The organism is Kocuria sp. UBA5001 (assembly GCF_002398425.1).
GTDB lineage: Bacteria > Actinomycetota > Actinomycetes > Actinomycetales > Micrococcaceae > Kocuria > Kocuria salsicia.
The window spans coordinates 114,621-172,291 of record NZ_DGYR01000012.1 but is presented as its reverse complement, the minus strand read 5'-3'; the positions used below and the strand labels follow the sequence as shown (position 1 = coordinate 172,291).

Genomic DNA, 57,671 nt, shown 5'->3' with positions numbered 1-57,671 from the left:
CAGCAGGTGGCGGTCGATGCCCTCGGCCTCGAGAGCCTCGTAGTTGTTGATCTTGACCCCGAACATCCGCTCCATGGTGAGCACACGGGAGCTCGTGGCCTCCCAGAAGATCTCTGGGATGTGGATCTGGGGGTGGCCCAAGAAGTTCTCGGCCATGCGCTGCGCGTTGCGGGCCTCCTGGATGAAGTCGAGCTCGTCCCGCAGCGAGGAGCTGAACTCCTCCACGATTCCCTGGACGTCGTAGTCCTGCGCGGCCCTCCAGTAGCGTGAGACCCACGAGGCCATGTCCGTGAGGATCTCCAGGTCTCGGTTGACCTCGTCGGTGACACCCGGGCGCCGGACCTTCACGATCACCTGCCGACCCTCGAACGTGGCGGCGTGAGCCTGGCCGATGGAACCGGTGGCCACGGGCGCGGGATCGATGTGGGTGAGGATCTCCTCCGCCGTGGAGTCCGGCTCCGCCTCGATCATCGCGCGGATCTGCTCCACGGGGATGGGCGGGGTGTGGTCCTGCAGCTTCAGCAGCTCCTCCGAGTACCCCGGGGGCATCAGGTCCGGGCGGGTGGAGGCGAGCTGGCCGAGCTTGATGAAGGTGGGGCCCAGCTCCTCCAGCGCCATGCGCAGGTGCTCGGGCTGGGTGTGCAGCGTTCCTGGGTCGATCAGCTTGACCCGGGCCAGGGGGGCGCGCCACTGGGGTTTCAAACCGCCCAGGGTGAAGCCGAAGCCGTGCTTGGTGAGCACTTCGACGATCTGCAGGAACCGTTCTCGGCGGGAAATCATACGGGTGGAAGGACCCTTTACAGCGTCTTGTGGAGGTAGACGGCCATGAACCCGGTGGCTACGGCCACGATCAGCACGAGCGTGGTGGCCAGGGGCTCCACGCCGAGCAGCACCACGCCGACCACCACCAGGATGACGGTCAGTATCAGCAGCCCCGTGACGAGCGGTTTCAGCCCGCCCGTCACTCCTGCCGCCCTGGTCGGGGAGGATCCTCCCGTGGCGGCCTGCGCCTGGTCGGGCCCGCTCACCGGCTTGTCCTTCGTGAACGCGGGGGCCTCGGCGTGCTCCGCACGGGAGGCGGCCGTGAAGCCCTTGCGCCACTTCTTCGCGTTGCGTCCGCGGTCGGACTCCACGGCCACGTAGGCCGGGGGGACGTCGAAGTGCTCGGCGTCCGGGAGCAGCTCAGGGACGTCGTTGGGCAGCTCCTCGAACCACTGGGCCGGCACCTCGGAGGCTCGGGCGGCCTGCAGGGTCATGGACACCTCGAACGAAGAGCCCCGAATTGTCCCCCACACTGCGGTGAGCAGGTCGTGCTCGAACGCGTAGTGGATGATCGGGATGAACTGCTGGGACATCTGCGTGGACAGCCGCCCCACCTGCTTGCGCTCGTAGAGCACGTCCACAGTGTCCACGGTGACGCCGTGGCTGTTGCGGACCTTGTTGACCTCGAGGGTGAGGATCACGCGGCCCTCGCCGGAGGCGGGGACGATCGAGTGCAGGTACTCGGCGAACTCCTGTTCGTCCAGCACCTTGATGGAGGAGCCCTGGGGGAGCACCGCCGCCTGGGCCGGGCCGGTGTTCAGGGGGAAGAGCATGTCCGGGGGAGCGATGTCGATCACCGCGCGGGCATCCACCTCCGCCACGCCGTCCTCCCGCTGCAACTCGGCCTCAAGGTGCAGGGGCACCACGGGGGTGTAGCCAGAGGCGATCACGCGCGAGAGCGGGTGCCAGTAGCGGTGGGCGTCCGGGGCACTGAGGTGGGCCACCTTGTTCTCACCCACGCGCACGGACACGGTGCGGGGGTCGAAGGGGTTGTCAGGCTCCGGGACCAGCGCCGCGAAACCGTTCCACGACTGCGCGCGGCCCACGGAGAGCCCGCCGAACACGCGCATGATCTCCGTGTCGTAGAAGTTCTCGGTGACGACGTCCAAGGACCCCCGGTCGTTGAGCGCGTAATCGGTCATGGTCTCCCTCGCTGTAGCGCCGTCGGGTGTCCACCCGCGGCGTGTCACCACATGCTATCCGTTGATCCCCGCGCATCGAGGTTCATCCACTGTGTGGACGCTCCGACTCCGGCTCAGCGCACCATGCACCGTGCCTGCAGGTCCACCGAGCGCCGGGCCTCGTCCAGCAGCTCCGTCATGATTCGTCGCAGCGCGGCCGGGGCGTCCCCGTGCGCCTCGAGCCACCGCTGGGTGGCGCGCACCACGCGGTGCCCGTCCACGACGTCCGCACCGGCGGCGCGCACGTCCAGGGCGCGCGGGTAGAGGCCGCGGACCATGCGGGTGGCGATCTCCATGGAGCGCTCGTCCCACCACTGCGCGACACCTGCGAAGTAGGCGTCCTCGTAGCGGCGCAGCACCGTGGGGGAGGCCAGCTGGAAGCCGGCGATCGTGACGCTGAGTTCGTCGTTGGACAGCTCGCCCGAGAGGATCCGCTCCCACGCCTGCTGCTTGGCCCGGTCCGAGCGCATGGCCGCGAGCGCCTGGAGGTGGCCCAGGTGGCCGTCGCGAGTGGGGTCCTGGGCGTGCTCGGTGCGCAGCTCGGACATGGTGCTGTGGCCCGTAGCGGTCACGGCGGTGAGCAGCGACCAGCGCAGCTGGGGGCTCAGGGGCAGTCCCTCGACCACGCGGGTGCCACCGAGCCACTCCTGGATGTGCCGGGCGTAGGTGCCGTCCCGGGCGGCTTCGCGTGCGAAGGCCCGGGCGAGGATCAGCTGCCCGTCCGAGCCGGGGGCCGCCGCGAGCAGCGCGTCCCGCAGGGCGTCGAGGAGCACACGGCGCAGGTTCACACGGTGGGGCGCGGGGACGTACTCGCCCAGTGCCTGGTGCGCGTGGTCCAGCACGGTGGTGAGGATCGCCGCGTGGCTCTCCCCGGTGCACCGCTCGGCCACCATGCGAACGTAGTCCCCGGGGTGGGAGCGGCCATCGCGGACCGCGGCCCACAGCTGGGAGTGGGCGACGGCGCGGGCCAGGGGGTCCTCGACCTCCGCCACGGCGTGGCCGAGCCGCTGCAGGGAGCGCGCATCCGGGTGGGCCAGGCAGTAGGTGAGGTCCGTGTCGTTCACGAGCACGAACGGGTCGCGCACGGCCTGTCCACCGGTGAGCGCCGCGGTCACGGCCTCCGGCAGGGGAGTCGGACCGTTCTCGGCGGGCACGCGCACCTCGGCGCGCCCGCTCACCGTGACGGGGCCTCCGTCCGAGGTGCGTCCGTAGACGCCCACGGTCAGGACGTGCGGGCGCAAGGGCGAGGCGGCCTGGGTGAGGCTCGGGCCCGCAGGTGCAGCGGCGTCGTGCCCCGTGGAGTCGGGCGCGTCCAGGGCGAGCACCGGGACGCCGGTGGTGTGCAGCCACAGCTGGGCCCAGGCGCGCACGTCGTGGTCGCAGGCCTCGTCGAGCACGTCCAGGAAGTCGGAGAGGTCAGTGTTGCGGAATGCGAAGCGGCGGAAGTAGGCGCGGCACGCGTCCATGAAGGACTCTTCCCCCACGAAGGCCACCAGCTGTTTGAGCACCGAGGCGCCCTTGGCGTAGGTGATGCCGTCGAAGTTCTGCCGCGCGGCCTCGAGGTCCACGATGTCCGCGACGATCGGGTGTGTGGTGCGCAGCTGGTCCTGGCGGTACGCCCACTCCTTGCGCGCCAGGGTGAAGGTGACCCACGCGTCCGTGTACTCGGTGGCGTGGACGCACGCGTAGGCGCCCATGAACTCGGCGAAGGACTCCTTCAGCCAGAGGTCGTCCCACCAGCGCATGGTCACCAGGTCACCGAACCACATGTGGGACATCTCGTGCATCAGCGTGTTGGCCCGGCCCGCCCGCTGCGCGCGGGTGGCCCCGGACGGGAAGAGGTAGTCCTCGGTGAACGTCACCATCCCGGGGTTCTCCATGGCACCCAGGTTGTACTCCGGCACGAACGCCTGCTCGTACTTGCCGAACGGGTAGGCGAACGCGAAGAGCTTCGGGAAGAAGTCCAGGCCCTGCTTGGTGAGCGCGAAGATCTCCTCGGCGTCCATGGCCTCGGCGAGCGCCCGGCGGCAGTAGAGCGCCAGCGGGATGCTCACGGACTCGCCCTGGGGGTCAGTGCCCGTCCACTCGTCCGTGACGCGGGCGTAGGGCCCGGCGAGGACGGTGGTGATGTAGCTGGAGATCCGCTGGGTGGGCGCGAACTCGTGGCTCAACGCACCGGGGACGTCCCCGTCATCACTCGGCTGGGCCCCCAGGTGCTCGCCGTTGGACGCCACCAGCCAGCCCTGCGGTGTGAGCACCGTGAAGTGGAACTCAGCCTTGAGGTCCGGCTGCTCGAACACCGCGAAGACCCGGCGGCAGTCTGCCGGCTCGTACTGCGTGTAGATGTAGACACTGCCGTCCTGCGGGTCCACATAGCGGTGCAGGCCCTCGCCGGAGCGGGAATACAGGGCACGCCCCACCACCCGCAACTCGTTCGCCTCACCCAGCTCGGGCAGGCGGATCCGGGAACCCTCCACGACGTCGTCCACATCCAGCAGCTCGCCGTTGAGCTCCACGCTGCTCACCGACTCGTGCACGAAGTCGATGAAGGACTCCGCACCCTCGTCCGCGGTGAAACGCACCGTGACCTCCGAGCCGAAAGTGGCGCGCTGCGGGTCCTCCGCCCCGGACAGGTCCACCGTGACCCGGTAGTCCACCACCCTGATCTGCTCGGCTCTGGTCGTCGCTTCGTCTCTGGTCAGGCTGGATACCATGGCCCCAGTGTAGGCACCACCACACACGCGTGACCCGCATCCCACGACGCCGCCGCGCGCCCCGCGTCGGCGCCGGCCTCCTCACCGCCCTCGCGGCCGAGTACCGGGCCCGCGGCAGGAGACCGGCTCAGGGCCTGTGACAGGCGGGGCGGGACGGCCACACCAGCACCGACCGGACACGCGAACGCCCCGCCACGGACGCGAATCCGTGACGGGGCGCAGGCGGCTCGGGAGCGGACGCTCAGCTCTCGAAGCGATAGTTCTTCGGAGCGATCGTCAGCCCCGAGTCCGTGACCGTGAGGCCGCGCGCGAGGTCATGCTCGCGGTCCAGGCCCACCGTGGTCCCCGGAGGAACCACCACGTTCTTGTCCAGGATGCAGCGGTGCACCGTGGCGCCGGCACCGATCTGCACGTTCTGCATCAGCACCGACTCCGTGACCCGGGCGTCGTGCCCCACCTTCACCTTGGGGGACAGCACCGAGGAGCCCACGTGGCCGCCAGTGATCAGCACACCGGGGGAGACGATGGAATCGAACGCCACACCCGCCTGGCCATTGGGCCCGCGCACCGTCCTGGCCGGCGGGGCCATGATCTGGTGCGTGTAGATGGGCCAGTCGTAGTTGTACAGGTTGAACACCGGCAGCGGCCGGATCAGGTCCATGTGCGAGTCGTAGTACGAGTCCAATGTGCCCACGTCCCGCCAGTACTGGCGGTCGCGCTCCGTGGAGCCCGGGACGTCGTTGTGCGTGAAGTCGTAGACCCGCGCCTCACCGCGCTCGGAGAAGTACGGCATGATGTCCCCGCCCATGTCGTGGTGGGTGTCCGCCTTGCGGTTGTCGGTGCGCAGCGCCTCCACGAGGGCATCCCGGTCGAAGACGTAGTTGCCCATGGATGCAAGGAACGAGTTCGGATCGTCCGCAAGCGGCGTCGTCGTGTCCGGCTTCTCCACGAACCGCGCGATCCGCGTGGGATCCTGCTCGTCCGTCTCAATCACACCGAAGGACTTCACCATCTCCATGGGCTGACGCACCGCGGCCACCGTGGCCTTCGCCCCGGACTCCACGTGCTTGCGCACCATGTCCGAGAAGTCCATCCGGTACACGTGGTCCGCACCCACCACCACCACGATGTCCGGATCCGCATCGTCGATCAGGTTCATGGACTGGTAGATCGCGTTCGCCGAACCCAGGAACCAATCCTTGCCGCGGCGCTGCTGCGCCGGCACGGACGTCACGTAGTTGCCCAGCTGCGTGGAAAGCCGCCACGTCTCGGACAGGTGACGGTCCAGCGAATGCGACTTGTACTGCGTCAGCACCACGATCTGCAGGTACCCGGAGTTCACCAGGTTGGACAGAGCGAAATCGATCAGACGGTAGCCACCCGCAAACGGCACCGCGGGCTTCGCCCGGTCCTCGGTCAGCGGCATCAGACGCTTGCCCTCACCGCCCGCCAAGACGATGGCAAGGACCTTCTTGTGTCGTGACATTAGTACCTCTCACTTCCCGAGCGGGTCAGGGCCCCAAGGACCACGACGCGGCGTCGACATTGACTGGTCGTTCCCGCCATTGTCTCCCACCCGGAGCACCGCGCCACCACGCCAACCCAAGTGTTGCCGACGTGTTGCGCTCGCCGCGCGGCTCCCGTCGCCCGTGGAGCCCGTGTGATGTGCAGTACGCTCACACTGTGCGAGTAGACATCCTGAGCAAAGAATTCCCGCCGGCCATCTACGGGGGAGCGGGGGTGCACGTGGCCGAGCTCTCCCGCGTGCTCGCACCGCTCGTGGACCTCAACGTCCGCTGCTTCGGCGAGCCCCGCGAACCCGACTTCCACGGCGCCCACGTCACGGCCTACCCCGTTCCCACCGAACTGGTCGCCGCCAACGCCGCCGTCCAGACCCTCGGCGTTGACCTCACCATGATCCAGGACGTCGAGGGCGCGGACCTCGTCCACTCCCACACCTGGTACGCCAACATGGGCGGACACCTCTCCTCCCTCATGTACGACATCCCCCACGTGCTCTCCGCCCACTCCCTGGAGCCCCTTCGCCCCTGGAAGGCCGAGCAGCTCGGCGGCGGGTACCGGATCTCCTCCTTCGCGGAGAAGACCTCCTACGAGGCCGCCGCCGCGATCATCGCCGTGTCCGAGGGAATGCGCCAGGACATCCTGCGCTCCTACCCCAACGTGGACCCCGAGCGCGTGCACACCGTCCACAACGGCATCGACGTCTCCCAGTGGCACCAGGACCAGGACACGGACGTCCTCGCGGAGTACGGGATCGACCCCGCCCGTCCCTCGGTGGTCTTCGTGGGTCGCGTGACCCGCCAGAAGGGTGTGCCCTACCTGCTGCGCGCCGCCCTCCAGCTGCCCCCCGAGGTCCAGCTCGTGCTGTGCGCCGGTGCTGCGGACACCCCCGAGCTCGCCGCCGAGGTCAACACCCTCATCGACCAGCTCAAGACCGAACGGGACGGCGTGGTCCTCGTTGAGAAGATGCTTCCCCGCCGCGAGGTCATCCAGATCCTCTCCCACGCCACCGCCTTCGCGTGCCCCTCCATCTACGAACCCCTCGGCATCGTCAACCTCGAGGCCATGGCCTGCGGCGCAGCCGTCGTCGCCTCTGCCACCGGCGGCATCCCCGAGGTCGTCGTCGACGGCGAGACAGGACGCCTCGTCCCCATCGACCAGGTCACCGACGGCACCGGCACGCCCCTGGACCCCCAGAAGTTCGTGGACGACTTCGCCGCGGCCCTGACCGAGGTCGTGACCGATCCTGAGCGCGCCCGCCGCATGGGCCAGGCCGGGCGACGCCGCGTGGAGGAGCACTTCGCGTGGGAGTCCATCGCGGAGCAGACCCTGGAGGTCTACCGCTCGGTGCTCTGAGCTGACGGCGCCGGTTCGCCCCGGGGCGACGACGCCGGGGACAGAACACCGCTGAGCAGTGCCTCCACGGCCGCCACGTAGTTCTCGTGGGTCCGGTCGGGATCGGGGGAGAGGCTCACCTGCACCATGTAGCCCTGGACGATGCCGATGAAGGCGGGGGCGAGGCGCTCGGCCAGCAGCGCGGCGTCGTCGTCCCCGAGGCCCCGTTCGGTGACCAGCCAGTCGGTGAGGTAGCTGCTCAGGTGCGAGCGTGCCTCCGCGAGGATCTTCAGTGCCACGCCCTGCATCTCGGGGCGGCGCACCGCCTCGCCCCACACCTGCACGGGAAGTCCCGGGAAGGCGCCTCGCTCCGGGATGTCCTGGACCACGAACGCCAGGGCGCGCGCCGGGTGGAGGAGGGGGCGCTGCTCCCGCAGGCGGCCGAGCATGCCCAGGCGGTCGCGCATCACGCCGCGGCTGGCATCCAGGAAGAGCTCGTCCTTGCCCCTGTAGTAGACGTACACGGCGCCGGCGGAGAGCCCTGACTCAGCGACGATGTCCGCCATGGACACGGCGGAGAACCCCTTGCGGCCGATGCACGTCAACGCCGCCTCCTGGATCCGCCGACGCATGTGTTCCCGGTGCTCTTCTGTGACCTTGGGCACGTGTTCCTCCAAAAACGAATGATCGTTCTTGACATGTTATCGGAGGGGGCCCACACTCTTCAAGAACAAACATTCTTTGTGGAAGGAGTGCGTCGTGTCGCACGTCAGGACCCCGGAGCCCCGCCAGAGGCCCGCATGGACCAAGAGCGTCCGTGCTGCACTGATCGCCACGGTCGCCGTGTCGATCGTCCTGCTCGCGTTCGCGTGGCCCACCGCCACGTCGAAGACCGAGAACCTGCCGGTCGCGATCATCGGCACGCAGGAGCAGATCGCCACCATTTCCGAGAAGATCCCGGACAACATGCTCGAGCTGCACCCGGTGGCGAACCGCCAGGACATCATCAACGGCATCAAGACCCGCGAGGTCTACGGCGGCATCGTCCTGGGCGGCGAGCCCGAGATCCTGACGGCCAGCGCCGCCAGCCCCGTCGCGTTCCAGATGCTCACGGGCATCGGCACCACCATGCAGCGGGGGATCGACCAGCAGGTCATCGAGAACACGACGCAGGCTCTGCAGAAGATCACCTCCGCCCTGAGCCAGGGCCCGAGCGGGCTCGCCGCCCTGCAGGGCCAGCAGGGCTCCGGGCAGCAGGCGGGCACACCGCCCACGGTCAAGACCACGGACGTGGTACCCCTGTCCGAGGACGATCCGCGGGGGAGCGGTCTCGCCATCGCCGGCCTGCCCCTCACCATGGGCGGCATGATCGGCGGCGTGCTGATCTCCACGCTCGTCACCGGCGTCCGCAAGCACCTGCTCGCAATCGCGCTCTACGGCGTGCTGGGCGGTCTCATGCTCACCGCCATCCTGCAGGGCCTGTTCGGGTTCCTGATCGTCAATTTCTTCGCCAACTGGGCCGCCGTGGGCCTGGGAATCGCCGCCACGGCATCCGTGATCGTGGGCCTGAGCTCGCTGCTCGGCCGTGCGGGCCTTGCCATCGGCGCGGTGCTGACCATGTTCATCGGCAACCCGATCTCTGCCCTGCAGTCACCCAAGGAATTCATCCTGGCGCCGTTCGGTGAGATCGGCCAGTGGCTCGTTCCGGGCCTGTCCGGCACACTGCTGCGCGACCTGTCCTACTTCCCTGAGGCGAACATCGCCGGGCAGATCTGGGCACTCATCGGATGGGTCATCCTGGGGGCCGTCCTCACCATCCTGGGCCACCACAAGAACGAGTCCGCCCTCACGGGCAAGGACGAGACGAAGGAGGAGCCCGTTCACCACCGCGAGCACCGCCCGCAGTACCAGGCGCAGCACAGTGCCACGGGCCAGCAGCCCGCGGTGTCCCAGCAGGGGGAGCAGGTGCACTACGGCGACGCCGCGCGGCAGGCTTCCGCGACGGAGGCCGGAGCCACGGCCTGACAGTCCGGCAACGACGACGCGGCACCCGCCCACCACGGGACGAGAGTTCCGAGGTGGGCGGGTTTTTTCGTGCCGGGCAGGGAGCGACGGGAGCGGGAGAACGATGACCGGGAGGGTGGCGTGCGGGTGCGGCGGTGCGTTGCAAGCAGACGCAACGTGGTGCGGGTGGGGCCGGAAGGCGCCGGGGCGCGAAGTTGAGGGATCGAGGTGAACGAGGCGGAGGGGAGAGCCCCTCTTGGCCTTCTCTTGGCCCAACTTTACATAATGTACATTATCGGACAGACGTGTCTGCAACGTGATGGTTGTTTTCTCATAGAACAGACAGCGGCTGTTCGGTCCGCAGCACAGGCAGTTCCCGCAGCCGCACGCCATCAGGAGCCTGGAGACGTCGGAGAACTCGCCATTCCTGCGCCGACCGCGGCATCCCGTCCACACGACGTCCGATTCTGTGAGCCGAGCTCATCGGCCTCAACTCCGATGTTCGAATGCGCCGCCACCACGTGCCGGTTTCGAACACGTGACAACCCCTCTCGCTCACAACGCATACGCCGCGGGCTCCGACTGGTACAAAACTCGCTCCCTGGTCGCAGCAACCGAGATCTGGCGAGATGGGGTGGCACACATCTCAGTCGGAACGATCCGCCCTCCGAAAGGATCTATTGTGGCGCAATTCATGATCTCCGTCTTCCACCAGGCGGACGCGCAGAGCTCGGGCGCGGTCTACGCCACGCAGGAGGAGATGAACGAGGCTGTGGCCGCGGTCACTCGCTTCAACGAGGACCTGCAGGCAGCGGGACAGCTCCTGTTCTCAGGATCCCTCACTCCCCCGAGTCTCGCCCACACCGTGGATGCAGTAGGCGCCGCCGCAACCACTCCTCGGGTTTCGCCCGGGCCATTTTCCATCTCGGCCACCGCCCTCGGAGGCTTCTGGATCATCGAGGCACCGAACGACACCGTAGCCCTGGACCGCGCCGCGCAGGGGTCCGCGGCCTGCGGGCAACGGGTCGAGCTGCGAGCACTCGAGGGCTGAAACCGATCACCTCAGCAGAGGGAACTTATCGCACGTTTTAACTTCCAGGTGAGCCTTAAGATACTGTTTTCAACATTCAGGTCTGACTTCAGAAATTTCCGCACGCTAAGATCGAGTGCATGAATTCTGCAGCTTCAGACACACCTGCCCCGACCACTCCACCGCACCCCGACTCCCCCGGATCGGCGTCCACGTCAGGAGCGGCGAGCAGCAACGGCGAGCCCCACGGCGCCGTCCACCCCCCGGTGCGCTGGCCTCTCTTCCTCGCCGCAGACGTGGTTCTTGTGGTGGTCTTCGCCGGGATCGGCCGGGTCAGCCACGGGGAGGACCTCACGGGGGTCTTCACCACGGCGTGGCCGTTCCTGGTGGGTGCTCTGATCGGCTGGGCCGTGTCCCGGGGCTCCCGCTCCCCCGCCGCCCTTTGGCCCACCGGTGTGCTCGTCTGGCTCTCCGCGGAGATCGTGGGAATGCTGCTGCGCGCAGTCACGGGCCAGGGAACGGCACTGTCCTTCGTGATCGTCAGTCTGGTGGTGCTCGGGATCTTCCTGCTCGGCTACCGGCTCGTGGCGCGTGCCGTCGACCATGCCCGGGAACGCTGAGCCACGCAAGAGCTGGCCGACCGGTCAATTCCATCCCCGCCACCAGGCGGGGACAACACCTCGGAGAGGAACGCCCATGTTCACCGCCATCGTCCTGATCAAGACAAGCTCGGACCGGATTCCGGAGGTCGCCCAGGAGGTCTCCGACATCCGCGGCGTCACCGAGGTCTATTCCGTGACCGGTGAGTGGGACCTGATCGCCATGGTGCGCGTCCAGCAGCACGAACGACTGGCCGACGTGATCGCGGACGAGCTCTCCAAGGTGGCGGGAGTCGTCTCCACGAGCACCAACATCGCATTCCGCACCTACAGCACCCACGACCTCGATGCGGCGTTCTCACTGGGCATCGACGACTGACACCCATTCACGAAACACGCCGCCGGCCCCGGGGACAGGAGCGGGCGGCGGCGTCGTCATAGCAGAACCCGACCCTTTGCAATTAGGGAGCCTCACCAGCAGGGGGTGTGCGAGGACAGGGCGCTGACCGGCGCGCGACAGCGTCACTGCGCCGAGAAAGCCACCCAGCGGGAGAGGACGTCACGGGCAGCGCCGGAGTCGACCGCGTCCGCGGCGCGCGTGAGCGCGGCGGCGAACCGGTCCTCGAACGGACCTTCGGCGCGCTCGTCCACCGCCACGAGACCCGCCGCCGCGTTGAGGAGGACCGCGTTGCGGACGTGCCCCGGGGCGCCGTCGAGCACGTCCCTCACCACCCCCGCGTTGTAAGCCGCGTCATGACCCCGCAGGTCCTCGACGGTCGCACGCGGCATGCCGAGCTCCAGCGGCTCCAGCGTGTGTTCCGTGATCTCGCCGTTCCTGACCTCCCACACGGCCGATGGCGCCGTGACCGTGAGCTCGTCGAGCCCGTCACCGCCACGGAAGACCAGCGCCCGGTCTCCCCTGTTGCGGAAGACCCCGGCCATGAGCGGAGCGAGTGCGCCGTCCGCAACCCCGATCGCGGAGGCCTCCACGCGTGCCGGATTGGTGATGGGGCCCAGGAAGTTGAACGCCGTGGGCACGCCGAGTGCCTTGCGAACCGCCGCCGCGTAGCGCATCGACGGGTGGAACGTCTGCGCGAAGAGAAAGGTGATGCCCACCTCCGACGCCGCGCGCTGCACCCGGTCCACGGGCATGCCCAGCTGGACGCCGAGGGCTTCGAGAACGTCCGCGGAGCCCGATTTCGACGACGAGGCACGGTTGCCGTGCTTGACCACCCGCACCCCCGCGCCCGCGCACACCAGGGCGGACATGGTGGAGATGTTCACGCTAGACAGGCGGTCTCCCCCTGTGCCCACGATGTCCAGGGCTGGCCCGGGCACGGAGATGCGACGCGCGTGGCCGACCATCGCGTCCGCGAGCCCGTTGAGCTCGCCGACACTCTCGCCCTTGCTCCGCAGCGCCATCAGGAACCCTGCGATCACGGCGTCCTGGACCTCACCGGACATGATCTCGTCCATGGCCCAGTACGACTGCTCCCGGGAAAGATCCTCGCCCTGGGTCAGGGAGGCCAGCAGATCTGGCCACTGGTAGGGGGTCCGCGCATCGTTGGAGGTAGTCACGGTGCCGACTCTACCGTCCGTCCTGGACCCCCGCGGATCCCGGGATGCCGTGCTCACGCGGGCACGACGGCGCCGCTGCTGCACCGGTCCGCGGGACACCCTGCCTGTGGTCCAGATCATGAGCCGGAGCCGCGACACGGTGCGAGCCCAACGCGGTGGTGGTTGGTTCGCCGAGAGTTTTGGCGACATAATGTCTCTGTGACAACTGCGACTCATACCCCAGCCAAACCGGTGACGGCGACCATCACTCGCCCCAACCTCACCTCCGTGGGCACCATCGTGTGGTTGTCCTCCGAGGTGATGTTCTTCGCCGGCCTCTTCGCCATGTACTTCACCCTGCGCGCCACCTCCCCGGAGGTGTGGCACGAGAACACCGAGGTGCTCAACGTGCCCATGGCCACGGTGAACACCATCGTTCTCGTGCTGAGCTCGGTGACCTGCCAGTTCGGGGTCTTTGCCGCCGAACGGCTGCAGCCCCGCCGCACCGGCGGACTGCTCCAGCTCAACAAGTGGGGACTGACCGAGTGGTTCGCCCTCACTTTCCTCATGGGCGCGGTCTTCGTTTCCGTGCAGGTCTACGAGTACGCCTCCCTGGTCTCGGAGGGCGTCTCGATCTCCGCCGACGCGTACGGTTCTGCGTTCTACATCACCACCGGGTTCCACGCCCTGCACGTGACCGGCGGTCTGATCGCATTCCTCTTCATCATCGGACGCGCCTTCGTTGCCAAGCGCTTCGGTCACTACGAGGCCACCTCGGCCATTGTGGTGTCGTACTACTGGCACTTCGTCGACGTGGTCTGGATCGTCCTGTTCCTGCTGGTCTACTTCATCAAGTAGCCAGCCGCAGGACCTCACCCATCCAAGTCTCAGAACCGAGTAAAAGGAACGTTTGACGTGAAGGCACTCTCACAAAAGCGCCGCCATCCCATGGCAGCCCTCGCGCTGTTGGTCATGGCTTTGCTTCTGACCGGTGGACTCTACGCAGTTGCCACAACCACCAACGAAGCGAAGGCCGAGACCACCACCTACTCGGCTCAGGACATCGAGGAGGGGCAGAAGCTGTTCATGGCCAACTGCTCCACCTGCCACGGCATGAAGGCCGAGGGCACCAGCTCCGGTCCCTCCCTGATCGGCGTGGGTGCTTCCGCTGTGGACTTCCAGGTCGGCACCGGCCGCATGCCCATGCAGATGCAGGGTCCCCAGGCGCAGGTCAAGCCCCAGCAGTTCAACGAGGAGCAGACCAGCCAGCTCGCCGCGTACGTCGCCTCCCTCGGCGCCGGCCCCAGTGTTCCCGCGGATGAGTACCTCGACATCTCCGAGGGCAACTCCGCCAACGGTGCCCAGGTCTTCCTCGCCAACTGCGCCATGTGCCACAACGCGGCCGGCCAGGGCGGCGCCCTGACCCGCGGCAAGTTCGCCCCGTCCCTCATGGGCGTGAGCGAGAAGCACATCTACGAGGCCATGCAGACAGGCCCGCAGAACATGCCGGTCTTCAACGACGCCAACATCACGCCGGAAGAGAAGCGGGACGTCATCACGTACCTGAAGACCCTCGACAACAACACCACCGTCGGTGGGTTCAGCCTGGGCTCACTCGGCCCGGTCTCCGAGGGCCTTTTCATCTGGACCGTCGGCCTGGTGATCGTCATTGGCTTCACCGTGTGGCTGACCTCCCGCTCCGCCTGAGAGCACTCGCCGGCGGTCACCCGTCGGCACTTTAGACACTATTCACAGCACCAAGAGAAGAATGAGGGACCACATGGGCGACCATCGTGACGGCACTCCCCACAAGAGCGGGGCGGTTGTCACCTCGGACGGAGCGGAGCAGGACCAGTTCCCCAATCCGGGGCTTCCACCGCACCGCCCCCGCGTGACCGACGTAGATCCCAAAGCTGCCAAGCGGGCAGAGCACCAGGTGGTCCTGCTGTTCCTGCTCTCCATGGTCGGGTCCGTCCTGTTCTTCGTGGCGTACTTCGGCATCCGCGTGGACGGCCCCCTGTACGACGCGGTGAACACCGAGCCCACGAGCCAGCTGCGTCTTCAGAACACGCTGCTCGGTCTTGGCATCGCACTCGGCATGTTCGGCATCGGCATCGGCGTGGTCCACTGGGCCCGCACGCTCATGCCGGATCACGAGATCGTCGAGATGCGCCACGACATCCGAAGTGAAGAGGATCGCGCCGAAGCACAGAGCATCCTCAACACCATCTACGACGAGTCCGGGGTCAAGCGTCGCCCGCTGCTGCGCAACACGCTCATCGGTGCGGCCGTGCTGATGCCCCTCCCCTTCGTCGGCTTGCTCAAGGATCTCGGCCCCACGGACCTCAAGGTCCTGCGCCACTCCATGTGGGATGAGGGAGTGCGACTGGTGCGCGACCCGTCCGGCACGCCCATCAAGGCCTCAGACGTCACCCTCGGCTCCGCCTTCCACGTGGTGCCGGAAAGCCTCAACAGCCTCAGCCACGAGGACGGCTACCTGAACGAGAAGGCCAAGTCCGTGGTTCTTCTCATGCGTTTGGACCCCGACACCGTGAACGTTTCGGAGGAGCGCAAGGACTGGAACGTGGACGGCATCTTCGCCTACTCCAAGGTCTGCACCCATGTGGGCTGCCCGATCGCTCTGTACGAGCAGCACACGCACCACCTGCTGTGCCCGTGCCACCAGTCCACCTTCGACCTCGTGAACGAGTGCGAGGTCATCTTCGGCCCGGCTTCCCGCCCGCTGCCGCAGCTGCCCATCTCCGTTGACTCCGACGGCTACCTCGTGGCGCGCAGCGACTTCCACGAGCCCGTGGGACCGACATACTCCCAGCGTGACTTCGCAGTCAAGGAAATGCAGGGTGAGGGGAACTAATGTCTACTTCGTCAGACTTCGAGTACCGGCCCAGCACCGGCACCGGTCGCATTGCCAACTTCGTGGACACCCGCGTGGGTGCCTCCGCCATGGTCAAGGAGTTCGGCCGCAAGGTCTTCCCGGACCACTGGACCTTCATGTTCGGTGAGGTGGCGCTCTACAGCTTCGTCATCCTCCTGCTCTCGGGCACGTTCCTGGCATTCTGGTTCGACCCGACCATGACCTCCATGGAGTACAAGGGCAACTACGTGCCCATGCAGGGCGTGGAGATGTCCGGGGCCTACGCCTCAGCGCTGAACATCTCGTTCGATATCCGAGGCGGCCTCTTCCTTCGCCAGTTGCACCACTGGTCCGCGCTGATGTTCGTCATGGCGCTGTCCGTGCACATGCTTCGTGTCTTCTTCACCGGTGCGTTCCGGCGCCCGCGCGAGCTCAACTGGGTCGTCGGCTGCGTGCTCTTCATCCTCGCGATCGTCGCCGGCTTCTCCGGCTACTCCCTCCCGGACGACGTCCTCTCCGGCAACGGCCTGCGCATCGCTGATGCGATCGCCAAGTCCATGCCGATCGTCGGCACCTACATCTCCATGTTCATGTTCGGTGGCGAGTTCCCGGGTCACGCGATCATCGGCCGCCTCTACATCGTGCACGTGCTGATCATCCCCGCGCTGATCCTGGTGATGATCGTGATTCACCTCTTCATGGTGGTCGTCCACAAGCACACCCAGTACCCCGGCCCCGGCCGCACTGAGGACAACGTGGTCGGTTTCCCCGTGGGCCCCATCTACGCGGCCAAGGCCGGGGGCTTCTTCTTCATCGTCTTCGGCATCCTCGCTGCCATTGCGGGCACCACGACGATCAACGCCATCTGGAACTACGGTCCCTACGATCCCTCCCCCGTGCAGGCCGGTTCGCAGCCTGACTGGTACATGGGCTTCTCCGACGGCGGACTGCGCCTGATGCCCGGCAACTGGCCGTTCTCCTGGGAGGTCAGCATCTTCGGCCTCGCGGTTCCGCTGGCGATCCTGTTGCCGCTGATCCCCATGGCTGGCATGTTCGTGGTCATGTTCGCCTGGCCCTGGATCGAGCGATGGGTCACTCGCGATGACCGTGTCCACAACATCCTGGACCGCCCCCGCAACGCGCCGTTCCGCACCGCGGTGGGTGCCGCAGGCATCACGTTCTACGCGGTGCAGATGATGGCCGCCAGCGGTGACCTCATTGCCACGCACTTCCACATGGCCGTGAACGACGTCATCTACTGGTTGCGCGCGCTGTACTTCCTCGGCCCGATCCTCGCGTTCATCATCGTTCGCCGGTTCTGCCTCTCCCTGCAGCGCAAGGACCGGGAGATTGTCCTCCACGGTCGCGAGTCTGGTCGTATCCAGGCCCTGCCCCACGGTGAGTTCGTAGAGGTTCACGAGCCGCTGAACGAGTACAAGCGGTACAAGCTGGTGGACTTCCAGGACCGCCCGGTCCTGCCAGCCCGTGCCAATGCCAAGGGCAAGGTCACCTCCTCCGAGAAGCTGCGTGGCCGCCTGAGCCGCCTGTTCTTCGAGGACCGTGTGGCTCCCGTGACACCGGCCGAGCTCGAGGCGGCACACGGCCACAGCCACGACGCGGAGCCCGTGGGTGTCGGAGCCGGTTCGCACCAGGGCGAGCTCGACAAGTAGCACCGCTCCCCCGTCGGACCCGGATGGGGCTCAGGAGGGCCCGTGGAGATCACTGATCTCCACGGGCCCTTTTCATGTCCACATCGCGACCACGCCGTGGACCGCGAGTGTAGCGGCAGGACCAGGCCCGGCCATGGGCCACAGGCCGGTGGGAGCGTTCCACGTTGGCGTGTGTGCAGTGCGGCGGGTACGACCGCATCCGATTCGGGGCGGGATCGCCCGCGCCTCGCAGTTGCCACACGGCGGGTGCAACCAGCAGGTACCACCATCACGCGTTGGGACTCGCTCGAAGGTGACACCATCCCGCGGGCCCGGACAGCCTCCGTGATGAAGTCGCCCCCCGGAGGCAGACACGCCCAAGGGCCGACCATCGGGCGCGACCGTCCCTTCGAGGACCGAATGACATGGTCAGTGTTCGTGCGGGTCAGTCCACCGGGGAGACGGGGATGAGATTGCCGTCCGGATTCGTAGCCGCGAATGTGTGGCCGAAGACGTCACCGTGCGGCTCCGTCGCGATGTGGACGCACTGTGAGACCCAACTCGTGAAGGTCTTGTCAACTGTGGAGGCCGGGCCGGTGCTCATCACAGCCCGAGCTTGCTCGTGCGGGGGGCGCTCGAGACGGCGTGTTCGGTGCGTCTGGTCCACGGGGCGAACAGGACGCCGGGGGCAACGTCGAAAGCCATGTAGCGCGACTGAAGACCACGACAGGACCTGTCATCTTTTTCTGAAAGGACTGCTCGGATTGCAGGCCTCGAAATTGCTGCGCCTCCTGCCGTTCCTGCAGACGCGCCAGCGCATGCCCACGACCGAGCACGCCGAGCGTCTGGAGGTGTCCCGGCGGACGGTGCTGCGGGATGTCGCGGCGTTGAAAGTTTCGAGTGCCTCAGACTGCCTGCGGTGCATGAGACGGCCGCGCGCAAAATCACCGTCCGTCAGACCGCGGCGTCCGGGGCCTCGAACGTGACGCGATTGGCTGACCTGGTAACGGTCGACAGCAGCGTGTGGCTGGTAGAGCCGAGTGCGGAAGTGGACATCACCGAACGTGCCTGGGCGCTTCGTCACCTATGCCGGATGCAAATCCAGTACACGCGCAGCGCTGACGGGCGGGCATCGCCCCGCATCGTCGACCCGTACGGGCTCGTAGCGACGTCGGGCCGCCGGTACCTCATCGCCGACGAGCAGGGCACCGGCCGGCTGTTCACTCTGGAACAGCTCTCGGACTGCACGCCGCTCGACGCACCGGCCGCCCTCCGGTCAGGTCATACGCGGCGCACCGTGTGGGCGGCGCTGAAAGAACGCGCCGAGTCGCCGGGTCGGGTGAGCGTGACCGTCCGCCTCCTAGAAAGCCGACTCGACCTCGTACGGTGCGTCAGCTCTTCCAGTTCGGCAACCACATCGAGATACTTCCCCCCGAAGGAGCACGCGAACGCATTCGTCAGATCGGGACGGACATGGCAGAGCGTCTCTCGCTCGAGTCCGACGACCGGTAAGCGAGATACCCGACCGTTGATCAACCTCCCTGCCCAGTGTTGCTATGAGCATCTTGGTGAAGAAGTAGCCGCAGCGCCGAGCGGTGACGTCCATGTCGAAAGCATTCGGGTTGACCTTGGTGCCCGCAAGGCCGTCAATCTCACGGCGCCCCACGCTTCTCGGCACCGACGCTGCTCTGGAGCACGGCGCGGCCAATGCCGTTGGACCTGACTGCGACCTGCGCTCCGCCCACACCGATCGGGACAGGCGCATCAGCTTACGCCCATTACGCCCCTGCCGTCACGAACTGCTCCATGGACCCTGGTATGTGGTCGCCTGCAGCACGTGGTGTCGGAGCTGCTCTGCAGTGCTCCTCTCTGTTGCGCGGAGACACGACGATGCCCGCCCCATTCGTGGATGGAGCGGGCATCGTCGCAAATCACGGTGCTCAGTGGTCGATCAGTGCGCGTGGTCTCCGCGGGAGTGCTCGAAGATCAGCCCCAGGAGGCCCAGCAGGGCCACAGGAGCGGCCAGGATGATGATCCACCAGCCAACGGCCAGCGCGGTCACGAACAACGCGCAGCCGATGCCGAGGAGCAGGGGCCACCAGCTCCACGGGGAGAAAGCACCGTAGTCGCCGGACATCTCCACGATCTCGCCGTCCTCGCGGTCCTCCGGCAGGCTGCCACCGGCGGAGCGCTGCACGAGCCAGAGGTAGATGACGAGCATGAAGCTCATGGCCGACAGAGCGAGGAGCGCCGGGAAGCCCGCGAGCTCCTGGAAGTCGGTCACGTATCCGTAGATGAACCCGACCACCAGGCAGAACACGGCCAGCATCAGGAACAGTTTGATGGTTGCTTTCATCGTCCGTTCCTCCCGGAACCGCCCACGAGGGGCATCTCGGCGTCGTACTGCTGGCTGGAAAACGCGGAGAGCTCCGGGTGGTGGAGGTCCAGCGCGGGCCGCTCAGAGCGGATGCGGGGCAGCGAAGTGAAGTTGTGGCGCGGGGGTGGGCAGGAGGTCGCCCACTCGAGAGAACCCCCGAAGCCCCAGGGATCATCCACCTCGACCTTTTTGGCGTTGCGGTGCGTGGTGTACACGTTCCAGAAGAACGGGATCATGGACACGCCCAGCAGCATGGAACCGACCGTCGAGAACTGATTCATCCAGGTGAATCCGTCCTCCGGCAGGTAGTCCGCGTAACGGCGGGGCATGCCGTCCACGCCCAGCCAGTGCTGGATGAGGAACGTCATGTGGAAGCCGACGAACAGCAGCCAGAAGTGGATCTTGCCGATGCGCTCGTTGAGCATCTTGCCGGTGAACTTGGGCCACCAGAAGTAGAAGCCCGCGAACATGCCGAACACGATGGTTCCGAAGATCACGTAGTGGAAGTGCGCCACCACGAAGTAGGTGTCCGAGACGTGGAAGTCCAGGGGCGGGGTCGCCAAGATGATGCCGGTCAGACCGCCGAACAGGAACGTGAAGAGGAAGCCCAGCACCCACAGAATGGGTGTCTCGAAGGTGAGCGAGCCCTGCCACATGGTGCCGATCCAGTTGAAGAACTTCACACCCGTGGGCACCGCGATCATCATCGTCATGAAGGAGAAGAAGCCCAGCGCCACAGCACCCGTGACGTACATGTGGTGTGCCCACACGGTGACGGACAGCGCCGCAATGGCGATGGTCGCGAAAACGAGGCCCTTGTAGCCGAAGATCGGCTTCCGGGAGAACACGGGGATGATCTCGGAGACGATGCCGAAGAACGGTAGCGCCAGCACATAGACCTCAGGGTGTCCGAAGAACCAGAAGAGGTGCTGCCAGAGGATGGCTCCACCGTTCTCAGCATCGAAGATGTGACCACCCAGTCGGCGGTCCATTCCCAGTGCGAACAGCGCGGAAGCCAGCGGCGGGAAGATCATGATGATGAGGATGGCGGTGATCAGCGTGGTCCAGGTGAACACGGGCATGCGCCACATGGTCATGCCGGGAGCGCGCATGCACACGATGGTGGTGATGAAGTTGACCCCACCGAGGATGGTGCCGAAGCCCTGCAGGCCCAAGCCGAAGACCCAGAGGTCACCGCCAACCCCTGGACTGAACGTGGTGCTGTTCAGAGGTGCGTAGGCGAACCAGCCGAAGGACGCGGCGCCCTGCGGGGACATGAAGCCGGAGACGGCCACGAGCGAGCCGAAGAGGAAGAACCAGAAGGCCAGCGCGTTCAGTCGCGGGAAGGCGACGTCCGGTGCGCCCAGCTGCAACGGGACGATCACGTTTGCGAAGCCGATGAACAGCGGGGTGCCGAACATCAGCAGCATGATCGTGCCGTGCATGGTGAACAGCTGGTTGTACTGGTCCTTCGTCTCGAGGATCTGCATGCCGGGCTCGAAGAGCTCCGCACGGATGAGCAGCGCCATAACGCCGCCCACGCAGAAGAAGATGAAGGACGAGATCAGGTACATGTACCCGATGGTCTTGTGGTCGGTCGAGGTGAGCCAGTTGACGATCACCTTGCCCTTGGAGCGTGGGACAACGCGGGGTGCGGCCGTGGCCGCGTCGTCCCGCGAGTATTCGAGCGTAGACATTGCCTATCCCCTAGTTGTTGGACGTTGCGTTGAGGTTCGGGTTGCGGTTGTACTCGTCGCCGACGATCCCCGTGTTGCCCTCGTCGCGCAGCTTCTGGATCTGGGCGTTGTACTCGTCCTTGCTCACGACGGACACGTTGAAGAGCATCTCGGAGTGGTACTCGCCGCACAGCTCGGCACACTTGCCGGCGAAGGTTCCCTCGCGACCGGTGGTGAAGCTCATGTAGTTCGTACGGCCCGGGACCATGTCGATCTTTTCGAGGAAGGCCGGGACCCAGAACGAGTGGATGACGTCGCGGGAGGAGATCTCCAGCTCGACCTTGCTGTCCGCCGGGAGGTACAGAGTCGGCAGGGTCTCCTCGACACCGGGCTCACCCGTGAGGTGCGCCTGCACGCCCTGGTAGTGGACGTCCTCGTCGAGGTAGTTGAAGTCCCACGCCCACTGCTTGCCGTACACCTGGATCTTCGCGTCGGGATTGTCGAAGCGGTCGGTGATGGCGGTCTGCGTACGGAAGGAGAAGAAGAACAGGCTCACGATCAGCGCGATGGGGACGATCGTGTAGAAGATCTCCAGCGGGGCGTTGTATGCGAGCTGACGAGGGTAACCGGTCTCATTCTTGCGCCGGCGGTAGGCGACCATGCACCAGAGCATGAGACCCCACACCACGAGGCCAACGCTCAGTGCCGCGATCCAGGAACCGATCCACAGGTCCATGACCTGGTCAGCGTTGTCGGTGGTACCCCGTTCAGTGGGCAGGAAGCCCACCTTCGACTGCTCCGAGCACGCGGTGAGCGAGATCGTCGCCAGGACTGCCACTGCCGAGACCTTCAGCGCTCGGCCGCGGCGGGTGCCGGTTCGAGTTTGCGAACTCACAGACGGCCCTTCCTCTTCTGTACGTGGGTTCGGCATCGGCCCTGCGCGAGGGCAGAGAGGACACGTCGCCCGTTAATGGTTCTCCCTAGGAAGCTTACCCCTCAGCCCCTCCATGTGCTGACACTGTGTCAGCACGCCGTGTCGCCCGGGAATCCGGGCCCGGAGCTCGTTAAAACCGCTTCCACGCGGGCCCGCGACATCGTGATCTGCGCCGGGCAAGGCAGCTGCGGAACCACCCCGGACACGGAGAGCGGGGGTGTACCCGGCCCGTGGGCCGTGCACACCCCCGCTGCTGCGCGGTGTCCCCGCGGGGACTCAGTGGAAGGAGTCGCCGCACGCGCAGGAGCCCTGCGCGTTGGGGTTGTCGATCGAGAAGCCCTGCTTGGAGATGGTGTCCTCGAAGTCCACCGTGGAACCGCTGAGGTAGGGGACGCTCATCTTGTCCACGATGACCTCCACTCCCCCGAAGTCGCGCACGTGGTCGCCGTCCAGGACACGCTCGTCGAAGTAGAGCTGGTAGATCAGCCCAGAGCAGCCACCGGGCTGAACAGCCACGCGCAGCCGGAGGTCGGTGCGGCCCTCCTGCTCGAGGAGGTCGCGGACCTTCTGCGCGGCGTTGTCGGTGAGCAGCACCTCGTGGGTGGGCAGGTCCTGCATGGTCTCGTTGTCGGTCGTGACGCTCATGGTGCTCACTTTCTGTTCGACCCTGGGCTCACCCCGGGGTGCTGTCTGACCCTTCTGCCAATTCGAACGTCCAGGTGGGAGGAATCATTCCGTTCCCGGCGCGCCCTGTTCCGCGAGTGCCGCGAGGACCAGTGCCTCCGCGGTGACGGCGTGCAGGAAGTCCTCAATGTGCAGGGACTCGTTGGCGCTGTGGGCGCGGGTGTCTGGGTCCTCGATTCCGGTGATCAGGATCTGCGCCTCAGGATACGCCCGCGTGAGGGTGGCGGTGAAGGGGATGGAGCCTCCCATGCCGGCGGTCACGGCGGGGCGGCCCCATGCCTGCTCGAAGGCCCACAGGGCGATCTGCGAGCTCGTGGCCTCGGTGTCCGCGCTGAAGGCCGGGCCGGTCTCCTCGAGCTCGAAGCTCACGTGGGCGCCGAACGGCGCGTTGTCCTCGACGTGCTTGCGCAGCGCCTGTGCCGCCTCCTTCGGATCCTGACCCGGAGCGATCCGCAGGCTTAGTTTGGCGCGCGCCGTCGCGGCGATGGTGTTTGACGCCTTGTCCACCTCGGTGACGTCGATGCCGGTGACCGACAGCGCCGGCTGGGTCCACAGCCGGGACGAGATGGAGCCGCGCCCGGTCAGCTGCACTCCGTCAAGCACTCCGGCGTCCGCGCGGAAGCGGGTCTCGTCGTAGTCGACGTCCGTGTGGTCCTCGCTCAGCAGCCCCTCGATGGCCACTGCGCCGTCGTCGTCGTGAAGGGTGGCGATCAGTCGGGAGAGCACCGTGGGGGCATCCAGGACCGGGCCGCCGAACATGCCGGAGTGGACGGCGTGGTCCAGCACCTGGACCTCCACCACGCCGCCGACGACGCCGCGCAGGCTCGTGGTCAGCGCGGGCACCCCGACCTCCCAGTTGGCGGAGTCCGCGATCACGATGACGTCCGCCGCGAGCTTGTCCCGGTGGGCATCGAGGAAGGCCTCGAAGCCGGGCGAACCAGCTTCCTCCTCCCCCTCGACGAAGACGGAGATCCCGAGCCCGGGCTCGCTTCCCGCCTGCTCGAAGAACGCGCGCAGGGCACCCACGTGGGCCATCACACCGGCCTTGTCGTCCGCGGCGCCGCGTCCCCACAGCCGCCCGCTCTTCTCGACGGCCTCGAAAGGCTCGGTCTCCCACAGCTCGCGTCTGCCCGGGGGCTGCACGTCGTGGTGCGCATAGAGCAGGATCGTGGGGAATCCGGTGGCCGCGGCCTTGCGGGCGACGACCGCGGGGTGGCCCGGCTTCTCGTCCGGGGCGGTGGGGACCCGCAGCACCTCGACGTCGTCGAAGGGCAGTTCGCGCAGCAGCCCGGCGACGGCGTCCGCGCTGCGGTCGAGGTCCGCGGAGTCGAATGAGTCCCAGGCGATGCCCGGGATCGCCACGAGGGCGCTGAGGTCCGCGAGCAGCTCCGCTCGCGAATCGACGACGCGGCGACGCAGTGCGCCCACCGTCTGTGAACTGGGGCGGGTGAAGTCTGTGCTCATGGTCCCAGCGTAGACGGGACACCTGGGCACCGGCAGGTCACGCGGGCGGAAAGGCCGCTGCCCTCCGTTAGGCTGGTCGGGTGTTTGGACGCAAGAAGGCAGATCAATCCTCGGGTTCCACCGCAGTGCGCGCCACGGCCGTGAAGGACTCCACCGACTCCTCCGTGCGGGGTGCGCAGAGCGCCGCCACGGGCGGAAAGAAGGGTCGGCCCACGCCCACCCGAAGGGAGCAGGAGGCCGCGCGCCGTCGCCCCCTGATCCCGGAGGACCGCAAGGCTGCAAAGGAGGAGTCGAAGCAGCTCGAACGGGAGCGCCGAGCGCAGGCCCAGGCGGGCATGGCCGCGGGCGACGAGCGTTACCTGGGTCCGCGCGACGCCGGGCCCCAGCGTCGTTTTGCGCGCGACTGGGTGGACTCACGGTTCAACATCGGCGAGTACGTGCTGATCGTGCTGCTGCTCATCTTGGTGGTGATGTTCCTGCCGCTGCAGTCCGCCGCTCTGACCCTGATCTACATGGTCTACGGGTACATCGTGCTGTGCGTGGTCGACGCCGCCATCACCACCACGCGCATGCACTCGGCCCTGCGCCGCAAGTTCGGCACGGTGCAGCGCGGCACCCGCTGGTACGCCGCCATGCGCACCTTCACCATCCGCCGTCTGCGCCTGCCCAAGCCACAGGTGCGCCGCGGTGAGCGCCCCGCCTGATCCACCACGGGCCGTTGTGCCCGTCATCTGCCATGACGATGGGCCGGACCACCGAGCGGTGGACCGGCCCTTCGTCACGACAACAGCTGGGGATCTCAGCGGCCCCGGCGCGCTGCCTTCACCAGGCCCCGGTTGATCCGCGCCGCCCAGAACGGCCCCTCGTAGAGGAACGCCGTGTAGCCCTGGACGAGCGAGGCGCCGGCATCCAGCCGCTCCTGGACGTCCTGGGCCGTGGTCACTCCGCCCACGGAAACGAGGACCAGGCGGTCACCCACGTGCTCGCGCAGCAGGTGCAGCACCTCCAGGGAACGACGCCGCAGCGGGGCCCCCGAGAGTCCGCCCGCGCCGTCCGCGGCCACCTCTTCGGCGGGGGTCCGCAGCCCCAGCCCCTCGCGGGCGATCGTCGTGTTGGTGGCGACGATGCCATCCAGGCCCAGGTCCAGGGCAAGGTCCGCCACCGCGAGGACGTCCTCATCCGCGAGGTCCGGCGCGATCTTCACCAGCAGCGGCACCCGGCGTGACGTGACGCGGTCCGCCTCTTCCCGCACAGCCCCCAGCAGCGGCCGCAGGGCGTCGAGCTCCTGGAGCTGTCGTAGTCCGGGCGTGTTGGGCGAGGACACGTTGACCACGAGGTAGTCCGCGTAGGGCGCGAGGACGCGCGTGCTGTGGACGTAGTCCTCCGTGGCGTCCTCGAGCCCCACGGCCTTCGTCTTGCCGATGTTCACGCCGACCACCGGGCGGGGCCTGCTCGTGCGAATTGCCCGTCCCGCGAGGCTCTGCAGCGCCGAGACGACCCGGGGGGCCACGGCCTGTGCACCGTCGTTGTTGAAGCCCATCCGGTTGATGACGGCCCGGTCCGCCACAAGCCGGAACAGCCGCGGGCGGGGATTGCCGGGCTGTCCCTGGCCGGTAACGGTGCCGATCTCCACGTGGCCGAAGCCGAGGTCCGTGAGCGCGTGGGTTCCCGTGGCTCCCTTGTCGAAGCCCGCGGCCAGCCCGAAGGGTGAGGGGAACGTGAGGCCCATGACCTGCACCTCGCTGCCGGGTGCCGGTGCCGTCACCCGGCTCAGTACACGGCCCAGACCGCAACGGTGGGCGAGCTTGATCCCGGCGAAGCCCAGCGTGTGGGCGAGCTCGGGGTCCATCCAGGAGAAAGCGACTCTGAAGAAGGTGGGATACACACGCATGGGAGCATTTTTCCACACGGGCGCCTGTGCGCCGCTCTCCCTTTGAGTGGGGAGCCATCCTCCATGCGGGGAGGACGGAAGGCAAGTAATCATAGTTTCAGGTGAAGGTTGACATATATATTTTGAGTTTCAGCAAAACCTTCATCCTCCGTGTGGGATGTGGTGGGCTACTCCCCCGGTTCAGCGTCCGGTGCGCGGTCCACCGCTCCGCCATAGCGGCGGTCGCGGTCCACGTAGTCCTCGACCGCGCGCCACAGCACCCGCCGGTCCACGTCGGGCCACAGGACGTCTAGGAACACCATCTCCGCGTATGCCGACTGCCACAGCATGAAGTTGGACAGCCGCTGCTCCCCCGAGGAGCGCAGGAATATGTCCACGTCCGGCAACTGGGGCTCGTCCAGGTAGCGCTGGACGGTGGCCTCGGTGATGGACCCCGGTTTGAGCCGTCCCTCCGCGGCATCACGGGCCATCGCGGCCGCGGCGTCCGCGATCTCGGCCCGTCCGCCGTAGTTCACACACATGGTCAGGGTGATGACGTCATTGTCCTGCGTCTCCTGCTCCGCGGTCTCCAACCGCTTGATGACCGAGCCCCACAGCCGGGGTCGGCGCCCGGCCCACCGGACCTTGATCCCCCACTCCTGGAACGTGGACAGCTGACGTGCCATGACGTCCCCCGTGAAGTTCATGAGAAAGGCCACCTCCGCCGGGGAACGCTTCCAGTTCTCCGTGGAGAACGCATAGGCGGAGACATAGGGGATTCCCAGCTCGATCGCACCGGCCACCACCTCCATGAGCGCGCGCTCCCCCGCGCGGTGCCCCTCGGTGCGCGGCAGCCCGCGCTCATTGGCCCATCTCCCGTTGCCGTCCATCACGAGCGCCACGTGCTGCGGCAGGGCGGCGCGCTCCAGGGCGGGCGCGGTGGCGCCGCTCGGGTGCAGGGGTGGCGGGGAGAAGCGGTTCACGCGGGAGTCCTCTCAACGGGGGTGCGATGTCGTCTCCACCCTAGGACGTTCACGGCCAGCTCCGCGCGGCCATGCCGGGCGGGGCTTCACGCCTTGGCGCAGCCGTTGCAGGCCGTCAAGGGCTCACGCCTCCCTGCCACCGCCGCCGGGCTCCGACGTTCGCGTGACCGTTGCGTGCCGAGCTCAGGCCTCCCCGCGGTCCACGAGAGCCAGGGCCTTCACCGTGCGTTCCATGTGCCACTGCACGTACGCGGCCACCAGGCCGGCGGCGGCGCGTGCGGTGCGAGGGTCCGCGGCGTCGACCACGGGCCAGTCTCCCCGCAACAGACCGTCCAGCAGCACGAACGTCGAGGGGCTCGGCGCCGCTGCCCCCGGTGGCCGGCACTGCGGGCACACGGCCCCGCCGAGAGCGGCTGAGAACGAACGGTGCGGTCCCGGCGCCCCGCACCGGGCGCAGTCCACGAAGCTCGGCGACCAGCCGGCGAGGGACACGGCGCGCAGGAGGTAGGAGTCCAAGATGCGCCCCGGCGGGTGCAGCCCGCGGGCCACCGCGGAGAAGGCCCCCGTGAGCAGGCGGAAGTGCTGGGCTGCGGTGTCGTAGTCGTCCGCGGTGAGCTTCTCGGCGGTCTCCGCCATGGCGGCCGCGGCCGTGTAGCGCTCGTAGTCGGCCACGATGCGCTCGCCGTAGGACCGCATGCCCACGGCCTGGGAGACGATGTCCAGCGTGCGGCCGTGCACCAGCTGCACCCGCGCCACGTTGAACGGTTCAAGCCTGGCGCCGAAGCGCGAGGTGGTACGTCGCACCCCCTTGGCCACGGCCCGCACCTGTCCGTGCTCCGACGTCAGCAGGATCACGATCCGGTCAGCCTCGCCCAGCTTGTACGTGCGCAGCACCACGGCGTCGTCGCTGTAGGAACGCGAAGCGAAGGTTGAGCGGGCCACAGCGTCATTGTGCCACCCGGTTCGGACACGACGACGCCCCGTCCCCGGCAGAGCCCACACCGTACCTGTCGCGGGCCGTAACGGTGGCGTGCTTCACCGGCCCCGCGCAGCAACTGTTGGTGTCGCAGTGGTTGGGGCGACCGGCCGACGGTGCCCGGGCGGTGCCTCGAAGACGGTACCGTGCGGCGGCGTCGTCCACGACGGATGGAGAAGGGGACCCCGGCCCACCGGGGCCGGGGTCCCCTGCGCTCACGGAAAGGTGATCAGGCCTGCCCCGCCAGCTGGGCGTCCCGGACGGCGCGGTTCACCCCGGAGATCACGGCCTTGAGCGAGGCTCGGGTGGTGTTGTTGTCCATCCCGGCACCCCACAGCACGCGGTCACCCACGGCCAGCTCCACGTAGCTAGCGGCCTGCGCGTTGGCCGCGGCGGAGAGCGTGTGCTCGGTGTAGTCCAGCAGCCGCACGTCCACGCCCTCCTCGTTGAACAGGTTGATCAGCGCGTCGATCGGGCCTGTGCCGTGGGCGCTGCGCTCGCGGTGCTCGCCACCGACGTCCAGGCCGATCTCCAGCACAGTGTTTCCCTCATCCTCCGCGTGGGTGGAGATGGACGTGATCCGGTAGTGACCCCATGTCCCCTCGCCGTCCACCTTGGCGGGCAGGTACTCGTCCGAGAAGATCTTCCACAGCTGCTGGGCCGTGACCTCCGAGCCGGAAGTCTCCGTGAACTTCTGCACCACACCGGAGAACTCGATCTGTGCGCGGCGCGGCAGGTCGATCCCGTACTCGCTCTTGAGCAGGTAGGCCACGCCGCCCTTGCCAGACTGCGAGTTCACACGGATCACGGCCTCGTAGCTGCGGCCCACGTCCTTGGGGTCGATCGGCAGGTACGGAACGGCCCACTCGAGGTCGTCCACGGCCACGCCCTGGGCCTGGGCATCCTGCTGCATGGACTCGAAGCCCTTCTTGATCGCGTCCTGGTGCGAGCCGGAGAACGCGGTGAAGACGAGGTCCCCGCCGTAGGGGCTGCGCTCCGGAACGGGCAGCTGGTTGCAGCGCTCCACGGTGCGGCGGATCTCCTCGATGTCCGAGAAGTCGATCTGCGGGTCCACACCCTGCGTCAGCAGGTTCAGGCCCAGGGTCACCAGGTCCACGTTGCCCGTCCGCTCACCATTGCCGAACAGGCACCCCTCAATGCGGTCCGCGCCGGCCAGGTAGCCCAGCTCGGCGGCGGCAACCCCGGTGCCGCGGTCGTTGTGGGGGTGCAGGGAGAGGATGATGTCCTCCCGCTGGTAAAGGTGCCGGCCCATCCACTCGATCGAGTCCGCATAGACGTTGGGGGTGGCCATCTCCACCGTAGCCGGCAGGTTGACGATCATCTTGCGGCCGTTGCCGATCTCGAAGGTCTCCGCCACCTCGTTGCAGATCCGGGCGGCGAACTCCAGCTCGGTGCCCGTGTAGGACTCCGGCGAGTACTCGTAGGTGACGGCGGTGTGCTTGAGCTGCTCCTCGTACTTGCGGCACAGCCGGGCTCCAGTGAGGGCGATGTCCACGATGCCGTCCATGTCCTGCTTGAACACCACGCGCCGCTGCAGCGTGGAAGTGGAGTTGTACAGGTGCACAATCGCGTGCGGGGCGCCGTCGATGGCCTCGTACGTGCGTTCGATCAGGTGCTCGCGGGACTGCGTCAGCACCTGGATGGAGACGTCCTCGGGAATGTGGTCACCCTCGACCAGGGTGCGCACGAAGTCGAAGTCCGTCTGCGAGGCCGAGGGGAAACCAACCTCGATCTCCTTGTAGCCCATGCGCACAAGCAGCTGGAACATCTGCAGCTTGCGCTCGGAGTTCATGGGATCGATCAGCGCCTGGTTGCCGTCACGAAGGTCCACGGCGCACCAGCGCGGCGCCGTTGTCGCCACCTTGTCCGGCCACGTGCGGTCGGACATGTCGAACGGGAACTTCTGGTGGTACGGGGAGTACTTGTGAACCGGCATGCCGGAGGGGCGTTGCACATTCTTCACGGGAGGGGGCCTTTCGATCTGTGACTGTGGGCCGGCACCACGGAACTCCGCAGCGGGTGGTCGGCCGTCAATAGGATCGTTCAGGCCCCGCTGCGGCACATAAGCACGAGTCGCTTCATGTCCTGCCGCATGTGATCCAACGTACCACTAGGCACGTTGGCCCCCGGCCCCGTTACTCGTCCGCAGTCGCCTGGCACGTGAACTGCTCGGCCGTCTGGCCCTGCAGGTCGTCCGGGAGGGACAGGTTCTTGTCCATCCTTTCCCCACTCACGAAGTCCTGGCCCACGGCCACCTCCACACCCGTGACCTCGTAGGAGGCGGTGAGCTGGCTCGCGGAGACGTTGAGGAGTTCGGCGACGTCATCCGCCGCGGCCGCCCAGTTCGGGTTGTAGAAGATCTGCGTGGCGGAGAGCTGCGCACCGGACTTCTCGGTGGCGGCGTGGTCGTATCCGGCCTTCTTCAGCACCGAGACGAGCTGGCTGTCCCGGCCCCCGGCGTCCGAGCGGTTGGAGACGGCCAGCGGCACCGTGGCGGGGTCCAGCGCGGGCCCTGTGGCGCTCGGTGTGGCGGACGGGGAAGACGTCGCCCCGGCCGTCGAGTGACCGGCCCCGCTGCCGGAGGTCGCGGCGTCCGAGGACTCACCGCTCGGGGACGCGGAAGTGCCGTCCTGCGCCCGCGTGACCGAGACGTCGTCGCGCAACGTGGCGAAGAGCTTCTCGGCGCCCTTCTCGTCCAGCTGCAGCCGGTTCGGGTCCTCGGGGTAGACCTCGGTCGGGGCCGTGACGAACGCGATCTTCCCGGGGTCGATGCCGTTGAACGTGCGCGCGATGCCCACGAGCGTGGGGATCGAGGTGAGACCCGAGTCCACGTGCAGGTTCTGGGTCATGACCTCCGCGATGTGGTAGAGCTCCGGGAGGTTCGTGAGGGTCCCGTCGGACTGGATCTTGCGCGTCAGGGACGCCAGGAACGACTGCTGGGAGCGGATCCTGGCCTCGTCCCCACCGTTGCCGAACGCCGCGCGGGAGCGCAGGAACGCCAGCGCCTGTTCGCCCTCCACGGAGGAGATGCCCGCGGGCAGCTTCAGCCCGGACTTCGGATCGTCCACGGCGTTGTTCACGCACACCTCGACGCCGCCCACCGCGGAGGAGAGCTCCTTCACGGCGTTGAAGTCCGCGAGCATGAAGTGGTCGATGTTGACGCCCGTGAGCTCGTTGATGGCCGCCACGGTGCAGCCGGGTCCGCCGCGCTCCACCGCGCTGTTGAGCATGTCCGTCTCCGCGGCGTAAACCTTGCCGGAGTCCGGGTCCGTGCACTGCGGGATCTCCACCATCAGGTCCCGGGGAAAGGACACCACGGTCACGGCATCCCTGCTCTGCGTGACGTGCAGGAGCATCATCACGTCCGTGCGGCCTTCGGAGTCGTCCTTGCTGCCGTACTCGGAGTTGCCCGTGCCGCTGCGGGTGTCCGAGCCCATCACGAGGATGTCGAGCGGGCCGTCGTCCACTGCCTCCGCGCCGTCGGAGAGGTTCAGGGGGCTGGACTGCAGGTTTCCCGTCAGCCGCAGCGCGGCAATACCACCGATCCCGATTGCCGCGATCAGGGCGAGGACCGCCAGGATCACGGCGATCCTGCGGGCGGAGGCACGGTGCTCACGGGCCCTGTGGTGGCGCCCGGTCTGCCGCAGGTCGAAGGGCTCCCCCTCCCGGTTCGTGCGACGTGCCGGGTGCGTGACCCAAGGCGCCGTGGTCTCCTGCGCGCGGCGACCGCGACGGGGTGCTGAGCTGGGATCCACCGGTGACGTCTCCTGCAGTCTTTCGCTGTCTGGGGCGGGGCCGGGGGCGGCGCCCCGACCGCTCGGCCACGATACGCCCCGTCCCTCCGTGTGCGGTGTGGGCGGGGTCAGAATCCCAGCTTGGACAGCTGCTTGGGATCCCGCTGCCACTCCTTGGCGACCTTGACGTGCAGGTCCAGGTAGATGCGCGTGCCCAGCAGTGCCTCGATCTGCTCGCGCGCCTTGGTCCCGATCTCCCGCAGCCGCGCACCGCGCTTGCCGATCACGATGGCCTTCTGCGAGGACCGCTCCACGTACACGCTCGCGTGCACGTCCAGCATGGGGTTCTCGGGCGAGCGGCCTTCCCGTTCGGAGACCTCGTCCACGACCACGGCGAGCGAGTGTGGCAGCTCGTCGTGCACGCCCTCCAGTGCGGCCTCGCGGATCAGCTCGGCCATCATGGTGACCTCTGGCTCGTCCGTGAGGTCACCCTCGGGGTACAGCGGCGGAGAGACCGGCATCAGAGACACGAGCAGCTCTGCCAGCTCGTCCATCTGGTAGCCGTCCGTTGCGCTCACGGGGATCACGTGGGCCCAGCCGGCGTCCTGGTCCTCCGTGGCGGGTGCCTTCTCCGACCGGGAGCCTGTGCCGCCCGACGACGCCGCGGCGCGCCGTCGTCGCCGTGCCTCGCGCTGGGCGCGCTCCTCGGACACGACCTCGCGGCCCAGCTCGCTCACGGCGATCAGCTGCTCGGCGAGCCGGTCCTGGGGCACGAGGTCCGCCTTGGTGACGATCGCGACCACGGGGGTGCTGCTCACGGCGGCCACGACCTGCTGGGCGATGAAGCGGTCCCCGGGGCCCACCTTTTGATCCGCGGGAACGCAGAACCCGATGACATCCACCTGGCTCAGGGTCTCCGCGACCACGTCGTTCAGCCGCTGCCCCAGCAGAGTCCGGGGCCGGTGCAGGCCCGGCGTGTCGACGAGGATCAGCTGCCCGTCCGGGCGGTGCACGATGCCTCGGATGGTGTGGCGCGTGGTCTGTGGACGGTTGGACGTGATGGCCACCTTGCGGCCCACCAGAGCGTTGGTCAGGGTGGACTTGCCCACGTTGGGCCTGCCCACGAACACGGCGAAGCCGGCCCGGAAGTCCGCGCCGTGCTCGGCGGTGGTGTCGTGCATCATGGTGTGTCCTCGCTCCTGCGTTCGATCGGGGTGCGCCTGTGGGGACAGCGCGCGGGGTCCTGCGGCTGCCCGGGGTGTGGCACCGGCGTCACGTCATGGTCTCCACGGGGGCATCGCGGCCCAGGAACTCCTCGAGCAGCGCGCGCTGGGCGGCGAACATCCGGGCGCGCTCCTCCTCCTGCGCGTGGTCGTGGCCTAGCAGGTGCAGCAGCGAGTGCGCCGTGAGCAGGCACAGCTCGTCCTGCGTGCTGTGCCCCGCGGCCTGCGCCTGGCGCTGCGCCACGGGCGGGCACAGCACCACGTCCCCGAGGACGCCCAGGCTGGGCTCCTCCGGGGTGCCCTCGCGCAACTCGTCCATGGGGAAGGACATCACGTCCGTGGCACCGGGCAGGTCCAGCCACTGCTCGTGCAGCTCGGCCATGCGCTGTTCGTCCACCACCGCGATCGAGACCTCGGTCTCAGGGTGGAGGTGCCACCGGGTGAAGGCGAGGTCCACGAGGGCCGCCAGCTGGTCCGTGTCCACCGCGCGGTAGCACTCCTCGAACCCTTCGAGCTCCTGCGGTCCGTCCCACGGCAGGTCGAACGAGACGCTCACAGCGCGCCACCCGCCGGCCCCGTGGCCTGGTCCGCTCCTGCTCCGTCGGCCCCAGCTCGCTCACCAGCAGCGCCCGCCCGGTGCACGGCCGCCGCACGGCGGTCCTCCTTGCGGTGCGCGCGCTCCATGCGGTGCCGGTTGGTGGTGTCGAACTGGTCGTAAGCGGCCACGATCTCCCCCACCAGCTCGTGGCGCACCACGTCCTCGGCGGTCAGCTCGCAGAACGCGATGTCGTCGATCTTTCCCAGCACGTGCTGCACCTGACGCAACCCGGACTTCGTGGAGCCCGGCAGGTCCACCTGGGTGACGTCCCCGGTGACCACGATGCGCGAGCCGAAGCCCAGCCGCGTGAGGAACATCTTCATCTGCTCGGGAGTGGTGTTCTGAGCCTCGTCCAGGATCACGAAGGCGTCGTTGAGGGTGCGCCCGCGCATGTAGGCCAGCGGAGCCACCTCGATGGCCCCCGCCTCCATGAGCCGCGGGATGGACTCGGGATCCATCATGTCGTGCAGCGCGTCGTAGAGCGGGCGCAGGTAGGGGTCGATCTTGTCGTTGAGCGAGCCCGGGAGGAAGCCCAGGCGCTCGCCGGCCTCCACCGCGGGGCGCGTGAGGATGATCCGGTTCACCTCCTTGGCCTGCAGCGCGCGCACGGCCTTGGCCATGGCCAGGTAGGTCTTGCCCGTGCCTGCCGGTCCGATTCCGAAGACCACGGTGTGCTCGTCGATCGCGTCCACGTACGTCTTCTGGTTCACCGTCTTGGGGCGGATGGTGCGGCCCCGGGTGGAGAGGATGCTCGTGGACAGTGCGCTCGCCGGGCGCACCTGCTGGGACTCGCGCATCATGCGGGCCACACGCAGCACGGTGCGCTCCGTGATCTCCGTGCCGCGCAGCGCCATCGCCAGCAGCTCCTCGAGCAGGGATGCCGCCAGCCGGGTGTCGAGCACGGGGCCCTCGAGGGCGACATCGAGGTCCCGCACGGTCATGCGCACGGCCGGGAACTCGCCCTCGAGGAGCCTCAGCGTCGAATCCGCCTGGCCCAGGCACCGCACGGCGGTGTCCCGGTCCGGCATGTGCACGGTCACACGGGTACTTTCACTGGGTGCAGCGGTCAGTGGTTTCATCCCCTCGGGTTGTTCTCTCATCGGGCACCAGCCTACCGGTCCCCTCCGACGCGCCGTCCGCCACGGTCCCGGGTTGCAATCGGGTAACGGTCCGCGCCACGGGCTCCCGGAGTTCGCGCGCACCCCCGCCGGTCGGTATCTTGTGAAGCCGTGAAATCATGCCGCCGGTGCCACACCGCGCGGTCCCACCCTCCAGGTTCTGTGTCGGAGAGGTGGGAACACGACGTCGCCGTGGCGCGGTCCCTGACCCCGCACCCGTCACCGAGGGCCCGGAGGAGGGCGAGCACCGCGTGAGACCGCGCCGCCGCGTACCACCGCGCACACCCCGCCGCTGGAGCCTCGCCGCGCTCGCTGTGGTCGCGTCCGTGGCGCTGGCCGGGTGCGGCACGGCCGCGGACCGCCCGGACGACAACTCCGCGGCCGCACCGGGAATCGGCGCGGCACCGGGCACCACGGACGAGGCGCTCGGCGGCGTGGCCACCGAGCAGGCCCCCATCTACTGGGTCGGCACGGGTGACCAGTCCGGCTACCTGTTCCGTGAGTTCCGCAACCCCGAGGACACGAGCACAGCGGACCCGGTGGCACGCGCCGCTGCCATGGTGACCCGTGCCACCCCCATGGACCCCGACTACCGCACGCTGTGGTCCCCCGTGAGCACGGTGGGAACCTCGGTGTCCCCGGACGGCATCATCACCGTGGACCTGCCCGCGGCGGCGTTCGGCACGCAGCTGTCCGAGAAGGACGCCCAGATGGCGCTGCAGCAGATGGTGTACACGGTCTCCGCGGCCGCCGTGACCGCGGGACTTTTGGACGCCTCCACCGCCAAGGAGGTCCGCATCCTGGTGGACGGGCGCACCGGGTTCTCGGCGTTCGGCTCCGTGGACCTCTCCGATCCGCTGACCCGCGACACGTCCCTGGCCGCGCCCGTGTGGCTCATCGACCCCCAGACGGACGCGGACCCCGGCAGTCCCCTGACCGTGTTCCTGCGCGTTCTGCCCGCGGTGCACGACGTCCGCTGGGAGGTCACGCAGGACGAGCGCACAGTGCGCAGCGGCACGGTCGCCGCGGCCTCCCCCGGCTCGGACCCCACTGTCGGCACCGAGCTGCGGACCACCATCGACCTGGACCCGGGCGAGTACACGGTGCGGGTCGCGGGAACAAACGACCAGGGCACCGTGCTCGTGGACGACCACGTGATCACCGTCGCTGCCACGCGCTGAGGCGCATCCGCCGTACGCGGGCGCGCGACGTCGTCGTCATGCCGTCCCGACGAGGCGCGGGTGGCGTCCCCGGCATGCTGCTCCCCCGAGATCCCGGGGTTCGTCCCACCCAGCCCCTCCCGCGGAGGGGGCGCTCAGCCCCAGAGGCCCAGGACAGAGTGCAGCGCGGCCAGGGCGGCCGGCCCGGCGGTGGCCGAGCGCATGACCGTGTCCCCGAGGCGCAGCGTGTGGGCCCCGGCCTCGGTGAGCAGCTGCGTCTCCGCATCGCTGATGCCGCCCTCCGGCCCGACCACCACGGCGATCCGGGTCCGCTCCCGCCAGGCGGTGACGTCGTGCCCGGACCACGCGGTGGAGGCGGTCTCGTGCAGCACGAGCCACAGGGTCTCCGTGTCCTCCGCCACGAGCCGCGCGAGGGCGGCGGTGTCCACCCACTGCTCCCGCCGCGGCCAGTGCGCGCGCCGGGACTGCTTGGCGGCCGCGCACAGGGTGGCGTCCCACTTGGCCATGGTCTTGGCGGCACGGTCCCCGCGCAGCCGCACGATGCTGCGCTCTGCCTGCCACGGGATCACGCAGTCCACACCGAGCTCGGTGGCGGTCTCCGCGGCCTGCAGGTCCCGGTCCCCTTTGGCCAGCGCCTGGACGAGCGTGAGGCGCGGCGCCGGCGGCTCCTCGTGCGCCACGGAGTCCACGGTGACGCTCATGCGGTCCTTCTCCCCCGCGACGAACGTGCACACCGCGCGGGTGCCGCGGCCGTCCACGAGGTCCAGGGACGCGCCCGCGCGCAGCCGGCGAACGGTCACGGCGTGACGGGCCTCGGGGCCGACGACGTCGAGGACCTCGCCGGGGTGCGCCCCGGTGAGGTCCTCGCGGTGGAAGACGGGATTCGTCACAGGTCGTTGAACCGGTCCCGCAGCCGGGAGAAGAACCCGCCGGAGTGGGAGGTGCTCACGGTGGTGCCGTCGTGGGCCTGCTCCTCGCGCAGCTCCGCCAGCCGTTCCACGAGTTCACGCTGCTCGCCGGTGAGGTCCCGAGGCGTCTCGACCTCGAAGTGCACCTGCAGGTCCCCGCGACCCTTGCCGCGCAGGTGGGTGACGCCGAGGTCGTCCAGCGTGATGGTGGCACCGGACTGGGTTCCGGGGACCACGTCCACGCTGCGCGTGCCGTCGAAAGTTTCCAGCGTCACGGTGGTGCCGAGTGCCGCGGCGGTCATGGGGATCCGCAGCCGCGCGTGCAGGTCGTCGCCCTCGCGCACGAACGTGGGGTCCGGGTCCACCTTCAGCTCCACGAAGAGGTCGCCGTTGGGTCCGCCGGCCGTGCCGGCCTCGCCCTGACCGCCCAGGCGGATCCGGTTGCCGGACTGGATGCCGGCGGGGATCTTCACCGTGAGGGGGCGGCGGTCGCGCACGCGGCCCTCGCCGTAACACTCGTGGCACGGGTGCTCGATCACGGTGCCGAAGCCGTTGCACTGCGAGCAGGGCGCCTGCGTGGTGACCATGCCCAGGATGGACTGCCGCTGGTACTGCATGTGGCCGGAGCCGTGGCACATGGTGCACGTGGTGGGGCTCGTGCCGGGCTGGCAGCACGTCCCCTCGCACGTGGGGCACGTGACCGCGGTGTCGACGGTGATGTCCTTCTCCACTCCGAAAACGGCGTCCTTCAGGGAGATGCGCACGTTGATCAGGGCGTCCTGGCCCTGTCGCGTGCGGGACTGGGGGCCCCGCTGGCCGCCGGAGCCCGCGCCCTGGAAGAACGTCTCAAAGATGTCCGAGAAGCCGAACCCGCTGCCGGGGAAGCCTCCGCCGAAGCCGGTGTCCGTGCCGTTCTCGTTGCCCGTGGCGTCGTACACGCGGCGCTTGTCCGGGTCCGACAGGACGTCGTTGGCGTGCGAGACGCGCTTGAACTCCTCGGCTGCCTCCGGCGAGGGGTTCACGTCCGGGTGCAGCTTGCGGGCCTTCTTGCGATAGGCGCGCTTGATCTCTTCGGCGCTGGCGTCACGGCTCACGCCGAGGGTTTCGTAGTGATCGCTCACGATGTCGTCGCTTCTGCTTTCGTCTCTGGGTCGGTGGTCTGTGCCGGGGCGGCGCCGGGTGGCGCGTCAGTCCCCGAGGTTCTTGGAGAGGTAGCGGGCCACGGCACGCACGGAGGCCATGGTGGTGGGGTAGTCCATGCGCGTGGGGCCCACGACGCCCACCTTGGAGGCGTCCTGCGGGCCGTAGCCGGTGGCCACCACGGCCGCCTCGGCCAGCGGGTCGTCGTACTGCTCGGAGCCGATCCGTACCGCGACGCCGCGCTCGTCCTGCTGCATCTCGGACAACAATCGCAGCAGTGTCACTTGTTCCTCAAGCGCCTCGAGCACCGGGGAGATGCTCTGGGGGAAGTCCCCGCTGAAGCGGGCGAGGTTGGCGGTGCCCGCCCTCACGAGGCGCTGGTCGTCCGAGGCGGCGGCCAGCACTGCCACGGTGTCGGCGACGGCGAGCGCGGCCTCGCGGACCGGGTCTTCCACGGTCTCGGGGAGCTCGGCGACCGCGGCCGGCACGGTCTCCAGTGCCTGACCCAGCACGCGCGCCAGGACGGCGGCGCGCAGCTCGAGCAGGGCGTCCTCGGCAACGGGCGCGGTGAGGGCAACCGTGCGCTGCACCACGCGGCCGCTCGTGGGGATGAGCACCACGAGCAGCGTGTTTCCGCCGACGTCCACGAGCTCCACGTGGCGCACCGTGATCCCGGTGCGCACCGGGTACTGGATGACGGCCACCTGGTGGGTCAGCTGGGCCAGCAGGCGCACGGTGCGCTCCATGGCATCGTCGATGTCGTGGGCGCCGCCCAGGAAGACCTGCACGGCACGGCGCTGCGCAGGCGTGAGGGGCTGCAGCGCGGCGATCTGGTCCACGAACACCCGGTAGCCGCGGTCCGTGGGGATCCGACCTGAACTGGTGTGGGGTGCCACAATGAGACCGTCCTCCTCGAGGGCGGCCATGTCGTTGCGCACGGTGGCGGAGGAGACGGGCAGCCGGTGGCGCTCCACGAGCGCCTTGGAGCCCACGGGCTCGCGGGAGTGGACGTAGTCCTCCACGATGGCCTGCAGGATCTTCGCCCTGCGCGGATGCTCCATGTCTCCCACCTCCCGCTCGCGGATGTCCTCGGGCGCCCGTGCGGCACCCGGTGAACCGGGCCGCGACCAATTTTGGCACTCGAATCGGCACAGTGCTAATTCCGTGAGTCTAGTGGCCCTGCCGCGGACCGGTCCTTTGGTACGCTCGCGGCTGATTCGTCACCCGCGAGCGAGGAGCACCCCCGTGAACACACCCGGCTGGGGCTGGGGCCCGCAGGACCTCGGCAGCCCCGAGGTCTCGCGCCGCTCCCCCGCGGCCCGCGGGCTGCCCGTGGAGTCCGGCATGGTGCTCGAGGACGTCGAGAGCGGGTGGGTGGGCGCCGTGGTGAGCGTGGAGGTCGTGGGCGGCATGCGCGTCGTGGGCCTGGAGGACCGCCACGGCCGAGTCAAGGCCTTCCCCCTCGGTCCCGGTTTCCTGCTTGACGGCGAGCCCGTCCGCCTCACCCCGCCCGCACCTCGCAGTGTCCCGGGCGGGCCCAGAATTACGCGCTCCGGCTCGGTGGCCGTGGAGAACCTGCGCGCCTCGGTGGCCAAGGAGTCCCGCGTGTGGGTCGAGGGCTACCACGACGCCGAGCTCGTGGCGAAGGTCTGGGGCCACGACCTCGCAGTCGAGGGGATCGTCGTGGAGCCGCTGCACGGCATCGACGACCTCCCCGCGGCCATCGCGGAGTTCCACCCCGGCCCGGGCCGTCGTCTCGGGATCCTCGTGGACCACCTGGTCAGCGGGTCCAAGGAGTCGCGGATCGCGGATCGGGCGCTGTCTGTGCCGGGTGCGCGGGGCAACGTGCAGATCCTGGGCCACCCCTACGTGGACATTTGGCAGGCGGTGAAGCCTGCAGCCCTGGGCATCCCCGCGTGGCCCGTGATCCCTCGCGGTGTGGACTGGAAGACCGGGATGGCCAAGGCCCTCGGTATGCCCCACCGCACTCCCCAGGATGTGGGGCGGGCGTGGCAGGCGATCCTCGCCCGCGTGGACAGCTACTCGGACCTGGAGCCCGCACTGCTGGGCCGGGTCGAGGAGCTCATCGACTTCCTCACCGCACCGGACGGCTACTGAGGGGTTTTGGCACGTGGGGCGCCGGATGTGCCGTGTGGGACCCGTTGTCCCGGCCGACGCGGTTGGCGCGGTGGCCCCGGGCTGCCGGTGGCGCGGCGGCGTCGTCCGACATATCCAGGCTCACACGTGATTCCAGACGCACCCCGGTCCGTTTCCAGGAGCGCACCGTAGAATAGTGGGCACCGGGACTCCGATCCACCCCGGTTCGGCTACCGCCCCTGAAAGGGACACCCACCCGTGACTGACGCTGCTCCCACCCCCGCTGCCCCCGCCGCCCGCGCCGCGGGTGAGACCCCGTTCGAGGCCGTGCCCGCCGAGGCCCAGCCCCTGGACGTGAACCAGGACCGCCAGTGGGCCACCGTCGCGCACCTGGGCGGCGTGGTCGGCGCGCTGCCCAGCTACGTGATCCACCGGGTGTTCGGGGACCGCGGCCCGTTCACCGCGCAGGAGTCCCGGGAGGCGCTGAACTTCACGCTGCTGCCGAGTGTCGTGGTGCTGGCAGGCATCGCGCTCTCTCTCGTACCCGTGATCGGCTGGATCTTCTCCGTGGTCGCCGCCGTGACCTGGCTGTGGCTGGCCATCGCCTCCGTGGTCGCGGGCGTGAAGGTCAACCGCGGCGAGCCGCACCAGTATCGCGGCAACACACACCTCTACGACCGGCTCACCACGTCCCGCGGCTGACGCCCGCGCCCACGACTCGCCTCGGGCCGCTCACCAGTCGAGCAGCCGGCGCGTCACGGCGTCGGCCATGAGCCGTCCCGCGTCCGTGAGCACGGCCGTGCCCCGCACTGCGGCAGCACCGTCCAGCCAGCCGTCGGCGATCAGCCCGGCCACCGCTTTCCGGCCCTCCGGCTGCAGCTGCGCGGTCTCCAGACCGTCGCGGATCCGGATGCCGAGCATCACGTCCTCCACGTAGCGCGTCTGCGCGTCCAGCGTCTCCCGGCCCGCCGCGGGTGAGACGCCCTGGCGGACCTTGTTCGTGTAGGGCAGGGGGTGCTTGAGGTTCCACCACCGCACGCCGTCGCTGTGGGAGTGCGCTCCGGGGCCGATGCCCCACCAGTCCTGGTTGCGCCAGTAGGCGAGGTTGTGCGCGCTGCGGTTCTCCAGCGCGCTGCGCCCGTGGGCGTCCCGGGACCAGTTGGAGACCTCGTACCACTCGAAACCCGCTTCGCGGAGCATCGCGTCCGCCAGCGTGTACTTCTCCGCCTGGTCGTCCGGGTCCACCCGGGGGACCTCGCCCCGGCGCATCTGCGCGGCGAGCTTGGTGCCGTCCTCGATGATCAGCGAGTACGCGGACACGTGGTCCGAGTCCATCTCCAGGGCTGCCTCCAGCGAGGTCCGCCAGTCGGCCACGCTCTCCCCCGGGGTGCCGCAGATCAGGTCCACGCTCGTGCCCAGCCCGCGCTCCTTCGCCCAGCCGACGGCGCGCGGCACGTTTGCCGGCGTGTGCGTGCGTTCGAGCACCCTCAGCACGTGCGGCACGGCGGACTGCATCCCGAAGGAAACCCGCGTCACGCCCGCCTCGGCCAGCACGTCGAAGGTCTCCGCCGTGACGGAGTCCGGGTTGGCCTCCACGGTCACCTCGGCGTCCGGTGCGAGCCCGAAGCTCTGACGGGCCTGGCCGAGCATGTTCGCGAGCTCCCGGGCTGGGAGCAGCGTGGGGGTGCCCCCACCGAAGAACACGCTGTGCAGGGCCCGCGGGGGCGCCCCGGCGGCGTCGAGCACTGAACGGGCGAAACGGACCTCTGCCGCGGCGTCGCGGTGGTAGTCGTCCCGGGAGACCCCGTCCCCCAGCTGCTCCATGGTGTAGGTGTTGAAGTCGCAGTAGCCGCAGCGCACCGCGCAGAACGGAACGTGGACGTAGAGGCTCAGGGTGCGGTCCGCGGCGCGGGCCACCGCGCTCGCGGGGAGGGCGCCGTCCGACGGTGCGGGGTCCCCCTCCGGCTGGGCGGGCATTACTTCTTCTTGTCCTTCCCGTTGTCCTCGTCCGAGGACAGCGCGGCCACGAAGGCCTCCTGCGGGACCTCCACGCGGCCGACCATCTTCATGCGCTTCTTGCCCTCCTTCTGCTTCTCGAGCAGCTTGCGCTTGCGGGAGATGTCGCCGCCGTAGCACTTGGAGAGCACGTCCTTGCGGATCGCGCGGATGTTCTCGCGCGCGATGATGCGCGAGCCGATGGCCGCCTGGATGGGGACCTCGTACTGCTGGCGCGGGATCAGCTTCTGCAGCTTGCCCGTCATCAGCACACCGTAGGAGTAGGCCTTGTCCTTGTGGGTGATGGCGCTGAACGCGTCCACCTGTTCACCCTGCAGCAGGATGTCCACCTTCACGAGGTCCGCGGCCTGCTCCCCGTCCGCCTTCCAGTCCAGGGACGCGTAGCCGCGGGTCTTGGACTTGAGCTGGTCGAAGAAGTCGAAGACGATCTCCGCGAGCGGCAACCGGTAGCGCAGCTCCACGCGGTCCTCGGACAGGTAGTCCATGCCCTTCATCTCACCGCGCTTGGACTGGGAGAGCTCCATGACCGCGCCGATGAACTCCGAGGGCACAAGGATCGTCGCGGAGACCATGGGCTCGCGGATCTCCAGGATCCGACCCTCCGGGAACTCGGACGGGTTGGTGACCTCCACCTCGGAGTGGTCCTCGAGCGTCACGTTGTAGGACACGGACGGTGCGGTGGAGATCAGGTCCAGGTTGAACTCGCGCTCCAGACGGTCGCGGGTGATCTCCAGGTGCAGCAGTCCCAGGAAGCCGCAGCGGAAGCCGAAGCCCAGCGCCGTGGACGTCTCGGGCTCGTAGACCAGGGCGGCGTCGTTGAGCTGCAGCTTCTCCAGCGCGTCCCGCAGCACCGGGTAGTCGGAGCCCTCCACCGGGAACAGCCCGGAGAACACCATGGGCTTGGGGTCCTCGTAGCCGCCCAGGGAGTCCTCCGCCGGCTTCTGCTGGTTGGTGACCGTGTCGCCCACGCGCGACTGGCGGACGTCCTTCACGCCCGTGATGAGGTAGCCCACCTCCCCCACGCTCAGGCCCTTCGACGGGATCGGCTCGGGCGAGATCACCCCGATCTCCAGCAGCTCGTGCGTGGCGCCGGTGGACATCATCTGGATCCGCTCGCGCGGCACCAGGGTTCCGTCCACCACGCGCACGTAGGTCACCACGCCGCGGTAGGTGTCGTACACGGAGTCGAAGATCATGGCGCGCGACGGCGCGTCCTTCTTTCCCTGCGGCGCGGGCACGTCCCGCACGATGCGGTCCAGCAGCTCCTCCACGCCCTCACCGGTCTTGCCCGAGACCTTCAGGACGTCCTCGGGCTCCACGCCGATCAGGTTGGCAAGCTCCGCGGCGTACTTCTCCGGCTGCGCGGCCGGGAGGTCGATCTTGTTGAGCACGGGGATGATCGTGAGGTCGTTCTCCAGCGCAAGGTACAGGTTCGCCAGCGTCTGCGCCTCGATGCCCTGGGCGGCGTCCACCAGCAGGATGGTGGCCTCGCACGCCGCCAGCGAGCGGGAGACCTCGTACGTGAAGTCCACGTGGCCCGGGGTGTCGATCATGTTCAGCGCGTAGTCCGTGCCGTCCACGTTCCACGGCATGCGCACGGCCTGGGACTTGATGGTGATCCCGCGCTCGCGCTCGATGTCCATGCGGTCCAGGTACTGGGCCTTCATCTGCCGGGGTGTCACCACGCCCGTGGCCTGGAGCATGCGGTCCGCGAGGGTGGACTTGCCGTGGTCGATGTGGGCGATGATGCAGAAGTTCCTGATCACCGAGGGATCGGTCGAGGCAGGTGCCGGTGGATTGACGGCCAACGGTGACACGGGCGGTCCTTTCGTTCTCAGGATGACTCCCCAGTTTCCCATGCCCACGACGATCGGGCGAACCGGTCCCCCTACGATGTCCCCATGGCCGACATCACTCGACTCATCAACCAGGGACTGCGGCTCTTCCGCATGTACCAGCGCTACTCCCGCGACCCCGGCTCCCGGGGCACTGGATCACGCGGTCCCCGCTCCGCGGGCACGGCGACACCGCCCACCGTCGCCCACGACCACGGCACCTCGGGCACCAGGCGGGGCACGGCGACGTCGTCCCCCGCAGGCACCGCCGACTACCCCGGGGACTGGACGGGGCCCGTGCACCCGCGGTGGGACGCCCACCTGGACGGCAAGCCCGATCCCGGGGAGATCGTGTGGAGCTGGGTACCGTACGAGGAGGACCACTCCCGCGGCAAGGACCGGCCCGTGCTGATCGTGGACCGTGCCCAGGAGTGGCTGCTGTGCGTGATGCTCACCTCCAAGGACCACGACACCGCCACGCACGACGATCCCCGATACGTGGACGTGGGCACCGGTGGCTGGGACCGCTCGGGGCGGCCTTCCGAGGCGAGGATTGACCGTGTGATCCCGGTGCGCCCGGACGCCGTGCGGCGCGAGGGCGCCGTGCTGGACCGGGCCGTGTTCGAGGCCGTGGCGGCGGAGCTCACTTCCCGGCGCTGAGCCGCTCTCCCCCGGCCAGGCCTGGGCTCACTGAGCCTCACGCGGGGCCGGGAACGCGCTGAAGTCCCGCCTGTCCCGGCACGGACACGCCTCGTCTGCTAAAGTAGTCCGCTGTGTGTCCGCGCTGGTCGTCGGGCACAGCGGATGGTTGCCACCGAGCATCCCCACTCTCACAACTCAGTCGATGACCATCCGTGAGCCCTCACTGACCTACTTCCGCAATCGTTCTAGGAGTTACACGTGGCCAACATCAAGTCGCAGAAGAAGCGCATCCTCACCAACGAGAAGGCTCGCCTGCGCAACAAATCGTACAAGTCCGAGCTCAAGACGCTCATCCGCAAGGTGGATGCCGCTGTCGAGTCCGGCAACAAGGACGCCGCCGCCGAGACCCTGCGCACCGCGTCCCGCAAGCTCGACAAGGCCGTGTCCAAGGGCGTTCTGCACAAGAACACCGCGGCCAACAAGAAGTCCGGTCTGGCCAAGAAGGTCGCCAAGATCTGAATCGGCTGACACCGTCGCACTGACGGAGCACACGGGCCCGGCACTCCTCGCGAGTACCGGGCCCGTTCTCGTGTGAGGACAGTGTCGTGTCCCGCCAGCGGTCCGTCGGTGCGGAGTCGCTACTCAGCGCCGCCCAGGACTGACCGTTCAGGTCACGGTGGCCCCGTACCCTTGCGCGCGGTGCCGCGGCGTGCGGTTGCACGGTGCCCGCGTTCGCGATCCTCGGTGGCCCCGCCGTTGTCGGTGTTGTGGTGCCCGCTCAGCGGTGCCCGGAGGTGGCGATCACCGTGATGGCCCGCTCCACCGCGAAGTACGGGGACCGGGAGGCCCCCTTGACCTGGGCGTCGGCCTCGGCGATGGCCTGCAGCGCCCGGGTGACGTCCTGGGCCGTGAACCGGCGCGCCTCGTTCTGGGCGCGCTCCACCTGCCACGGCGCAGCCCCGACGTCACGGGCGATCTGCCCCGCTCCCCCGCGGGAACCGGCCGTGACGGCGATCAGGCGCATCTTCGAGCCCAGCGTGGCCACCATGGGCACCGGGTCCACCCCGACGTCCACGGCCTGACGCCACAGTTTCAGGGCCTGCTCCGCGTTGCCGGCCACCGCGGCGTCCGCCACCCGGAACGCGGTGACCTCCACGCGGCCGCCGTAGTACTTCTCCACGAGCTCGAGGTCCACGGTCACGGGGCCGTCCGCGATCAGCTGGGCGCACGCGGCAGCCAGCTCGGCGGTGGAGGTGCCGACCGCCGCGGCCAGGGCGCGGGCGGCGTCGGGCTCGATGCGCTTGTTCTGCGCACGGAACTCCGCGAGGACGAACGAGGACTTGTCCCGGTCCGACTTGGGCGGGGCGCAGTCCAGGACGAGGGCCTTCTCCTTGAGGGCGTCCAGCAGCTTCTTGCCGCGGTTCCCGCCGGAGTGCTGCCACAGCACCGTGACGTCCGGATCCGGGTTGGCCACGTAGGCCAGGGCGTCCGCCAGCAGGTGCTCGTTCATGCCCGCGAGCTCCTGGACGCACACGAGCTTGGGGTCGTCGAAGAGGGACGGGCTGGTGACCACGGCGAGCTGGCCCGGCTCGTAGTCCCCGGCCGCGATGTCCGTGACCTCGCAGGAACCCCGTTCCGCACGGATGGTGTCCCGGAGGGTCTCCCTGATGCGCTGCAGGATGTACTCGTCCGAGCCGGAGGCCAGCACGAGCGGCTGAGGAACGGCCTCACGCCAGGAGGTCTGCGGGGCCGTGGGCGCCTGTCGGCGGGAAGACGTGCGTGCCGGGGTCATGGTGCTCCTCGATCGTGGCCGACTGCTCGGGCGACGACGCCGCCCGGGACCGGGTGCGAGCGAGCCCCCTCACCGGAAGGTGCGGGGTCGGGACGCCGACGCTGCGTCCCCATGCTAGCCGTGGGTGCAGACACCCCCGGAGGGTCTGTGCAGGGCGGGAGCCGGCGCAGCCGCGTGCGGCACCGCGGACGCGTGCCGGGGCCGCGTCGTCGTCCCGGGTCCACCCCGACCCTTGCTCGTCGTTCCACTCCGCATCGCAGATCAAGCGGTGTCCCGCGAGCGCCCGGGCTCACGTGCTCGGTGTTCACCGCCGGATCACGCTCGCCTCGTCGTCCGGCGAGCGCCGGGGCTCACCGGGTGCGGGGTGGGCGGCGGTAGGCGCGTTCGTACTGGCCGGGGACGGGGGCGTCGGGGACGCCGAGGGTGTGGGCGGCGGTGAGGGCCGCGTGGGGGTCGCGGAGGGCTTCGCGGCCCATGAGCACCACGTCGGCGAGGCCGGTGGCGATGATCTGCTCGGCCTGCCAGGCGGTGTCGATCATGCCGACGGCGGCCACGGGGACTCCGGCGGTGGTCTTGATCTCGGTGGCGAGGGGCACCTGGTAGCCGGGGCCCACGGGAATCTCGGCGGGCACGTTGGCGGCGGAGGAGACGTCGATGAGGTCCGCGCCGTGCTCGGCGAGCCACCCGGAGACGCGGGAGGTGTCGGCGACCGTGAGCCCGCCCTCGGTCCAGTCGGTGGCGGAGAGGCGCACGAGCAGGGGCATGTCCTCGGGGATCACGTCGCGGACGGCGTCGGTGACGCGCAGCAGCAGCCGGGCGCGGTTCTCCAGGGTGCCGCCGTACTCGTCCGTGCGCTCGTTGCTCAGCGGGGAGAGGAACTCATGGAGGAGGTACCCGTGGGCGCCGTGGAGCTCCACGAAGTCCATGCCGGCCTCCACGGCACGGCGGGCCGAGGCGGCGAACGCGGCCACGACGTCGTCGAGGCCCTGCCCGTCCAGCGCGACTGGCTCGGCGAGCCCCGGGAAGGCGACGGCGGAGGGGCCCACGGTCTGCCAGCCCCCGTTCTGCGGCGCGATGGACCGGCCGGGGTTCTCGGAGCCCCAGGCGGCCTCCGTGCTGGCCTTGCGCCCCGCGTGGGCCAGCTGCACGCCAATGGCCGCGCCCTGCTGGTGGGCGAAGTCCACGATCCGCACGAGGGCGTCCCGCTGCTCGTCGTTCCACAGTCCCAGGTCCCGGGGACTGATCCGGCCCTCGGGCACGACGGCGCTCGCCTCCACGATCACGGCCCCCGCCCCACCGGCGGCGAGCGATCCGTAGTGCACGAGGTGCCAGTCCGTGGGCACGCCGTCCTCCCCGAACGCGGAGTACTGGCACATGGGCGGGATCCACAGCCGGTTGCGGACCGTGAGGCCGCGGAGGGTGAGTGGTTCGAACAGGGTGGAGCGCATGGGAGTCCTTCCATTGAGTGGCACGAGCACGGGGGCGCCGGGGGGCGGGCTCCTGACGACGCACGACCCCGGGGTGACCGGCGCGGATGCCCGGTGTTTCGTGGTGCACAACAGATCTTTCCCTCGCGATATTTCTGCTGGTGCTCCCCGGCTCAGCGCCGTGACACGACCACGCGATCTCCTTCGCGGTGCACCCACAGCGCGCCGTTCTGGTCGGTGCGGGCCACTGCAGCGCCCACCTCCTGCAACGCGGCGACCGTCCCGGGGTGCGGGTGGCCGTAGCTGTTGTCCTCCCCCACGGAGATCACGGCGAGCGCCGGGTGGGTGTCACGAATGATGTCGATGCCGCCGTTGCGGGCGCCGTGGTGGGAGACCTTGAGGACGTCGACCGGGGGTGGGTGTCCGCCGGGGAGGGTGTGCAGCGTACGGCGGTAGCCGTCCGCTTCAAGGTCGCCTGCACTGAGCCAGGTGGTGGTGCCGTCGGGGCCGTCGAGGGTCAGCAGCAGGACGAGGGAGGCGTTGTTCTCGTCCTCGGAGGTGACCTTCCGGTGCGGGGGGCGTGGTGTCGTGCTGCCGCCGGAGCCGCCTGCCCCGGTGCCCGGCGGCGCCGTGCCTGCCGTCGGGGAGCCATCAGGGACAGTGGGCGGAGGTGCGGGGGCGAGAACCTCCACGGTGAGCGGCCCCAGGCGCAGCTGCTCGCCGGGAGCAGGGCGCGTGGCGATGTCCGCCCACTGGCTGAGCTCGTCCGGTGGGATGTCCCCGGCGGCGGAGTACCAGACGCGGTCCACGGCCACGGCCTCGGCGAGCCCCTCCAATCCGGCAACGTGGTCGGCGTGGTCGTGGGTGGCGATCACCGCGTCCAGGTGGGTGACCTCGGCCTGCCGCAAGCACTGGGTCAGTGCCCGGGGGTCGGGGCCGCCGTCCACGAGCACGGCACTGTGCTCCCCCGTGCGGTGCAGCACGGCGTCGCCCTGCCCCACGTCGCACACCACGGACTCCCACGCTGGTGCGGGGCGCAGCCACCACACCACGGCCGTGACGAGCAGCGCCAGCAGTGTGAGGGCCGCGGTGATGGCGAGGGCGCGGCGTCGGAACCGGTGCTCCCGGGCGCGGACGCGCCACACGGCGTCGGGCAGGGGCGGCTCGGCCGGGGTCGAGGTGACCGTGCCTCGGGTGGGTCCGGGGCGACGCATGCGGTGGTCGAGGGCGTGCAGAGCGGCGAGCGCGAGCAGGGTTGCCGCGGTGAGCAGGACGATCCCGGCGATCCCCGGGGGCCAGGGCAGGTGCGCGCCGGGGAGTCCGGCAAAGGTGTCGGCAATGCGGCCGAGCAGGCGCGCGGGGTAGGAGGCGAGGCCCACGGGCAGTCCGGCGGTCCGCTCCCAGGCGGTGAACACGGCGGGGTCGGGTGTGCCGGGCACCAGCAGCTGCAGCACCGGGGTGAGGAGGTGGCCCGCGAGCAGGACGCACACCGCGAGCAGCCCGGCGACAGTCACGACCGGGACGAGCGGGGAGGCCGCCATGTTCGCGGGCAGGCTGTAGAGCGGCAGTGTGGGATTGAGCAGAAGCAGCACGGGCCCGCACCACAGCTGGGCAACCATTGGGACGGCCACGCACACCGCGAGCACCGTGGGCACGCGCATGGCGAGCAGCCGGGTGACAGGGCGGGCGCTGACGACGATGCCCGCCGTCGCCAGCACGGAGAGCACGAACCCGTAGTCGATGGCCAGCTGCGGTTCCACGAGCACGAGCCCCGTCACGGCGGCACACAGCGCGTTGAGGCTCACCCCGGGGCGGCCGGTGAGCATGGACAGCCCTCCCAGGGCGCCCATCACGCCGGCCCGCAGCACGGAGGGGTCCGGTCCCACCAGCACCACGAAACCGGCGAGCGCCGCCAGCCCCGCGAGGACGCACCCGCGGCGCCCCGCTCCGAGCGCGAGAGCGGTGTACCCGGTCAGGGTCATCACGAGCGCACAGTTGGAGCCGGAGACGGCGGTGAGGTGGGTGAGCCCTGTGTCCTTCATGCTCTGGGCCAGCGCGTCGGGCAGCCGGGAGGTGTCCCCCACGGTCATGCCGGGCACGAGTCCCGCACTCACCGCGCCGTGCTTCCCGGCGATGCGCGCGAGATCCTGGCGGACGGTTCTCCGCAGGCCGGGCCCGTGCGCCTGTTCCCCTCCGTCGTCCGCAGGGACGGGCGGTGAGGAGCCCCTCAGGGTGAGGCGTGCCGGTTCCGCAGTAGCGGTCACACTCAGCACGGCCTCCACGCGCTCGCCGGCCTCGAGGATGCCCCACGCCGGGTCCGTGGCGAAGACTGTAGCGGCGACGTCCTGCGGCGCGCCGTCCGCGACGGCGATGCGCAGGTCTACGGCCACACCGTGGGACGCCTCCTGCTCCCCCGGCGCAGGACCCGCAGTGTAGGGCGACGGCGCTCCCTGGACGTCTGCCTGAACCCGCACCACCGAACCGGCGGGGTGAGCGGCCAGGAACTCCCGGGCGGGCGCGGTCGCGGCGAGCGCCGTGATGATCCCCGCGGTGCCCGCGATCCCGATGACCACGGGCAGCACGAGCGCGGGCCCGAGCCGACGCCGCGCGCCCGCACCCGCGCCCGCTGACTGTGACGACGTCTGCCCCGGTGCTGGTTGCCCGAGCACCGCACCCGGGAACCGTGGTGACGTGCCCTCGACCTGCTCGCAGCTGCGAGCCCGCTCACAAACACGTGCCCGTTCGCCACGACGAGCCCTCAGGACCCCGGTGCGGAGACGGCGGAAGACGCGGTCCTGGAACCACGCGGGAGCGGACCACGCGAGCGTGAAAACCACGGCGCACACCACCGCACCCCAGGCGGCGGCCGCCCAGCCGTCGAGCAGCGTGAGGATCGAGCACACCCACGTGCTCACCGCCACCGGGAGCAGCCGCAGGTCACACTGACCCCTCATACCGTGACCAGGGGAAGCAGCGCCTCCAGCATCGCGGGGCCCACACCGCTGACGTCGTCGATCTGCTCGGGTGCGGTGAATGGCCCGTGCTGGGTGCGGAAGTCCACGATCCGCTGCGCCAGCACAGGCCCCACCCGGGGAAGGGTCTCCAGCTCCGCGGCCGTGGCGGTGTTGAGGTTCACCAGCGCCCCGCCCGCGGCCGCTGCTCCGGAAGCCGTGGCACCCGCAGTACCGTTTCCCCCGGAACCGCCGCTCGCCGCCCCACTGGAACCCGCAGTACCACCGGCACTGGATGCCGCTCCGGAACCGGCCGCCGACCCGGCCGCCGTTGCGGAACCGGAGGATGATGTCGTTCCTCCGGTCTGCTCTGCGGCCACCCGATCAGCGTTGGTCTTGTTGGGGATCGTGATCTGCGCACCGTCCTGCACGGGCTGCGCGAGGTTGATCCGGTCTTTCACCGCCACGGAGGTGAATCCCCCAGCGGCCTGCACGGCGTCCATCACGCGGGCACCCGGAGAGAGGGTGACCACGGAGGGGTCCTTGACCTCTCCGACCACGTGCACGGTGAGCACTCCCGTGTCCTGCGCGCGGGCCGTCGACACGTCCGAGGCCTCTGCCCCTCCTGAGCTGGCGTGGGACGTGGCGCTGGCGCGGCCGTGAGTGGACGCGCCCGACGACTCCCCGGCTCTCGCTCCGTCACCTGGCGCCTCGTCGTCGTTCGCCGCCTCCGTTCCCTCGCCAGAGACCGCGGCAGAGGTGACCAGGGCCGCTTCGTCCCCGCGCGAGAGCAGGGAGATCCCACCCAGCGCCACCGCGAGCAGCAGCACCGCACACAGCACCACCACCGCGGGGCGGGAGAGCCGACGCCGCACGAGAACGTCCTCGCGGTGCCGGGAACGCGCTTCCTCTGCCGGTGAGTCCCCCGCGGGATTGTCGTCCCCGGGCAGCGTGGTCCCACCTGCTGCGCCGGAAGACCCGTCCTCCCCCAGCAGCGCCGCCAACCGCTCGGTGGCCTGGCTGTCCCGAAACCGCCGTCGTCCCCTGAAATCGATGCCGCTCATGCGGCCCACTCCACCCCAACGATCTCGCTGACGTGGGCCGATGCCCCGCCCGTGTGGAGGACAGCAGATGTCCACGCCTCATGGAGCGGGCTGTGCAGGCCTCTCGCCGCGCTACACCGGCGCAGATGTGGGACCCTCCACCACCGCGGCCTTCGTCCCGAGCATCACATGCGCGCTGAGCACGGGCGGCAGGTCACTGCGTGGGTCAGTAGTGGTAGCGGGCTTGGAGGATGATCAGGTCTCCGTCGTCCACGAGATAGACGAGCCGGTGCTCCTCATTGATCCGCCGTGACCAGGCCCCCTGCGCCCCGTACTTCAGCTGCTCCGGCTTGCCGATGCCCCCGAACGGCTCCCGCAGGCAGGCGTCGAGGAGCAAGTTGATCCGCTTGAGGATCCTCCGGTCGACCGTCTGCCAGTGCTTGTAGTCCTCCCAGGCGGCCTCGTCCCAGACCAGTCGCACTCAGTGGTCCCGGGACTGGTCGGCCGTGTCGTCGGAACGGTCGAGTTCGTGAGCCTGGGCCTTCCCCGCGCGGGCACGGTCGTAGGCGTCGAGCAGCCTGCGGGCGTTGGCCGGTGAACGGAACAGGTACGCGGTCTCCTGCCAGGCCGCGTACTCGTCGGCCGGCATGAGCACCGCGTTGCCCTTGCGGGAGACGATCTCGACAGCCTCCTGGTCCTGGTTCACGCGCTCGATGAGCGGGAACAGCGTCTTGCGGGCCTCGCTGGCACTGATGGACATGACAACCCCTTCACAGCCTCGACCGGTACAACTTCACGGTACCACTCGTGGTTTGAGGGCCTGTCGACTCGACAATCAGGTCACGGAGCGGGCTGTGCAGGCCTCTCGCCGCGCCACACCGGCACCGAGGTTGGCCCCTCCACCACCGCGGCCTTCGTCCCGAGCCCCACGTGCGCGCTGAGCACGGGCGGCAGGTCGCTGATCACCAGCTCGGCCTCGGGGCGGTAGCGGTCCCGCAGCACCTCGCCGATCTCGCGTGCCCCGTTCGCATCCGCCACGTGGTGCACGCACAGCACGGGCCGCTCGGGCGCCGCGTGGGCCAGCGCCTCCCCCACGAGCGTCATGAACCGCGCCCTCGCCTTCGCCAGGGACACCGGCCGCTCCACGGTCACGATCTTCCCCTCCGCCAGGCTCAGCAGCGGCTTGATCTGCAGCACGGAGCCCACCCTCGCCGTGGTCGGGTTGATCCGCCCGCCGCGGCGCAGCGTCTCCAGCGAGCGCACCTGGATGAGCACCTGCGCGCGCTGAGCAGCCTCGCGGGCGGCCTGGGCGACGTCGTCGATCCCGGCCCCCGACGCCGCCGCCTGCAGCGCCGCGCGCACTGCCAGTCCCTGCCCGAGCCCGGCGCTCTGTGTGTCAACGATCCGCACGGGGATCCCGATCTCCTGCCGTGCGATCCGCGTCGCGCCCACGGTTCCGGAGAGCTCCCCGGAGAGGTGCACGGAGACGACGGCGTCGAAGCCCTCCGCCTCGAAGCGCCGGTACGCCGCCCGCAGCTGCCCGGGTGCGGGCCGGGAGGTGGTCACGGGCTTCCCCTCGGCGAGCGCGACGACCAGTGAGGAGAGCGTGTCCGACTCGTCCTCGGTGTGCAGCTGCCCGCCGATCAGCACGGGCATGTCCACGAGCGCAAAACCGCCGGCCGTCGTGTAGTCGGTGAGCCAGGAGGTGGGCAGGGCTGCGGCGCTGTCGGCGACGACGGCGACGCGGCGGAGCGCGGCGTCGCCGTGACCCGCAACGGGACGGAGCCCGCCCTCCGGCTCGCTCGAGTCGGGGGTCGGGCTCCGCGAACCGTGGCCGGTCATCAGACCACGATGTTCACGAGCTTGGGGGCGCGCACGATGACCTTGCGCACCGTGGCCTCGGTGAGCAGCCGCTGCACGGCAGGGGAGCCCATGGCGGCGGCCTCGAGGTCCTCGTCACTGATGTCCGCGGGGACCTGCAGCCGGTCGCGGACCTTGCCCTTGACCTGCACGACGGCGGTCACGGTGTCCTCCACGAGCAGCGCGGGGTCCACGGTGGGCCACGGGGCGCGCACCACGGAGTCCTCGTGGCCCAGCAGGCGCCACATGTCCTCGGAGGTGTAGGGCGCCACGAGGCTCAGCAGGATCGTGACAGCCTCCACGGCCTCGCGCACGGCGGGATCCGCGGGACCGCAGCCGGAGTCAATGGCCTTGCGCACCGCGTTGACCAGCTCCATGGTGCGGGCGATGACCACGTTGAACTTCCCGGAGTCCAGCAGCTGCTCGGAGTCCACCACCGTCTTGTGGGTGGTGCCGCGCAGCGCCCGGTCACCGTCGGCGAACGGTGCGGCGGGGTCCGACGTGCAGTCCTGCGCGAGGCGCCACGCGCGGGCGAGGAACTTCTGGGCGCCCTGGGGCGAGACGTCCGACCAGTCGACGTCGTCCTCCGGCGGGGAGGCGAAGACCATGGTCAGACGAACGGCGTCGACACCGAACTCGTCGAGCTGCTCGCCCAGGTCCACACCGTTGCCCAGGGACTTGGACATTGCCTTGCCGCCGTTGAGCACCTGGCCCTGGTTCAGCAGCGCCTTGAAGGGCTCGGTGAAGCCCACCAGGCCGAAGTCGTAGAGCGCCTTGGTGAAGAACCGCGAGTACAGCAGGTGAAGGATCGCGTGCTCCACGCCGCCCACATACTGGTCCACGGGCAGCCACCGGTCCACGGCGGCGCGCTCGAACGGGCCCGTCTCATCCGCAGGGGACGCGTAGCGCAGGTAGTACCAGGAGGAGTCCACGAAGGTGTCCATGGTGTCGGTGTCGCGCTTCGCCGGGCCACCGCACGCGGGGCAGCTCACGTTCACCCAGTCCGACGCCGCCGCGAGAGGGCTCTGTCCCTTGGGTGCCAGCTGCTCCCCGCGCAGGTCCTCGGGCAGCCGTACGGGCAGCTGGTCCTCAGGCACGGGCACCTCGCCGCACGCGGGGCAGTGGATGATCGGAATGGGCGCACCCCAGAAGCGCTGCCGGGACAGCAGCCAGTCCCGCAACCGGAAGTTCACGTGGCGCTCGCCGGTGCCGGCCTCGGTCACGATCTCGATGGCCTTGTCCAGGGCCTCGGCCCTGGGCAGCCCGTCCAGGGGCCCGGAGTTGACCAGGGTGCCGTCGCCCGTCGTCGCCACACCCGTGACCGCGGGGTCCTCCTCGCCGGTGTCCAGGACCGTGCGCACGGGCAGGTCGAACGCGCGGGCGAAATCCAGGTCCCGCTGGTCGTGCGCGGGCACGGCCATGACCACGCCGGTGCCGTAGTCGGCCAGCACGTAGTCCGAGGCCCACACGGGCAACTTCTCCCCGGTCAGGGGGTTCACCGCGTACCGGCCCAGGAACACACCGGTCTTCTCCCGGTCCGAGGACTGGCGCTCGATGTCCGACAGCGCCTTGACCTGCTCCCGGTACTCGGCGAGCGCCTCGGCGTGCTCGGGGGCCGCGATCTCCAAGGCGATGGCGGCGTCCGCGGCGACCACGCAGAATGTGGCACCGTAGAGGGTGTCCGGGCGGGTGGTGAAGACGGTGACCTCGCGCCCGGAGGTGTCCGCGGCGTCAGCCCCCTCCGCGGGGGCGCCTTCGATCACGAACTTCACGTGCGCGCCCTCGGAGCGTCCGATCCAGTTGCGCTGCATGGCGAGCACTCGCTCGGGCCAGTGGCCCTCGAGCTCTGCCATGTCGTCCAGCAGCCGCTGGGCGTAGTCGGTGATCTTGAAGTACCACTGGTTCAGAGACTTCTTGGTCACCGGGGTGTGGCAGCGCTCGCACAGCCCGTTGACCACCTGCTCGTTGGCGAGCACGGTCTGGTCCTTGGGGCACCAGTTGACCGGGGAGTCCTTTCGGTACGCCAGGCCGTGGGAGTAGAACTGCAGGAACAGCCACTGCGTCCAGCGGTAGTACTCGGGGTCCGAGGTGTGGATCTCGCGGTCCCAGTCCACGCTGATCGCGTAGCGCTTGAAGGACTCACGCTGGGTGTCGATGTTGCGGTAGGTCCACTCGGCGGGGTGCGCGTCACGCTTGATGGCGGCGTTCTCCGCGGGCAGGCCGAAGGAGTCCCAGCCGATGGGGTGCATCACGTCGAAGCCTCGGTGCAGCCAGTAGCGGGAGACCACGTCCCCCATGGCGAACGCCTCCGCGTGGCCCATGTGCAGGTCACCGGAGGGGTAGGGGAACATGTCGAGCACGTAGCGACGCGGCAGTGAGTCGTCGTCGAGGGGCGCGAAGACCCGGTGCTTCTCCCAGTAGCCGGACCATGTGTCCTCGATCCGCCGGGTGTCGTAGTCGGTGCCCGCCTCCGGGGTGCTGTGCTCGCTCACGTGCCTCGCCTTCAGGGTTCACGGGGCCGGGCTGCTCCCGCGCCCGGGTTCCGAGGCGACGGCCTGGTCCCCCGTGGTGGTGTGTGGGGATCCCTCCCAGTTTAGACCAGCCCACCGTGCCCTCCGTTCTCACGTGCCACCGCTACCATGGGTGCGCTGAACCCGGAACTTTGGAGGCCACGGTGGAGAACCCCTACGCAGAACGCCGCAGCGTGGAACTGGACGGCTACCGCGTGCGGTACTGGTTCTACGACGCGGACAGACAGCGCAAACCGTTGCTCGTGATGCTCCACGGCTTCCGCGGCGACCACCACGGGCTGCAGCTGATAGCGAGCGCCCTGCGGGAGAGGTACCACGTGGTGGTCCCGGACCTGCCCGGCTTCGGGCGCTCCGAGCCGTTCCCGGACCGGGAGCACTCCGTGGCGAACTACGTCAACTTCACCCGCGCGTTCATCACCGCCCTGACCGACGGCGCCGTGTCCCCGGAGTCCGACACCGGCGTGGTGCTGCTCGGGCACTCCTTCGGCTCCACCGTGGCCGCCCACTTCGCCGCCGCCCACCCCTCGATGGTCGAACGCCTCGTGCTCGTGAACCCGATCTCGCAGCCCGCGCTCGCAGGCTCCCAGAAGAAGCTGACGAAGCTCACCGAGCTCTACTACGGGGTGGGGGCCTCGCTGCCGAAGCGGTTGGGCACCCGCCTGCTGTCCTCGAACACGGTGGTCAAGCTCATGACGGACGTGATGGTCAAGTCCGAGGACCCGGAGGTCACGCGCTACGCCCTTCGCCAGCACCAGGCGTACTTCAACGCGTTCGCCAACCGGCAGGTGGTCAGCGAGGCGTACCAGGCCTCGATCTCCCGCACCGTGGCGGAGGTGGCCATGCAGCTGAGCATGCCCACCCTGCTGGTCGTGGGCGAGCTGGACGACCTCGGTTCCGTGGACTCCCAGCGCACCATGGCCTCGTGGATCCGCAGCCACAGCCTGAAGATCATCCCCGGTGTGGGCCACCTGATCCACTACGAGACCCCCGTCCTGGCCGCGCAGCACATCGAGGAGTTCTTGGCCTCCCCCGCACCCGAGCCGCTGGAGGGCTACGACAAGCTGCCCCACGCGGACACCACCGTCTCCACCCCGGACCAGCTCACCGGGATGCTCCCGGCCGTCACCGCGGACGACGGCGCACGCCAGTTCGCGCGCGAGACCCGCACCCGCGGACTCGGGGGGACGGCGGCCCCCGCGGACGAGCACCACGTGAACGATGACGCGCGTCACCGGGACGGGTCCCGGCCGAAGTGAAGCTCCTCTTCGACGCCCGCTACATCCGCACCGACCACCACGACGGC

51 protein-coding genes (2 of these 51 cut by a window edge) are annotated in these 57,671 nt (G+C 69.1%); 19 read left to right on the top strand and 32 right to left on the bottom strand.

Features of this window, described 5'->3' with window-relative positions; genetic code table 11:
* The 4 genes from B3G12_RS07890 to glgC form a co-directional block, all read right to left on the bottom strand.
* Positions 1-780: the 5' end (the start) of an ABC1 kinase family protein gene (locus B3G12_RS07890; RefSeq protein WP_144942930.1), read on the bottom strand. Its footprint begins 918 nt before the window's first position; the window shows 780 of its 1,698 coding nt (coding positions 1-780); its start codon is at positions 778-780; its stop codon lies beyond the left edge, outside the window.
* Between the two features lie 17 nt (positions 781-797).
* Positions 798-1,964 (bottom strand): hypothetical protein, encoded by a 1,167-nt coding sequence (locus tag B3G12_RS07885; protein WP_290499858.1) that lies wholly within the window; start codon positions 1,962-1,964, stop codon positions 798-800.
* Positions 1,965-2,077: 113 nt separating this feature from the next.
* Positions 2,078-4,717 (bottom strand): aminopeptidase N, encoded by a 2,640-nt coding sequence (gene pepN, locus B3G12_RS07880; protein ID WP_290499857.1) that lies wholly within the window; start codon positions 4,715-4,717, stop codon positions 2,078-2,080.
* Between the two features lie 241 nt (positions 4,718-4,958).
* Positions 4,959-6,203 (bottom strand): glucose-1-phosphate adenylyltransferase, encoded by a 1,245-nt coding sequence (gene glgC, locus B3G12_RS07875; protein ID WP_144942927.1) that lies wholly within the window; start codon positions 6,201-6,203, stop codon positions 4,959-4,961.
* Positions 6,204-6,400: 197 nt separating this feature from the next.
* On the opposite strand from glgC, the gene glgA reads away from it, so the two are divergent.
* Positions 6,401-7,594, top strand: coding sequence for a glycogen synthase (gene glgA / locus B3G12_RS07870; protein WP_145010695.1), 1,194 nt, complete (start codon positions 6,401-6,403; stop codon positions 7,592-7,594).
* Here glgA and B3G12_RS07865 read toward each other — a convergent pair.
* On the bottom strand, positions 7,576-8,238 hold the full coding sequence (locus tag B3G12_RS07865) for a TetR/AcrR family transcriptional regulator (protein WP_290499856.1): 663 nt from the start codon (positions 8,236-8,238) through the stop codon (positions 7,576-7,578). The two genes, glgA and B3G12_RS07865, sit on opposite strands and share 19 nt — an antisense overlap.
* Positions 8,239-8,332: 94 nt before the next feature.
* On the opposite strand from B3G12_RS07865, the gene B3G12_RS07860 reads away from it, so the two are divergent.
* The 4 genes from B3G12_RS07860 (at position 8,333) to B3G12_RS07845 (ending at position 11,585) form a co-directional block, all read left to right on the top strand.
* Positions 8,333-9,598: an ABC transporter permease gene (locus B3G12_RS07860; RefSeq protein WP_290499855.1), complete on the top strand. Its 1,266-nt coding sequence runs from the start codon at positions 8,333-8,335 to the stop codon at positions 9,596-9,598.
* Positions 9,599-10,259: 661 nt separating this feature from the next.
* The gene (locus tag B3G12_RS07855; RefSeq protein ID WP_144942924.1) at positions 10,260-10,628 is read left to right on the top strand and encodes a YciI family protein; all 369 of its coding nucleotides are present in this window, start codon (positions 10,260-10,262) and stop codon (positions 10,626-10,628) included.
* A 119-nt stretch (positions 10,629-10,747) separates the two neighbouring features.
* Positions 10,748-11,227, top strand: a complete 480-nt coding sequence (locus B3G12_RS07850; RefSeq protein ID WP_145010701.1) for a DUF3054 domain-containing protein — start codon at positions 10,748-10,750, stop codon at positions 11,225-11,227.
* Positions 11,228-11,303: 76 nt separating this feature from the next.
* Entirely contained in the window at positions 11,304-11,585 is a 282-nt protein-coding gene (locus B3G12_RS07845; protein WP_144942922.1) for an Lrp/AsnC family transcriptional regulator, read from the top strand.
* 143 nt (positions 11,586-11,728) lie between these two features.
* On the opposite strand, the gene trpD is transcribed toward B3G12_RS07845, so the two are convergent.
* Positions 11,729-12,784 carry an anthranilate phosphoribosyltransferase gene (gene trpD / locus B3G12_RS07840; protein WP_260983381.1) on the bottom strand — a complete coding sequence of 352 codons (1,056 nt, stop codon included), beginning with the start codon at positions 12,782-12,784 and terminating at the stop codon, positions 11,729-11,731.
* Between the two features lie 198 nt (positions 12,785-12,982).
* Between trpD and B3G12_RS07835 the strand changes: the two genes are divergently transcribed.
* The 6 genes from B3G12_RS07835 to B3G12_RS12460 all read left to right on the top strand — a co-directional run bounded on the left by B3G12_RS07835 (position 12,983) and on the right by B3G12_RS12460 (position 19,010).
* Complete coding sequence (locus B3G12_RS07835; protein ID WP_144942920.1) at positions 12,983-13,621, top strand: cytochrome c oxidase subunit 3; 639 nt, start codon at positions 12,983-12,985, stop codon at positions 13,619-13,621.
* Positions 13,622-13,678: 57 nt separating this feature from the next.
* Positions 13,679-14,470 (top strand): c-type cytochrome, encoded by a 792-nt coding sequence (locus B3G12_RS07830; protein ID WP_290499854.1) that lies wholly within the window; start codon positions 13,679-13,681, stop codon positions 14,468-14,470.
* A 73-nt stretch (positions 14,471-14,543) separates the two neighbouring features.
* Positions 14,544-15,638 (top strand): ubiquinol-cytochrome c reductase iron-sulfur subunit, encoded by a 1,095-nt coding sequence (locus B3G12_RS07825; protein ID WP_055085847.1) that lies wholly within the window; start codon positions 14,544-14,546, stop codon positions 15,636-15,638.
* Complete coding sequence (locus B3G12_RS07820) at positions 15,638-17,308, top strand: cytochrome b (RefSeq protein ID WP_145010707.1); 1,671 nt, start codon at positions 15,638-15,640, stop codon at positions 17,306-17,308. Before B3G12_RS07825 ends, B3G12_RS07820 begins: the two co-directional genes overlap by 1 nt.
* A 404-nt stretch (positions 17,309-17,712) precedes the next feature.
* Positions 17,713-18,273, top strand: a complete 561-nt coding sequence (locus tag B3G12_RS12465; protein ID WP_414672739.1) for an HTH domain-containing protein — start codon at positions 17,713-17,715, stop codon at positions 18,271-18,273.
* Positions 18,207-19,010 (top strand): WYL domain-containing protein, encoded by an 804-nt coding sequence (locus B3G12_RS12460; RefSeq protein WP_369008793.1) that lies wholly within the window; start codon positions 18,207-18,209, stop codon positions 19,008-19,010. Before B3G12_RS12465 ends, B3G12_RS12460 begins: the two co-directional genes overlap by 67 nt.
* A gap of 228 nt (positions 19,011-19,238) precedes the next feature.
* Here the strand turns inward: B3G12_RS12460 and B3G12_RS07815 are convergent, their stop codons facing one another.
* The 5 genes from B3G12_RS07815 to B3G12_RS07795 form a co-directional block, all read right to left on the bottom strand.
* Entirely contained in the window at positions 19,239-19,643 is a 405-nt protein-coding gene (locus B3G12_RS07815) for a cytochrome c oxidase subunit 4 (RefSeq protein WP_144942917.1), read from the bottom strand.
* A complete protein-coding gene (gene ctaD / locus B3G12_RS07810) occupies positions 19,640-21,361 on the bottom strand; it encodes a cytochrome c oxidase subunit I (protein ID WP_144942916.1) in 1,722 nt (573 codons plus the stop codon). Before ctaD ends, B3G12_RS07815 begins: the two co-directional genes overlap by 4 nt.
* Positions 21,362-21,371: 10 nt before the next feature.
* The gene (gene coxB / locus B3G12_RS07805) at positions 21,372-22,235 is read right to left on the bottom strand and encodes a cytochrome c oxidase subunit II (RefSeq protein WP_186366717.1); all 864 of its coding nucleotides are present in this window, start codon (positions 22,233-22,235) and stop codon (positions 21,372-21,374) included.
* 315 nt (positions 22,236-22,550) lie between these two features.
* Complete coding sequence (locus tag B3G12_RS07800; protein ID WP_144942915.1) at positions 22,551-22,919, bottom strand: HesB/IscA family protein; 369 nt, start codon at positions 22,917-22,919, stop codon at positions 22,551-22,553.
* A gap of 84 nt (positions 22,920-23,003) precedes the next feature.
* Positions 23,004-24,422: a dipeptidase gene (locus B3G12_RS07795; RefSeq protein WP_144942914.1), complete on the bottom strand. Its 1,419-nt coding sequence runs from the start codon at positions 24,420-24,422 to the stop codon at positions 23,004-23,006.
* Between the two features lie 80 nt (positions 24,423-24,502).
* Here B3G12_RS07795 and B3G12_RS07790 point away from each other — a divergent pair, with 80 nt between their 5' ends.
* On the top strand, positions 24,503-25,126 hold the full coding sequence (locus B3G12_RS07790) for a DUF3043 domain-containing protein (RefSeq protein ID WP_145010723.1): 624 nt from the start codon (positions 24,503-24,505) through the stop codon (positions 25,124-25,126).
* Positions 25,127-25,221: 95 nt separating this feature from the next.
* Here B3G12_RS07790 and B3G12_RS07785 read toward each other — a convergent pair whose 3' ends face one another.
* From B3G12_RS07785 to B3G12_RS07750, 8 genes are all read right to left on the bottom strand, one after another.
* Complete coding sequence (locus B3G12_RS07785) at positions 25,222-26,313, bottom strand: quinone-dependent dihydroorotate dehydrogenase (protein WP_144942912.1); 1,092 nt, start codon at positions 26,311-26,313, stop codon at positions 25,222-25,224.
* A 167-nt stretch (positions 26,314-26,480) separates the two neighbouring features.
* Entirely contained in the window at positions 26,481-27,275 is a 795-nt protein-coding gene (locus tag B3G12_RS07780; RefSeq protein WP_144942911.1) for an isoprenyl transferase, read from the bottom strand.
* Positions 27,276-27,458: 183 nt separating this feature from the next.
* On the bottom strand, positions 27,459-28,217 hold the full coding sequence (recO, locus tag B3G12_RS07775; protein ID WP_144942910.1) for a DNA repair protein RecO: 759 nt from the start codon (positions 28,215-28,217) through the stop codon (positions 27,459-27,461).
* 263 nt (positions 28,218-28,480) lie between these two features.
* Entirely contained in the window at positions 28,481-30,235 is a 1,755-nt protein-coding gene (leuA, locus tag B3G12_RS07770) for a 2-isopropylmalate synthase (RefSeq protein ID WP_290499853.1), read from the bottom strand.
* 172 nt (positions 30,236-30,407) lie between these two features.
* Positions 30,408-32,027 carry an LCP family protein gene (locus B3G12_RS07765; RefSeq protein ID WP_290499852.1) on the bottom strand — a complete coding sequence of 540 codons (1,620 nt, stop codon included), beginning with the start codon at positions 32,025-32,027 and terminating at the stop codon, positions 30,408-30,410.
* 107 nt (positions 32,028-32,134) lie between these two features.
* Complete coding sequence (locus tag B3G12_RS07760) at positions 32,135-33,190, bottom strand: GTPase Era (RefSeq protein ID WP_414672738.1); 1,056 nt, start codon at positions 33,188-33,190, stop codon at positions 32,135-32,137.
* Between the two features lie 88 nt (positions 33,191-33,278).
* Entirely contained in the window at positions 33,279-33,767 is a 489-nt protein-coding gene (gene ybeY / locus B3G12_RS07755; RefSeq protein ID WP_414672742.1) for an rRNA maturation RNase YbeY, read from the bottom strand.
* A gap of 14 nt (positions 33,768-33,781) precedes the next feature.
* On the bottom strand, positions 33,782-34,906 hold the full coding sequence (locus B3G12_RS07750) for a PhoH family protein (RefSeq protein ID WP_186367297.1): 1,125 nt from the start codon (positions 34,904-34,906) through the stop codon (positions 33,782-33,784).
* A 290-nt stretch (positions 34,907-35,196) separates the two neighbouring features.
* Between B3G12_RS07750 and B3G12_RS07745 the strand changes: the two genes are divergently transcribed.
* The gene (locus tag B3G12_RS07745; protein WP_238694004.1) at positions 35,197-36,126 is read left to right on the top strand and encodes a GerMN domain-containing protein; all 930 of its coding nucleotides are present in this window, start codon (positions 35,197-35,199) and stop codon (positions 36,124-36,126) included.
* 134 nt (positions 36,127-36,260) lie between these two features.
* On the opposite strand, the gene B3G12_RS07740 is transcribed toward B3G12_RS07745, so the two are convergent.
* The 3 genes from B3G12_RS07740 to hrcA all read right to left on the bottom strand — a co-directional run bounded on the left by B3G12_RS07740 (position 36,261) and on the right by hrcA (position 39,235).
* Positions 36,261-37,016 carry a 16S rRNA (uracil(1498)-N(3))-methyltransferase gene (locus tag B3G12_RS07740; RefSeq protein WP_145010744.1) on the bottom strand — a complete coding sequence of 252 codons (756 nt, stop codon included), beginning with the start codon at positions 37,014-37,016 and terminating at the stop codon, positions 36,261-36,263.
* On the bottom strand, positions 37,013-38,155 hold the full coding sequence (dnaJ, locus tag B3G12_RS07735; protein ID WP_055086304.1) for a molecular chaperone DnaJ: 1,143 nt from the start codon (positions 38,153-38,155) through the stop codon (positions 37,013-37,015). Before dnaJ ends, B3G12_RS07740 begins: the two co-directional genes overlap by 4 nt.
* Positions 38,156-38,221: 66 nt before the next feature.
* Positions 38,222-39,235, bottom strand: coding sequence for a heat-inducible transcriptional repressor HrcA (hrcA, locus tag B3G12_RS07730; RefSeq protein WP_145010747.1), 1,014 nt, complete (start codon positions 39,233-39,235; stop codon positions 38,222-38,224).
* 184 nt (positions 39,236-39,419) lie between these two features.
* On the opposite strand from hrcA, the gene B3G12_RS07725 reads away from it, so the two are divergent.
* On the top strand, positions 39,420-40,292 hold the full coding sequence (locus B3G12_RS07725; protein ID WP_290499851.1) for a DUF3097 family protein: 873 nt from the start codon (positions 39,420-39,422) through the stop codon (positions 40,290-40,292).
* A 237-nt stretch (positions 40,293-40,529) separates the two neighbouring features.
* A complete protein-coding gene (locus tag B3G12_RS07720; RefSeq protein ID WP_238694003.1) occupies positions 40,530-40,973 on the top strand; it encodes a DUF4870 domain-containing protein in 444 nt (147 codons plus the stop codon).
* A gap of 30 nt (positions 40,974-41,003) precedes the next feature.
* Here B3G12_RS07720 and hemW read toward each other — a convergent pair whose 3' ends face one another.
* On the bottom strand, positions 41,004-42,248 hold the full coding sequence (hemW, locus tag B3G12_RS07715) for a radical SAM family heme chaperone HemW (RefSeq protein WP_290499850.1): 1,245 nt from the start codon (positions 42,246-42,248) through the stop codon (positions 41,004-41,006).
* Complete coding sequence (gene lepA, locus B3G12_RS07710) at positions 42,248-44,104, bottom strand: translation elongation factor 4 (RefSeq protein WP_055084708.1); 1,857 nt, start codon at positions 44,102-44,104, stop codon at positions 42,248-42,250. Before lepA ends, hemW begins: the two co-directional genes overlap by 1 nt.
* An 84-nt stretch (positions 44,105-44,188) precedes the next feature.
* Here lepA and B3G12_RS07705 point away from each other — a divergent pair, with 84 nt between their 5' ends.
* On the top strand, positions 44,189-44,782 hold the full coding sequence (locus B3G12_RS07705; protein ID WP_290499849.1) for a type II toxin-antitoxin system PemK/MazF family toxin: 594 nt from the start codon (positions 44,189-44,191) through the stop codon (positions 44,780-44,782).
* A 240-nt stretch (positions 44,783-45,022) separates the two neighbouring features.
* Positions 45,023-45,283, top strand: coding sequence for a 30S ribosomal protein S20 (gene rpsT / locus B3G12_RS07700; protein ID WP_141269800.1), 261 nt, complete (start codon positions 45,023-45,025; stop codon positions 45,281-45,283).
* 259 nt (positions 45,284-45,542) lie between these two features.
* Here rpsT and holA read toward each other — a convergent pair whose 3' ends face one another.
* The 8 genes from holA to leuS all read right to left on the bottom strand — a co-directional run bounded on the left by holA (position 45,543) and on the right by leuS (position 56,329).
* Entirely contained in the window at positions 45,543-46,556 is a 1,014-nt protein-coding gene (holA, locus tag B3G12_RS07695) for a DNA polymerase III subunit delta (RefSeq protein ID WP_141269802.1), read from the bottom strand.
* A gap of 350 nt (positions 46,557-46,906) precedes the next feature.
* Positions 46,907-48,004: an NADH:flavin oxidoreductase/NADH oxidase gene (locus B3G12_RS07690; protein ID WP_141269804.1), complete on the bottom strand. Its 1,098-nt coding sequence runs from the start codon at positions 48,002-48,004 to the stop codon at positions 46,907-46,909.
* Between the two features lie 152 nt (positions 48,005-48,156).
* Entirely contained in the window at positions 48,157-50,937 is a 2,781-nt protein-coding gene (locus B3G12_RS07685) for a ComEC/Rec2 family competence protein (protein WP_290499848.1), read from the bottom strand.
* Positions 50,934-51,998, bottom strand: coding sequence for a ComEA family DNA-binding protein (locus B3G12_RS07680; RefSeq protein WP_290499847.1), 1,065 nt, complete (start codon positions 51,996-51,998; stop codon positions 50,934-50,936). The genes B3G12_RS07685 and B3G12_RS07680 overlap by 4 nt, the downstream gene beginning before the upstream one ends.
* Positions 51,999-52,203: 205 nt before the next feature.
* Entirely contained in the window at positions 52,204-52,458 is a 255-nt protein-coding gene (locus B3G12_RS07675; protein WP_055084690.1) for a Txe/YoeB family addiction module toxin, read from the bottom strand.
* Positions 52,459-52,737: a type II toxin-antitoxin system Phd/YefM family antitoxin gene (locus B3G12_RS07670; RefSeq protein ID WP_055084688.1), complete on the bottom strand. Its 279-nt coding sequence runs from the start codon at positions 52,735-52,737 to the stop codon at positions 52,459-52,461.
* A gap of 80 nt (positions 52,738-52,817) precedes the next feature.
* Entirely contained in the window at positions 52,818-53,819 is a 1,002-nt protein-coding gene (locus B3G12_RS07665) for a DegV family protein (protein ID WP_290499846.1), read from the bottom strand.
* On the bottom strand, positions 53,819-56,329 hold the full coding sequence (gene leuS, locus B3G12_RS07660) for a leucine--tRNA ligase (protein WP_144942898.1): 2,511 nt from the start codon (positions 56,327-56,329) through the stop codon (positions 53,819-53,821). Before leuS ends, B3G12_RS07665 begins: the two co-directional genes overlap by 1 nt.
* A 182-nt stretch (positions 56,330-56,511) precedes the next feature.
* Between leuS and B3G12_RS07655 the strand changes: the two genes are divergently transcribed.
* The gene (locus tag B3G12_RS07655) at positions 56,512-57,624 is read left to right on the top strand and encodes an alpha/beta fold hydrolase (protein WP_144942897.1); all 1,113 of its coding nucleotides are present in this window, start codon (positions 56,512-56,514) and stop codon (positions 57,622-57,624) included.
* Positions 57,621-57,671, top strand: partial view of a glycosyltransferase family 4 protein gene (locus B3G12_RS07650; RefSeq protein ID WP_144942896.1) — the 5' portion only. The gene runs 1,050 nt beyond the window's last position; only the first 51 of its 1,101 coding nucleotides appear in the window; its start codon is at positions 57,621-57,623; the stop codon falls past the right edge of the window. The genes B3G12_RS07655 and B3G12_RS07650 overlap by 4 nt, the downstream gene beginning before the upstream one ends.

Coding starts and splice junctions, on each gene's coding strand:
- B3G12_RS07885 (WP_290499858.1), bottom strand. CDS start 1,964: ATGACCGATTACGCGCTCAACGACCGGGGGTCCTTGGACGTCGTCACC.
- B3G12_RS07845 (WP_144942922.1), top strand. CDS start 11,304: ATGTTCACCGCCATCGTCCTGATCAAGACAAGCTCGGACCGGATTCCG.
- B3G12_RS12465 (WP_414672739.1), top strand. CDS start 17,713: ATGGTCAGTGTTCGTGCGGGTCAGTCCACCGGGGAGACGGGGATGAGA.
- B3G12_RS07850 (WP_145010701.1), top strand. CDS start 10,748: ATGAATTCTGCAGCTTCAGACACACCTGCCCCGACCACTCCACCGCAC.
- B3G12_RS07750 (WP_186367297.1), bottom strand. CDS start 34,906: ATGAAACCACTGACCGCTGCACCCAGTGAAAGTACCCGTGTGACCGTG.
- hrcA (WP_145010747.1), bottom strand. CDS start 39,235: ATGGAGCATCCGCGCAGGGCGAAGATCCTGCAGGCCATCGTGGAGGAC.
- B3G12_RS07690 (WP_141269804.1), bottom strand. CDS start 48,004: ATGCGCTCCACCCTGTTCGAACCACTCACCCTCCGCGGCCTCACGGTC.
- B3G12_RS07670 (WP_055084688.1), bottom strand. CDS start 52,737: ATGTCCATCAGTGCCAGCGAGGCCCGCAAGACGCTGTTCCCGCTCATC.
- ctaD (WP_144942916.1), bottom strand. CDS start 21,361: ATGTCTACGCTCGAATACTCGCGGGACGACGCGGCCACGGCCGCACCC.
- B3G12_RS07760 (WP_414672738.1), bottom strand. CDS start 33,190: ATGATGCACGACACCACCGCCGAGCACGGCGCGGACTTCCGGGCCGGC.
- B3G12_RS07795 (WP_144942914.1), bottom strand. CDS start 24,422: ATGAGCACAGACTTCACCCGCCCCAGTTCACAGACGGTGGGCGCACTG.
- pepN (WP_290499857.1), bottom strand. CDS start 4,717: ATGGTATCCAGCCTGACCAGAGACGAAGCGACGACCAGAGCCGAGCAG.
- B3G12_RS07820 (WP_145010707.1), top strand. CDS start 15,638: ATGTCTACTTCGTCAGACTTCGAGTACCGGCCCAGCACCGGCACCGGT.
- B3G12_RS07825 (WP_055085847.1), top strand. CDS start 14,544: ATGGGCGACCATCGTGACGGCACTCCCCACAAGAGCGGGGCGGTTGTC.
- B3G12_RS07785 (WP_144942912.1), bottom strand. CDS start 26,313: ATGCGTGTGTATCCCACCTTCTTCAGAGTCGCTTTCTCCTGGATGGAC.
- B3G12_RS07665 (WP_290499846.1), bottom strand. CDS start 53,819: ATGACCGGCCACGGTTCGCGGAGCCCGACCCCCGACTCGAGCGAGCCG.
- B3G12_RS07815 (WP_144942917.1), bottom strand. CDS start 19,643: ATGAAAGCAACCATCAAACTGTTCCTGATGCTGGCCGTGTTCTGCCTG.
- B3G12_RS07685 (WP_290499848.1), bottom strand. CDS start 50,937: ATGAGGGGTCAGTGTGACCTGCGGCTGCTCCCGGTGGCGGTGAGCACG.
- holA (WP_141269802.1), bottom strand. CDS start 46,556: ATGACCCCGGCACGCACGTCTTCCCGCCGACAGGCGCCCACGGCCCCG.
- B3G12_RS07680 (WP_290499847.1), bottom strand. CDS start 51,998: ATGAGCGGCATCGATTTCAGGGGACGACGGCGGTTTCGGGACAGCCAG.
- B3G12_RS07705 (WP_290499849.1), top strand. CDS start 44,189: ATGGCCGACATCACTCGACTCATCAACCAGGGACTGCGGCTCTTCCGC.
- hemW (WP_290499850.1), bottom strand. CDS start 42,248: ATGCCCGCCCAGCCGGAGGGGGACCCCGCACCGTCGGACGGCGCCCTC.
- B3G12_RS07800 (WP_144942915.1), bottom strand. CDS start 22,919: ATGAGCGTCACGACCGACAACGAGACCATGCAGGACCTGCCCACCCAC.
- glgC (WP_144942927.1), bottom strand. CDS start 6,203: ATGTCACGACACAAGAAGGTCCTTGCCATCGTCTTGGCGGGCGGTGAG.